General features: G+C 45.3%; 59 protein-coding genes and 1 pseudogene (1 of these 60 cut by a window edge). 36 read left to right on the plus strand and 24 right to left on the minus strand.

The features are described 5' to 3' along the window. Window positions 1-43: 43 nt before the first annotated feature. The 3 genes from QUA56_RS07805 (at window position 44) to QUA56_RS07815 (ending at window position 3,301) form a co-directional block, all read left to right on the plus strand. Window positions 44-946 (plus strand): undecaprenyl-diphosphate phosphatase, encoded by a 903-nt coding sequence (locus tag QUA56_RS07805; RefSeq protein WP_333355417.1) that lies wholly within the window; start codon window positions 44-46, stop codon window positions 944-946. Between the two features lie 334 nt (window positions 947-1,280). After that, the gene (locus QUA56_RS07810) at window positions 1,281-1,589 is read left to right on the plus strand and encodes an antibiotic biosynthesis monooxygenase (protein ID WP_333355420.1); all 309 of its coding nucleotides are present in this window, start codon (window positions 1,281-1,283) and stop codon (window positions 1,587-1,589) included. 125 nt (window positions 1,590-1,714) lie between these two features. After that, window positions 1,715-3,301, plus strand: coding sequence for a DUF4070 domain-containing protein (locus QUA56_RS07815; RefSeq protein WP_333355422.1), 1,587 nt, complete (start codon window positions 1,715-1,717; stop codon window positions 3,299-3,301). A 123-nt stretch (window positions 3,302-3,424) separates the two neighbouring features. On the opposite strand, the gene QUA56_RS07820 is transcribed toward QUA56_RS07815, so the two are convergent. Next, window positions 3,425-4,762 (minus strand): tetratricopeptide repeat protein, encoded by a 1,338-nt coding sequence (locus QUA56_RS07820; protein WP_333355425.1) that lies wholly within the window; start codon window positions 4,760-4,762, stop codon window positions 3,425-3,427. A 306-nt stretch (window positions 4,763-5,068) separates the two neighbouring features. Here QUA56_RS07820 and QUA56_RS07825 point away from each other — a divergent pair, with 306 nt between their 5' ends. From QUA56_RS07825 to psbM, 11 genes are all read left to right on the plus strand, one after another. Further along, window positions 5,069-5,200 carry a hypothetical protein gene (locus tag QUA56_RS07825; protein WP_333355427.1) on the plus strand — a complete coding sequence of 44 codons (132 nt, stop codon included), beginning with the start codon at window positions 5,069-5,071 and terminating at the stop codon, window positions 5,198-5,200. Window positions 5,201-5,503: 303 nt separating this feature from the next. Continuing rightward, the gene (locus QUA56_RS07830; RefSeq protein WP_333355430.1) at window positions 5,504-5,650 is read left to right on the plus strand and encodes a hypothetical protein; all 147 of its coding nucleotides are present in this window, start codon (window positions 5,504-5,506) and stop codon (window positions 5,648-5,650) included. Window positions 5,651-5,777: 127 nt separating this feature from the next. Further along, complete coding sequence (locus QUA56_RS07835) at window positions 5,778-6,110, plus strand: hypothetical protein (RefSeq protein WP_333355433.1); 333 nt, start codon at window positions 5,778-5,780, stop codon at window positions 6,108-6,110. A 154-nt stretch (window positions 6,111-6,264) separates the two neighbouring features. Next, a complete protein-coding gene (locus QUA56_RS07840) occupies window positions 6,265-8,823 on the plus strand; it encodes a sigma 54-interacting transcriptional regulator (RefSeq protein WP_333355436.1) in 2,559 nt (852 codons plus the stop codon). Window positions 8,824-8,850: 27 nt separating this feature from the next. Further along, window positions 8,851-9,093, plus strand: a complete 243-nt coding sequence (locus QUA56_RS07845) for a hypothetical protein (protein ID WP_333355439.1) — start codon at window positions 8,851-8,853, stop codon at window positions 9,091-9,093. Then, window positions 9,086-9,454: a type II toxin-antitoxin system RelE/ParE family toxin gene (locus QUA56_RS07850; RefSeq protein ID WP_333355441.1), complete on the plus strand. Its 369-nt coding sequence runs from the start codon at window positions 9,086-9,088 to the stop codon at window positions 9,452-9,454. Before QUA56_RS07845 ends, QUA56_RS07850 begins: the two co-directional genes overlap by 8 nt. Window positions 9,455-9,684: 230 nt before the next feature. After that, a complete protein-coding gene (locus tag QUA56_RS07855) occupies window positions 9,685-11,322 on the plus strand; it encodes an ATP-binding protein (protein WP_333355444.1) in 1,638 nt (545 codons plus the stop codon). Window positions 11,323-11,771: 449 nt separating this feature from the next. After that, complete coding sequence (locus QUA56_RS07860) at window positions 11,772-13,157, plus strand: TIGR03279 family radical SAM protein (RefSeq protein ID WP_333355447.1); 1,386 nt, start codon at window positions 11,772-11,774, stop codon at window positions 13,155-13,157. 141 nt (window positions 13,158-13,298) lie between these two features. Next, window positions 13,299-15,194, plus strand: coding sequence for a TolC family protein (locus tag QUA56_RS07865; protein WP_333355450.1), 1,896 nt, complete (start codon window positions 13,299-13,301; stop codon window positions 15,192-15,194). Window positions 15,195-15,689: 495 nt separating this feature from the next. After that, window positions 15,690-15,986 carry a 2Fe-2S iron-sulfur cluster-binding protein gene (locus tag QUA56_RS07870; RefSeq protein ID WP_333339625.1) on the plus strand — a complete coding sequence of 99 codons (297 nt, stop codon included), beginning with the start codon at window positions 15,690-15,692 and terminating at the stop codon, window positions 15,984-15,986. 193 nt (window positions 15,987-16,179) lie between these two features. Beyond that, window positions 16,180-16,293, plus strand: a complete 114-nt coding sequence (gene psbM / locus QUA56_RS07875) for a photosystem II reaction center protein PsbM (RefSeq protein WP_333355452.1) — start codon at window positions 16,180-16,182, stop codon at window positions 16,291-16,293. Window positions 16,294-16,414: 121 nt separating this feature from the next. Here psbM and QUA56_RS07880 read toward each other — a convergent pair whose 3' ends face one another. Continuing rightward, window positions 16,415-17,266: a universal stress protein gene (locus tag QUA56_RS07880; protein ID WP_333355455.1), complete on the minus strand. Its 852-nt coding sequence runs from the start codon at window positions 17,264-17,266 to the stop codon at window positions 16,415-16,417. Window positions 17,267-17,407: 141 nt separating this feature from the next. On the opposite strand from QUA56_RS07880, the gene QUA56_RS07885 reads away from it, so the two are divergent. Continuing rightward, window positions 17,408-17,908 carry a thioesterase family protein gene (locus QUA56_RS07885; RefSeq protein WP_333355458.1) on the plus strand — a complete coding sequence of 167 codons (501 nt, stop codon included), beginning with the start codon at window positions 17,408-17,410 and terminating at the stop codon, window positions 17,906-17,908. Here QUA56_RS07885 and QUA56_RS07890 read toward each other — a convergent pair. After that, on the minus strand, window positions 17,905-18,060 hold the full coding sequence (locus QUA56_RS07890) for a hypothetical protein (protein ID WP_333355461.1): 156 nt from the start codon (window positions 18,058-18,060) through the stop codon (window positions 17,905-17,907). The two genes, QUA56_RS07885 and QUA56_RS07890, sit on opposite strands and share 4 nt — an antisense overlap. Before the next feature lie 76 nt (window positions 18,061-18,136). Here QUA56_RS07890 and QUA56_RS07895 point away from each other — a divergent pair, with 76 nt between their 5' ends. The 3 genes from QUA56_RS07895 to QUA56_RS07905 all read left to right on the plus strand — a co-directional run bounded on the left by QUA56_RS07895 (window position 18,137) and on the right by QUA56_RS07905 (window position 21,520). Further along, window positions 18,137-19,198, plus strand: coding sequence for a DMT family transporter (locus QUA56_RS07895; RefSeq protein WP_333355463.1), 1,062 nt, complete (start codon window positions 18,137-18,139; stop codon window positions 19,196-19,198). A 22-nt stretch (window positions 19,199-19,220) separates the two neighbouring features. Beyond that, a complete protein-coding gene (locus QUA56_RS07900) occupies window positions 19,221-20,396 on the plus strand; it encodes an ATP-grasp domain-containing protein (protein ID WP_333355465.1) in 1,176 nt (391 codons plus the stop codon). A 191-nt stretch (window positions 20,397-20,587) separates the two neighbouring features. Further along, window positions 20,588-21,520, plus strand: coding sequence for a hypothetical protein (locus QUA56_RS07905; RefSeq protein WP_333355467.1), 933 nt, complete (start codon window positions 20,588-20,590; stop codon window positions 21,518-21,520). Window positions 21,521-21,596: 76 nt separating this feature from the next. Here the strand turns inward: QUA56_RS07905 and QUA56_RS07910 are convergent, their stop codons facing one another. From QUA56_RS07910 to QUA56_RS36775, 5 genes and pseudogenes are all read right to left on the minus strand, one after another. Then, a complete protein-coding gene (locus QUA56_RS07910; RefSeq protein WP_333355470.1) occupies window positions 21,597-22,553 on the minus strand; it encodes a DUF6282 family protein in 957 nt (318 codons plus the stop codon). Between the two features lie 68 nt (window positions 22,554-22,621). After that, complete coding sequence (locus QUA56_RS07915) at window positions 22,622-23,527, minus strand: alpha/beta hydrolase (protein WP_333355472.1); 906 nt, start codon at window positions 23,525-23,527, stop codon at window positions 22,622-22,624. A 14-nt stretch (window positions 23,528-23,541) separates the two neighbouring features. Further along, a complete protein-coding gene (locus QUA56_RS07920; protein ID WP_333355474.1) occupies window positions 23,542-23,988 on the minus strand; it encodes a SufE family protein in 447 nt (148 codons plus the stop codon). A 296-nt stretch (window positions 23,989-24,284) separates the two neighbouring features. Continuing rightward, window positions 24,285-24,488 (minus strand): GTP-binding protein, encoded by a 204-nt coding sequence (locus QUA56_RS07925; protein WP_333355477.1) that lies wholly within the window; start codon window positions 24,486-24,488, stop codon window positions 24,285-24,287. 106 nt (window positions 24,489-24,594) lie between these two features. Continuing rightward, a pseudogene (locus QUA56_RS36775) lies at window positions 24,595-24,738 on the minus strand (ISAs1 family transposase); the annotation flags it as partial. A 939-nt stretch (window positions 24,739-25,677) separates the two neighbouring features. Between QUA56_RS36775 and QUA56_RS07930 the strand changes: the two are divergent. Continuing rightward, a complete protein-coding gene (locus tag QUA56_RS07930) occupies window positions 25,678-25,800 on the plus strand; it encodes a hypothetical protein (RefSeq protein ID WP_333355480.1) in 123 nt (40 codons plus the stop codon). Window positions 25,801-26,344: 544 nt separating this feature from the next. On the opposite strand, the gene QUA56_RS07935 is transcribed toward QUA56_RS07930, so the two are convergent. From QUA56_RS07935 to QUA56_RS07955, 5 genes are all read right to left on the minus strand, one after another. Further along, window positions 26,345-27,364 carry a CHAD domain-containing protein gene (locus tag QUA56_RS07935; RefSeq protein ID WP_333355597.1) on the minus strand — a complete coding sequence of 340 codons (1,020 nt, stop codon included), beginning with the start codon at window positions 27,362-27,364 and terminating at the stop codon, window positions 26,345-26,347. Window positions 27,365-28,168: 804 nt separating this feature from the next. Continuing rightward, window positions 28,169-28,507, minus strand: a complete 339-nt coding sequence (gene petJ / locus QUA56_RS07940; protein ID WP_333355483.1) for a cytochrome c6 PetJ — start codon at window positions 28,505-28,507, stop codon at window positions 28,169-28,171. A 125-nt stretch (window positions 28,508-28,632) separates the two neighbouring features. Next, entirely contained in the window at window positions 28,633-29,133 is a 501-nt protein-coding gene (gene psbV2 / locus QUA56_RS07945) for a photosystem II cytochrome PsbV2 (protein ID WP_333355485.1), read from the minus strand. 248 nt (window positions 29,134-29,381) lie between these two features. After that, the gene (psbV, locus tag QUA56_RS07950) at window positions 29,382-29,870 is read right to left on the minus strand and encodes a photosystem II cytochrome c-550 (protein ID WP_333355488.1); all 489 of its coding nucleotides are present in this window, start codon (window positions 29,868-29,870) and stop codon (window positions 29,382-29,384) included. A gap of 145 nt (window positions 29,871-30,015) precedes the next feature. Further along, a complete protein-coding gene (locus QUA56_RS07955; protein ID WP_015178341.1) occupies window positions 30,016-30,207 on the minus strand; it encodes a hypothetical protein in 192 nt (63 codons plus the stop codon). Window positions 30,208-30,513: 306 nt separating this feature from the next. Here QUA56_RS07955 and QUA56_RS07960 point away from each other — a divergent pair, with 306 nt between their 5' ends. Continuing rightward, window positions 30,514-31,719, plus strand: coding sequence for a transposase (locus QUA56_RS07960; RefSeq protein WP_333355492.1), 1,206 nt, complete (start codon window positions 30,514-30,516; stop codon window positions 31,717-31,719). 140 nt (window positions 31,720-31,859) lie between these two features. Here the strand turns inward: QUA56_RS07960 and accD are convergent, their stop codons facing one another. The 5 genes from accD to QUA56_RS07985 form a co-directional block, all read right to left on the minus strand. Beyond that, a complete protein-coding gene (gene accD, locus QUA56_RS07965) occupies window positions 31,860-32,810 on the minus strand; it encodes an acetyl-CoA carboxylase, carboxyltransferase subunit beta (RefSeq protein ID WP_333355495.1) in 951 nt (316 codons plus the stop codon). 146 nt (window positions 32,811-32,956) lie between these two features. After that, complete coding sequence (locus QUA56_RS07970) at window positions 32,957-33,172, minus strand: hypothetical protein (RefSeq protein ID WP_333355497.1); 216 nt, start codon at window positions 33,170-33,172, stop codon at window positions 32,957-32,959. A gap of 61 nt (window positions 33,173-33,233) precedes the next feature. Then, entirely contained in the window at window positions 33,234-34,064 is an 831-nt protein-coding gene (locus tag QUA56_RS07975) for a prepilin peptidase (protein ID WP_333355600.1), read from the minus strand. Between the two features lie 146 nt (window positions 34,065-34,210). Continuing rightward, window positions 34,211-34,333, minus strand: coding sequence for a hypothetical protein (locus QUA56_RS07980; protein ID WP_333355500.1), 123 nt, complete (start codon window positions 34,331-34,333; stop codon window positions 34,211-34,213). 25 nt (window positions 34,334-34,358) lie between these two features. Then, window positions 34,359-34,619 carry a hypothetical protein gene (locus QUA56_RS07985; RefSeq protein ID WP_333348786.1) on the minus strand — a complete coding sequence of 87 codons (261 nt, stop codon included), beginning with the start codon at window positions 34,617-34,619 and terminating at the stop codon, window positions 34,359-34,361. Window positions 34,620-34,702: 83 nt separating this feature from the next. Here QUA56_RS07985 and QUA56_RS07990 point away from each other — a divergent pair, with 83 nt between their 5' ends. The 6 genes from QUA56_RS07990 (at window position 34,703) to QUA56_RS08015 (ending at window position 42,178) form a co-directional block, all read left to right on the plus strand. Continuing rightward, window positions 34,703-36,298: an adenylate/guanylate cyclase domain-containing protein gene (locus QUA56_RS07990; protein WP_333355502.1), complete on the plus strand. Its 1,596-nt coding sequence runs from the start codon at window positions 34,703-34,705 to the stop codon at window positions 36,296-36,298. Window positions 36,299-36,718: 420 nt separating this feature from the next. Next, entirely contained in the window at window positions 36,719-37,765 is a 1,047-nt protein-coding gene (locus QUA56_RS07995) for an aliphatic sulfonate ABC transporter substrate-binding protein (protein ID WP_333355505.1), read from the plus strand. 423 nt (window positions 37,766-38,188) lie between these two features. Then, the gene (locus QUA56_RS08000; RefSeq protein ID WP_333355507.1) at window positions 38,189-39,016 is read left to right on the plus strand and encodes an ABC transporter permease; all 828 of its coding nucleotides are present in this window, start codon (window positions 38,189-38,191) and stop codon (window positions 39,014-39,016) included. Window positions 39,017-39,055: 39 nt separating this feature from the next. Next, on the plus strand, window positions 39,056-39,808 hold the full coding sequence (locus QUA56_RS08005) for an ABC transporter ATP-binding protein (protein ID WP_333355510.1): 753 nt from the start codon (window positions 39,056-39,058) through the stop codon (window positions 39,806-39,808). Window positions 39,809-40,083: 275 nt separating this feature from the next. Further along, window positions 40,084-40,905 (plus strand): class I SAM-dependent methyltransferase, encoded by an 822-nt coding sequence (locus QUA56_RS08010; RefSeq protein WP_333355513.1) that lies wholly within the window; start codon window positions 40,084-40,086, stop codon window positions 40,903-40,905. Between the two features lie 64 nt (window positions 40,906-40,969). Beyond that, the gene (locus QUA56_RS08015; protein WP_333355516.1) at window positions 40,970-42,178 is read left to right on the plus strand and encodes an acyl-CoA dehydrogenase family protein; all 1,209 of its coding nucleotides are present in this window, start codon (window positions 40,970-40,972) and stop codon (window positions 42,176-42,178) included. Between the two features lie 146 nt (window positions 42,179-42,324). Here QUA56_RS08015 and QUA56_RS08020 read toward each other — a convergent pair whose 3' ends face one another. Further along, a complete protein-coding gene (locus QUA56_RS08020; RefSeq protein WP_333355519.1) occupies window positions 42,325-42,480 on the minus strand; it encodes a hypothetical protein in 156 nt (51 codons plus the stop codon). A gap of 34 nt (window positions 42,481-42,514) precedes the next feature. On the opposite strand from QUA56_RS08020, the gene QUA56_RS08025 reads away from it, so the two are divergent. From QUA56_RS08025 to ssuC, 9 genes are all read left to right on the plus strand, one after another. Then, window positions 42,515-43,594, plus strand: coding sequence for a sulfonate ABC transporter substrate-binding protein (locus tag QUA56_RS08025; RefSeq protein ID WP_333355521.1), 1,080 nt, complete (start codon window positions 42,515-42,517; stop codon window positions 43,592-43,594). A 24-nt stretch (window positions 43,595-43,618) separates the two neighbouring features. Continuing rightward, window positions 43,619-45,322, plus strand: coding sequence for a fumarate reductase/succinate dehydrogenase flavoprotein subunit (locus QUA56_RS08030; RefSeq protein ID WP_333355523.1), 1,704 nt, complete (start codon window positions 43,619-43,621; stop codon window positions 45,320-45,322). 247 nt (window positions 45,323-45,569) lie between these two features. After that, window positions 45,570-45,797, plus strand: coding sequence for a 4Fe-4S binding protein (locus QUA56_RS08035; RefSeq protein WP_333355525.1), 228 nt, complete (start codon window positions 45,570-45,572; stop codon window positions 45,795-45,797). A 32-nt stretch (window positions 45,798-45,829) separates the two neighbouring features. After that, complete coding sequence (locus QUA56_RS08040) at window positions 45,830-46,804, plus strand: HEAT repeat domain-containing protein (protein ID WP_333355528.1); 975 nt, start codon at window positions 45,830-45,832, stop codon at window positions 46,802-46,804. Continuing rightward, window positions 46,797-47,936, plus strand: coding sequence for an Mrp/NBP35 family ATP-binding protein (locus QUA56_RS08045; RefSeq protein ID WP_333355531.1), 1,140 nt, complete (start codon window positions 46,797-46,799; stop codon window positions 47,934-47,936). Before QUA56_RS08040 ends, QUA56_RS08045 begins: the two co-directional genes overlap by 8 nt. A 361-nt stretch (window positions 47,937-48,297) precedes the next feature. Continuing rightward, a complete protein-coding gene (locus QUA56_RS08050; RefSeq protein ID WP_333355534.1) occupies window positions 48,298-49,041 on the plus strand; it encodes an aliphatic sulfonate ABC transporter substrate-binding protein in 744 nt (247 codons plus the stop codon). Window positions 49,042-49,056: 15 nt separating this feature from the next. Then, complete coding sequence (locus QUA56_RS08055) at window positions 49,057-49,290, plus strand: hypothetical protein (protein WP_333355537.1); 234 nt, start codon at window positions 49,057-49,059, stop codon at window positions 49,288-49,290. 22 nt (window positions 49,291-49,312) lie between these two features. Continuing rightward, entirely contained in the window at window positions 49,313-50,494 is a 1,182-nt protein-coding gene (gene ssuD, locus QUA56_RS08060) for an FMNH2-dependent alkanesulfonate monooxygenase (protein ID WP_333355540.1), read from the plus strand. Beyond that, entirely contained in the window at window positions 50,491-51,276 is a 786-nt protein-coding gene (gene ssuC, locus QUA56_RS08065; protein ID WP_333355542.1) for an aliphatic sulfonate ABC transporter permease SsuC, read from the plus strand. The genes ssuD and ssuC overlap by 4 nt, the downstream gene beginning before the upstream one ends. A 372-nt stretch (window positions 51,277-51,648) precedes the next feature. Here ssuC and QUA56_RS08070 read toward each other — a convergent pair whose 3' ends face one another. From QUA56_RS08070 to ssuE, 4 genes are all read right to left on the minus strand, one after another. Continuing rightward, the gene (locus QUA56_RS08070; protein WP_333355545.1) at window positions 51,649-53,127 is read right to left on the minus strand and encodes an amidase; all 1,479 of its coding nucleotides are present in this window, start codon (window positions 53,125-53,127) and stop codon (window positions 51,649-51,651) included. Between the two features lie 191 nt (window positions 53,128-53,318). Then, window positions 53,319-53,861 carry a GrpB family protein gene (locus QUA56_RS08075; RefSeq protein WP_333355546.1) on the minus strand — a complete coding sequence of 181 codons (543 nt, stop codon included), beginning with the start codon at window positions 53,859-53,861 and terminating at the stop codon, window positions 53,319-53,321. A gap of 157 nt (window positions 53,862-54,018) precedes the next feature. Then, window positions 54,019-55,053, minus strand: a complete 1,035-nt coding sequence (locus tag QUA56_RS08080) for a sulfonate ABC transporter substrate-binding protein (RefSeq protein ID WP_333355549.1) — start codon at window positions 55,051-55,053, stop codon at window positions 54,019-54,021. Window positions 55,054-55,086: 33 nt separating this feature from the next. Beyond that, window positions 55,087-55,644, minus strand: coding sequence for an NADPH-dependent FMN reductase (ssuE, locus tag QUA56_RS08085; protein ID WP_333355552.1), 558 nt, complete (start codon window positions 55,642-55,644; stop codon window positions 55,087-55,089). Window positions 55,645-56,197: 553 nt separating this feature from the next. Here ssuE and QUA56_RS08090 point away from each other — a divergent pair. Continuing rightward, window positions 56,198-57,016, plus strand: a complete 819-nt coding sequence (locus tag QUA56_RS08090; RefSeq protein WP_333355555.1) for an ATP-binding cassette domain-containing protein — start codon at window positions 56,198-56,200, stop codon at window positions 57,014-57,016. A 97-nt stretch (window positions 57,017-57,113) separates the two neighbouring features. Here the strand turns inward: QUA56_RS08090 and QUA56_RS08095 are convergent, their stop codons facing one another. Further along, window positions 57,114-57,552, minus strand: partial view of an N-acetyltransferase gene (locus QUA56_RS08095; RefSeq protein ID WP_333355557.1) — the 3' portion only. 71 nt of this gene lie beyond the right edge of the window; only the last 439 of its 510 coding nucleotides appear in the window; its start codon lies beyond the right edge, outside the window — the gene reads right to left on this strand; the stop codon is at window positions 57,114-57,116.

Below are 57,552 nucleotides of genomic sequence, written 5' to 3' on the forward strand. Positions count from 1 at the left end.
AAGAACTGACAACTGGGAACTGACAACTGGGAACTGACAAAAAATGACTGCTTTTCTTGACCTACTCCTCGCCCAAACACCCGCTGCTGATGTTTCCGGGCCCGCTAAAATTAATATCTTACAGGCGATTATTTTAGGCATTGTCCAAGGATTAACAGAATTTTTGCCGATCAGCAGCAGCGCTCATTTGAAAGTCGTGCCGCTTGCATTAGGCTGGGCAGATCCGGGTGTTGCTTATACTGCTGTAATTCAGTTGGGCAGCATTGTGGCAGTGCTTTGGTATTTCTGGAAAGACTTGACAACTATAGCTATTGGTGCATTTAAAGCGATTGCCAGCTCTGACTACGATTCCCAAGAGTTTCGGATGGCCCAGGGGATTGGTTTGGGAACAATACCGATTATCTTTTTTGGGCTGCTAATCAAGATATTGGTTCCAGATTTTGACAAGTCGCCGCTGAGAAGTTTGGGTGCGATCGCCACTGCTTCCATCGTCATGTCGCTGCTGTTAGCAATCGCCGAAAAAACTGGCAAGCGTCACCGCGATTACGAAAAATTAGAGGTCAAAGATGGTATTTTAATGGGATTAGCTCAAGCAATGGCAATAATTCCCGGTGTTTCGCGATCGGGTTCTACGCTAACAGCAGGATTATTCATGGGATTAGAAAGAGCAGCAGCGGCGCGGTTTTCTTTCTTGTTAGGAATTCCCGCAATTACTCTGGCTGGTTTAGTGGAATTGAAAAGTGCTTTGGGTGAAGGATTGGGTGAAGGTGCAGTTGTAGCTTTGATAGTGGGAACAATTTCAGCGTTTGTATTTTCCTATATTTCGATCGCGTGGCTGCTCAAGTTTCTGCAAACTCACAATACGTGGATTTTTGTGTGGTACAGGCTGGCATTTGGGGTAGCGATTTGGACTGCGATCGCAGGTGGCGCATTGGTAAATCAGTAGGTTTTTTTATGACAAGAACAGGCAAGATACCTGTTCCACACAATCACAACAGGCATCTTGCCTGTTCCACCAAGACTGAAGTTTCTTGTGGGACGGGCATCTTGCCCGTCCATAAAAACCCGATTGAGAGCTAACAAGCTGTTAGTTTTGAACTCAAATCGCAGCTAGCCGTGGAGGATGTATGCCGAGTTACATCAGTCAAGCGATCGCCGATTTTTCCCTCTCAATTATTTTTTGTCAAACACTCTTTGGTTAGCTAATTTATTAGCTATCATAGTAACGATTATTGATATTTTAAAATAATTATAATTTCCTAAAATCTGGAATAAAGCCTGTGATACTAGAAGTTGCGATTATTGATGTTAAACCGGGTTTAGTTACTGAGTTTGAAACTGCTTTCAAAATAGCATCAACTATTATTTCATCTATGCCAGGATATATTTCCCATGAACTACAACGTTGCTTAGAAACTGCGAATCGATATATTCTGCTTGTACGCTGGCAGAAATTAGAAGACCACACAGTGGGTTTTCGACAATCACCGCAGTACCAAGAGTGGCGTTCTCTACTGCATCATTTCTATGACCCATTCCCAACGGTAGAACATTATGAAATTATTTTGCATAACTCCAACGATGAATAGGGCAGGGCATAATATAAACGATCGCCATCGGCTGCATAAAAGTGTTAAAATATCAATGTTTTAGGGTAATCTTAAATCCTAATATTCGACCTCACGAGGGGATGTTCTATCTTTGAGTTTGTTTTATGAACGTTTTACTCCTCTATCCCCTATTTCCGAAAAGCTTTTGGTCGTTTGAGAAAACCCTAGCATTACTCGATCGCAAAGCCATGCTACCGCCGCTAGGATTGGTAACTGTAGCAGCTATTTTACCTCAAACATGGGAATTTAAGTTAGTCGATCGCAACGTGAGTTCAGTGACAGAGGCTGACTGGGATTGGGCAGAATTGGTGATTCTTTCGGCGATGATCGTCCAAAAGGAAGATTTATTAGATCAGATTCGGGAAGCGAAACGGCGGGGTAAACAAGTCGCTGTGGGCGGCCCCTATCCTACCGCTTTACCCAACGAAGTGACAGATGTTGGCACAGATTATTTGATTCTGGATGAGGGTGAAATTACTTTACCACTGTTTGTCGAGGCGATCGCCAAAGGTGAAAAATCTGGCATATTCCGCGCCAACGGCGAAAGGCCAGATGTTACCACTACCCCAATCCCTCGATTTGACCTGCTGCAATTTGATGCTTATGCCGAAATGTCGGTACAATTTTCGCGGGGATGTCCTTTTCAGTGCGAATTTTGTGACATAATTGTTCTCTACGGCCGCAAGCCCCGCACCAAAGCGCCGGAACAATTACTTAACGAACTTAATCGCCTTTACGAGTTAGGCTGGCGGCGCAGCATTTTTATGGTTGATGATAATTTCATCGGCAATAAACGCAATGTAAAACTGTTTTTAAAACAACTAAAACCCTGGATGGTAGAGCATCAATATCCCTTCTCCTTTGCGACAGAAGCATCCGTCGATATAGCACAGGATCTAGAATTAATGGATATGATGGTGCAATGCAATTTTGGTGCTGTATTTCTGGGAATTGAAACACCTGATGAAGAGAGTTTAAAGCTGACTCAAAAACACCAAAATACGCGCGATTCTCTCAGCGATGCCGTACAAACAATTACGCGATCGGGCTTGCGAGTCATGGCAGGTTTCATCATCGGCTTTGATGGCGAGAAAACAGGTGCAGGGGCGAGAATTGTCAAGTTTGTCGAGCAAACTTCAATTCCCACTGCACTGTTCAGTATGCTGCAAGCCTTGCCGGATACAGCACTCTGGCACCGACTGGCAAAGGAAGGGCGGCTTCGCAGTAAATCTGCCAATATCAACCAAACTACGTTGATGAACTTTGTCCCGACTCGCCCGCTAGAAGAAATTGCCCGCGAATTTGTCGAGGCATTTAACGAATTGTACGATCCAGAAAAATTTCTCGATCGCGCTTACCGACACTACCGAATTCTGGGCGAAGCGACTTATCCGAAAAAAGGGAAAAGGGCAAAGAAACCGATCGATTGGATCGTGATTCGTGCCTTTTTGACTATCTGTTGGCGGCAGGGTTTCATCCGCCAAACCCGCTGGCAGTTTTGGCGCAATCTGTGGAATATGTGCCGGTACAATCCCGGTGGGGTAAGCAGTTATCTGGCGGTATGCGCGCAAATCGAACACTTTGTGGAGTATCGTGATATTGTGAGACGGGAAATTGAGGAGCAAGTCGCACTATTTTTACAGGAGAAAATCGCGATCGAAGATGAGGTGAAAGTCGAAGTAGCTGTATAATTTTGTACGATCGCGCCTTTGAGAAGCTTGGGGCGATCGTACTTTTCATTTTTTGATAAAAATAGCCTACAAAATCGAGATATTCCCAACTCGAACGCTCGACGTTTGGGGAGTTTTTGCAGTTTATTGAAGTTTCCTCAGATTGTTCATAGCTCTTTCATAGTTATCTTTATCACCTTGTTGCTGAAATAAGTCTGCTGCTTTCTGAAAGTCTTGCATCGCCCCGGGCTTTTCTCCTAATTCAGCGCGGGCAATTCCCCGCCTTAAGTAGGCACCGGCATACTTAGGATTGATTCGCAAAGCTTCGCTGTAATCGGCGAGTGCACCCTGGCTGTCTCCTAAACGAAAGCGAGTAACGCCCCGGTTTAAGTAGGCAAAGGCCAAGTTAGGATTAATTCGCAAAGCTTCGCTGTAATCGGCGAGTGCACCCTGGCTGTCTCCTAAGTCATCGCGGGCATTCCCCCGGTTGATGTAGGCTTCGGCGTACTTAGGATTGATTCGCACAGCTTCGTTGTAATCGGCTACAGCACCCTGGTTGTCTCCTGAAACATAACGGATATTCCCCCGGTTGTAGTAAGCAAGAGCAAAGTTAGGATTAATTCGCACAGCTTCGTTGTAATCGGCTACAGCACCCTTCCTGTCTCCTAATCTAGAGCGGATATTTCCCCGGTTTAAGTAAGTCCCGGCATCGTTAGGATTAATTCGCAAAGCTTCGTTGAAATCGGCTAGAGCACCCTTGTTGTCTCCTAATTCAGAGCGCACAATTCCCCGGTTGTTGTATGCAGAGGCATAGTTTGGCTCAATTCGCACAGCTTCGCTGTAATCGGCTACAGCACCCTTGTTGTCTCCTAATCTAGAGCGGGTAACTCCCCGGTTGTAGTAGGTAGAGGCAGAGTCGGGATCAATTCGCAAAGCTTCGCTGTAATCGGCGAGTGCACCCTGGCTGTCTCCTGAGTCATCGCGGGCATTCCCCCGGTTGGTGTAGGCTTCGGCATATTTAGGATTAATTCGCACAGCTTCGTTGTAATCGGCTACAGCACCCTTATGGTCTCCTAAACGATAGCGGGCAAGTCCCCTGCCGTTGTAGGCTTCGGCATAATTAGGATTAAGCGCAATTGCTCGATCGTAAGCTGCTACAGCACCCTGATAATCTCCTTTTTCATATTTTTCCTCACCCTGAATAAAGAAATCCTCAGCTTTAAGTTCAGCCGCCGCAGACGCACTGGGAATCTTTACCCCTACATCCACTTGAGCTGATGCTAATAATCTCAAACTGGTATTAATCGGAATCCCCTGATTGAAAACTGGTTCTCCGTTCAGAATCCCAGTGCTAATATATTTGAGAGTACCGTTGCACAAAAAGCTATGATTTCCCGCACGGCTGGGTTGACAAAAGAGCGCTGTTGTGCTGGCAGAAACAACTAACCCTGTCAGGAGTCCCGTCAAAATTTTGAATTTCATAAATACATATTTTTGATAGATAGGGAGCATCCCATTTTTGCTTTCAGATCGTGGACGGTTGCATCAGAATAATATATTTGGATGATATAGAGTGCGAGCGTCTCGCTCGCGACTTATGCCGTTCGCTATGGACGACGTGAGCGCTCGTAAAAAAACGCTTTTTACCAAATTGGGATGCTCCCGATAGATATTCTCTCACAGCCAAGCTAAATTCACAACCCAGAACCGATCCTGATTGTAAAGGCGATCGACTTTAGCAAACTGCTATGCTAAAGAGAGAAAACTAACACTGCCATCAATCTGAAAATGCTACTTGTTCCTACCGCTGAACCAATTCCGCTGGTGGCTGATGCAAACGGTGTGATTCGCGTTAGCAGAACCCGCGTCACCCTAGATACACTCATTACAGCTTTTCTTGAAGGATGCACAGCAGAATAAATCAGGGAACAGTACCCGTCTATTCAACTTTCCGATATTTATTTTGCGATCGGCTACTACTTGCGACACCAATCCGAAGTTAACGCTTATCTGATGGAAAGTCAACGTCTTGCCGCAGAACTTCAGCAGGAAGCAGAAAGGCGTTTTAACCCAGTTGGAATACGCGATCGCCTATTAGCAAGACGCAACCAAAAAGGGTAGTTTTATATGCTGCGATTCTTGGCAGACTAGAACTTTAACAATCAGATTGTCCGAGGTATTCTGCGGCGGAATCCCGACGTTGATATTGTCCGCGTTCAAGATATGGGGTCGATCGAAGCAGACGACTCAACTGTCTTAGAATGGACAGCGCTGCAAGGGCCCGCGGTACTAACTCACGATGTAGCAACTATGACAAACTTTGCCTACGAACGAATGCAAGCAGGTCTTGCAATGCCTGGGTTATTTTAAGTCAGCCGCCGTGTTTCCGTAGGTTTGGCGATCGAGGAAATTTTGCTAATAGCTGAGTGCAGTCTGGAAGGAGAATGGGAAGGGCAAGTGCGATTTTTACCTTTACGCTAACGAGTTTAAGCAAACTATGTCAATACCGAAAAAAGGAACCAGAAAAATAATTGTTGATGGGCAGCCTTTCATCTGGCTAATCCGAAGACAAGCTACTTATACACAATCATGCTACGCTTGCGGAAATCTTCATGTTGCTGTCGAACACGCTGAAGAACCGGGCTCGGTGTTAGTTATCCTCACCGATCGACCTCATCCTCAAGGTTTGACTCCAGAAGTGAAATCAGTAACACCCTCTGATACAGCACAATGGATACGGCAAGCGGTGCGACTCGGATGGCAGCCTCGGCGATCGGGAATCACTTTTAATGTGCAGATTGCAGGAGGACGTGCAGAAAAAATATATTAGAGCGGGGAGTGTCGATCGGCTATGCTGAAGACAGAAAATGAACACCGCACTCAAACTCAAAATGCTAGTCGTTCCCAGCAGTTAATATTGATGTAGCACAAAAATATATATCCTACACCAACCACCACGATTCGGCTTTCGCCGACGCTAAGCGATGTCTACCAAAACATTAGTTAACTGGCTCGAACAGAGTACCGAATTAGGCATATTATCCCGCGAGATTTTACAGGCGATCGCGGGTGAAATGGAGATGACAACTTTTCCCCCTGGATTTCGAGTGGTAATAGAAGATACGCCCGTCACTAATCTCTATATCCTAGAACGAGGACAGGCCGATCGATACCGCAGCAAACAACCGGGTTTAATGTGGGCGAGTAGTTTGTTGCCGGGGGCGATCGTCAATTTATCGGCCCTTCAACGATCGCAACCTGCGGATAGTCGAATTATTGCTCGGACAGAGTGTCAATTTTGGGTAATTAGTGCCGATCGCTGGCGTGGTTTGCTAGAAAGATATCCACGGATCGCCGAAGCCTACGCTCAACGTTTGGCGGCGAAATTAGAGCAGCTAGAAGCAGAAATTGCCTACGAACGAGAGCGTCAAAATGCCCTCCGCAGCTATCTAGTACCTAGGGCGAAACGGGGAGTCATTGGCAATAGTCGTTATGCAGTGAAATTGCGCCAACAAATTCGCACGGCATCGAGTGACAGCCGATCGGTATTAATCTCTGGCGAACCTGGTTTAGAAAAGGATAATTTAGCTGCTTTAATTCATTTCGGTTCCCCTCGCCGCAACGAGCCAATAATTCAGATTAAAAGTGCTTTACTTCAGAGCAATGGAGCGGAATTATTCGGGCGGTTGGGCGGCAAACCGGGGCTGTTGGAATGGTTGGGAGAAGGGACGTTAATTTTAAATGACGTGCAAGAATTACCCGCTCAATTATGCCCCCAAATTCAGCAATTATTAACCGAGGGAACCTATACGCCAGTTGTCAAGGAAGGACAAATACCGCGACCACCGCGTTCTAGTAAGGCCCGGATAATTTTAATCTCAGAAATTGTGCAGCCCAAGCTAGATAAGCTGACACAACACAAGATTAAAGTCCCATCCTTGCGGGTGCGAAAAACAGATTTAGAGGCACAAGTCAACTATTATCTCAATATCATTGGTCGCAAAAAGAAATTAGTCAAGCCCCAAGTTACACCGGAAGCAATTCGCCGCTTACAAGCCTACGATTTTCCAGGTAATTTGCAGGAATTGCAGGGAATGGTCGATCGCGCCTTAGTTCAAGCACAGGGGAGTAAGGTATTAACGGAAGAAGTGTTTTGGGCCCAGGCAGCGAAGAAACAAAAGTTTCGGCTGAATTTATTAAATATTTATCCAAAATTTCGGCAATTTTTACGGAGCGATTGGTATCCCGATCGCGTGAATTATTGGTTTACCACCTGGGTGTTTGCATTGGTGGTAATTATCCTGTTTGTTGCTCCCCAAGATCGACAACATAATTTTGCCCTAAATATCTTTTGGGCGTGGTGGTGGCCGTTAATTTTATTATTATTCCCCATCATCGGGCGATTGTGGTGTGCTTTTTGCCCTTTTATGATTTATGGGGAAATCGTCCAAAAACTATCTCTGAAAATTTTTCCTCGAACTCTCAATAAATGGCCGCGCCAACAAGCCGAAAAATGGGGCGGTTGGTTTCTCTTTGGACTATTTACCCTGATATTTCTGTGGGAAGAGTTGTGGAATTTAGAAAATACCGCCTATTTATCCAGTTGTTTGTTATTGCTGATTACGGCGGGCGCGGTAATTTTTTCGCTAATCTTCGAGCGGCGGTTTTGGTGTCGTTATTTATGCCCGATCGGAGGCATGAATGGATTATTTGCTAAACTCTCAATCATCGAACTGCGCGCCCAACAAGGAACCTGCGCGGCGGAATGCACCACCTACCAATGTTATAAAGGCGGGCCCGCCTTGGGGGAAGGATTAACCACTAATGGATGTCCGATTTATTCCCATCCCGCCCAATTAACTGATAATAAAGATTGCGTCTTGTGCATGACTTGCTTAAAAGCTTGTCCCCATAGATCGGTTGAATTAAATCTGCGCCCTCCCGGAATCGAATTATGGACTACCCACGTTCCCCACAGTTATGAAGTCGCCCTGTTATTTTTATTACTAAGCGGTATCTATCTCCATCGCTTGCCGGAGATAAATGATTTATTAGGGCTAGGTATCAATTTAGACCAATTTATCCCTCATTTAGGACTTTCGCTCGCGGTGTTAATTATCCCGCCAATGATTCCCCTAGTAGCTTACGCCGTCATGCAGGCAATTTATCGATTGGGACAAGCAGAAAGCATCCCATTTACAACCTACAAACCCCTCTCATTTGTCTCTCTCGCCTACGGTTATTTACCCTTAGTCTGGGGCGGTAGTTTGGCTCACTATTGGCGATTGGGTTTGCAGGAAGGCGGTCGAGTGATTCCTGTAGCTTTTGCCACTTTCGGACAAATTAGAGACGATTTACCGAGTTTTATTGGCGATCCAGCGGTGATTAGTTTCTTGCAAGGTTTAACTTTGATTGTATCATTATTAGTTACAATATTTGTGACTCAAAATATTGCCAAGCGCTCAATTAAATCTTTGATTCCACAACATTTAGCGAGTTTGTGCCTGATGCTGAGTTTGTGGTATGCGATCGTTGGTAACTAATCTAAAATAAAACAATGAGGATTTACTATGACTTCACAACTTCAACAAGCGATCGATCTTGCTCAGTCACTGTCATTGATTGAACAAATTGAACTACTTAAAACACTATCCGGTATTATTCAACGCACCCATTCTCTGGAAACTCAAGCTACGACAACAGAAGAAGATACAGATTTTTCAGCAGTAAGCTTTGGCCAATCTTGGCAGCAAGCCATGACTGGACAAACATTACCCCTTTCTCAACTTTGGGAGGGAATCGACGTTGACTAATTCGCCCCTCGTTGAAATTCGTTTCACACCTGAATTTCAGCGAAAACTGAAAAGCCTCGCAAAGAAATACCGCCAAGTTCCAACAGATATTCAACCTGTGCTTGAACAATTACAACTTGGAGAATTTCTGGGAGATCAAATCCCCGACATTGGCACCCCAGTTATGAAGGTGCGGATTAGAAACAGCGATACCAAAAAAGGTAAGAGTGGTGGCTATCGTCTAATTTACTGGATTTCATCCACCAAGCTGATTGTTTTACTGGACATTTACTCAAAATCAGATCGGGAAGACATTGAGGTAGAGGAAATTCGTCAAATTATCACAAGGTTTCGCGCAACTTCTGAAGAACCAGATGCTTGAGTCTTTTCGTTATAATCCTATGAGTAGGCTGGGTTAAAGCAAACTATGTCAATACCGAAAAAAGGAACAAGAAAAATCCTTGTTGACGGGAGCCTTTCATCTGGCTCATCCGCAGACAAGCTAGTAATATGCAAGCAGACTACGGTTGCGGAAAGCTTCATGTTGCTATGGCAGAGCCGAAATATACAGCAAACCTCCTAAATTTATGACGTTGTAAGCAAGTAAACTATATGTCAATTGAAGTAGTTACAATCACCACAGAGCAGTTAAATCAGATACTTCAAAAGGAAGAAAGTCATTTTCTCGACTTTAAGGCGATAGAAGTAAAACCAGGAAAATTATGTAAATTTATTTCGGGATTTGCCAATGCTGATGGTGGAGAGCTTTATATCGGAATTGATGAAAAGACTGTCAGCAATACAAAAACAAAAGATTGGAGAGGTTTTGCCGATCAAGAATCTGCCAATGGGCATTTACAAATTTTTGAGCAATTTTTCCCTCTGGGAGATGGTTATTCATATACATTTCTTAGGGCTGAAGGTCATCCAGGTCGAGTTTTACAAGTAACTATTCTCAAATCACGAGGCGTAGTAGAAGCTTCTGATGGTATTCCATATTTGAGACGTTCTGCACAAACGTTGCCTATTACAACTCCGCAAGCTTTAGAAAGACTAAAACTCGATAAAGGCATAGAATCATTTGAAAAGAGAACTATTGATGTAGAGATTGAAGTAATCAAAGATTCTCAAGTTATGAGCGAGTTTATTAACGCTGTAGTTCCAACTACCGACGCAGAACTGTGGCTAAAAAAACAACAATTAATTCAAAGAAACAAACCAATAATTGCAGCTATTTTATTATTTGCAGATGAGCCTCAAGCTGTTTTCCCCAAGCATTGCGGCGTAAAAATTTATAGATACAAAACAAAAGATTCCGAGGGAACAAGAGACACTCTTGATTTTTCGCCAATAACCATCGAAGGTTGTTTGTACGATCAAATTAAGAAAGCGGTAACTACAACAATAGAAATAATTGAAAAAATTCCTAAAGTGGGACTTCACGGTTTAGAACAGATCCAATATCCCGAAGAAACTATTCATGAAATTGTAACAAATGCTTTATTGCATAGAGATTACAGTATAGCTTCTGATACTCACATTCGCATTTTCGACAATAGAATTGAGATTGAAAATCCAGGAAAATTGCCAGGTCACATTACAGTACAAAATATTCTGAAAGAACAATATGCCAGGAATGGAGCTATTGTTCGTATAATCAACAAATTTCCCGATCCACCTAATAAAGATGTTGGAGAAGGTCTCAATACTGCTTTTCTGGCAATGGCCAAATTAAGACTACAACCTCCTGAAATAGAAGAAAGAGAAAATTCTCTAATTGTATACATTAAGCACGAACCTCTAGCTTCAATAGAATCAGCAATAATGTCATATTTAGAGAAGCACAAAGAAATAACTAATAAAATCGCTCGCAAAGAAACTGGCATTCGTTCAGAAGCAACTATTAAGCAAGCATTTTACAGATTAAGAGACCGTAGACTTATTGAAGCTGTTCCTAAAAGAGCAAAACGTAATGCAGCTTGGCGTAAAGTTGGAATGATTGATGAAGATTCAGAAAATGCAATCTCAATTTATGAAATGTATTCAGAGTATGAGCGATTAGTCATGGAGTACCTGGAAGATCATGAAGAAATTACTAATCGCAGTGGTCGAGAAGTTATTGGAATCGATTCAGGTGAAGATATGAAAAATATTTTTTTTCGCCTGCGAAAGAAAGGACTGATAGAAATTGTGCCAGGTAAAACACGAATTAGTGCAGCATGGCGAAAAGTTCAATCTCGCCCAACTTAGGCAGGAATTACACACCCACTCTATATGTAGGGAAATTGTGTACATTACCGCTATAGGTAGTGTGTAACGCCAATTTTTGCGTAAGTCCTGTTAGGGTTGTAAGTTAAACTTGAGTGATATTTTTACCATAAAGATGGAGAGTTGGGTTTTGGGAAGTGCGATCGTTCGATGGTTCTCGTTTGAAAGTTGACCACTTTAAGGTTAACAAGGAAGGAGTTGTGAAGTAAAGCCATAACATTTAGCAAAAACAAAGAAAGCTTTTTAAGGTCAGCATTACAGGAGACAGTGCAGAAGAAATATAATCGCTCGCCCTTCACCAACACCTATTTCTCCCGACATAGCGCGCTTGACAAATAATATAAATTGTGATAGCCTAGTAGGCTAAATTTAAAATAAAAATCTTTTTTTGAACGGCAATTTATCAAACTTGAAAAAGCCAGCGCGATCGTATGAGCGAATCCTCAATCAAACCTGCCATAATTACAAAAGTTATCCCCGACAGCATCTGCGCGGAAATGGGATTTGAACCCGGAGACTCAATCGTCGCCGTCAACGGCCAAAAACCCCGCGACTTAATCGACTATCAATTCCTGTGCGCCGATGAATTTCTCGAACTAGAAGTTTTAGATGCCAAAGGCAAAAGTCACAAGTTAGAAATAGAAAAAGATTATGACGAAGACTTGGGAGTGGAATTTGAAACAGCTCTTTTTGATGGACTAATTCAGTGCAACAACCGCTGCCCTTTTTGCTTTATCGACCAGCAGCCTCCGGGAAAGCGCGAAACTCTGTATCTTAAGGATGATGACTACCGCCTCAGCTTTCTTTACGGTAGCTATCTCACTCTGACAAATCTGACTCAAAAAGAGTGGGACAGAATCGAACAAATGCGGCTTTCTCCTCTCTATGTTTCCGTGCACGCTACGGAACCGGAAGTGCGAATTAGGTTGCTAAAAAATCTCCGGGCTGGGAAGATTTTAGAGCAAATCAAATGGTTTCAAGAACGCCGCTTGCAAATTCACGCTCAAGTAGTTGTTTGTCCCGGTATTAATGATGGGGAACATTTAGAACGCACTTTGTTAGATTTGGCAAAGTTTCATACCGGAAATATTCCCGCTGTAGCATCGGTGGCTGTAGTGCCGGTGGGTTTAACTCGCTTTCGCCCAGCGGAAGATGAATTAATTGCAGTAACTGCCCAAAAAGCGCGAGAAGTCATCGAGCAAGTGCAGAATATTCAAGTGCTTTTGAGTAAAGGAAAAGGCGGCGAAAAGGCAAAGAAAAAGAATTCAAAATCGCGCTGTATTTGGCTGGCTGACGAGTGGTTTTTAATAGCTGGTTTAGATTTGCCGTCGGCTGCAGATTACGAAGATTATCCCCAAATTGGTAACGGTGTGGGTTCGATCCGCCAGTTTATCCAGCAGTTTGAAACGGCTTTTGAAAAGCTGCAACCGATGCAAGTCGAGCCTGCGCGAAAGTTGGTTTGGGTGGTGGGGAATGCTGTAGAAAAAGCTTTTGAGCCGATCGTACAACAACTAAACCAAATTCCCGGCTTGTCCGTCAACATGGCAGCACTGTGCAGCCGCTACTGGGGACAAACTATCACTGTTACGGGTTTGCTCACCGGGCAAGATTTGCTGGAAGCTTTGGAGGGGCGAGACTTGGGAGATGGCATCCTGCTGCCGTCGGTGATGCTAAAACAGGGGGAACCGCGTTTTCTCGACGACATGACCCTCGAACAGCTAGCCAGCTCGCTGAAAACCCGGATTTTGCCGGTTAGCGGAGTAGAGGAACTAATCTCGGCGGCGATCGGTCTGGCAACTGCTGAAGTTAAATTCTAAATTTTGAATCGAACATTCAAAAGTTAAGATGAGTAGGGTAATTCTGACTTGTAACTGGCGAGTTCAGGCTACAAACTAGAAACTTGAGACCTCAATCTTGCTCTAAAATTGTCTCTAGGATTGCAGAGTAATTAAAAAATTATGCGTGTTTTTCGTCAAATCATCGTAGTCGGAGTGGGCGCTGCAATTACTTTCAGCAACGCCGCACAGAGTGCTTCAGCACAGTCTCCGGCTCAATCTCAGGACAGTTTGGCCCTTAGCAATCAGCTCGAATTAGGGCCCAATATTCGATCGACCTCCAACACAGCGCCAGAATCAGCATCAGAGCCCGAAGAGTCGATCGCCCTTAACCCGCCAACCTCCGAGTCTCAGCAGCAAGGGGGAGCGAATATCGCATCAACTCCCCCAACCGGGTCCGAGCCAGCATCAAAGCCTCAACAGGCGGCTCCGGCTTCCCCATCAACTCTGTCTCAGGGCGGTTCAACGCCTCTCAGAGGTTTGGGGCCGACAGACGCTCAGCAGCCTTCCCCGAGCCCTCTCAACAATGTTCCGGTGCCGAGTTCCCCGGTACCAATTATCCGGGGCACTCCGAACGAAAGTTTCCCCCCTCTCACCCCGAGGGGCATTTTGGACACTAAGCCTCCGGCTTCTCTGGAACCCAACCCGAATCCGCTGCTGTTTCCGACAAAGCCCGAGGATGTCACGATCGAGCAAACTGAGTCAATTACCTTGCAGCAGGCGATCGACCTCGCCCGCCGCAACAGCCAAACTTTGCAAATCGCCGAACTGCAAGTGCAACAAAGCAGATCCGCTTTGCGCGAACAACAAGCTGCTCTTTATCCCGACCTCAATTTTCAAATGGATGCCAGCCGTTCTGTCAGTGCCGGCGGAGAACTCGGAATCCGGGCTAACCAGCGCCGCCTCAACACTCTGGCTAACCGAACCGGGCAGCCCGCCGAGCAAGCCGGCACAAATTTCGGCAACAACAGTCTCAACAGCACTTTGCAGTTGAGCTACAACATCGATTTGTTCGGAGGCCGGAACGCTACGATCCGCGCGGCAGAGGAACAGTTGCGCCTTCGGGAACTGGATGTGGAACGCCAAGCCGAGCAACTCCGCTTCGACACTGCTGAGGCTTACTACACCTTGCAAAACGCGGACGGACAAGTTGCCATCCGCCAAGCTTCGGTGAGAAATGCCCAGCAAAGTTTGCGGGATGCCGAAGCTTTGGAACGGGCAGGGGTGGGAACCCGGTTTGCGGTGTTGCAGGCTCAGGCAAATTTGGCTAACGAAGTGCAGCAACTGTCAGTGGCCCGCCGCGATCAGCGAGTTGCCCAGCGGCGTCTGGCTGAGATTTTGAATATCAGCCAGTCGGCGAACTTGACGGCGGCTGACCCGGTAGAGCAAGCCGGCTCTTGGAGGCTGTCTTTGGAAGAGAGTATCGTGCAGGCTTTTAAGAATCGCCCCGAGTTGGAACAGCAGTTGGTGCAGAGGGATATCAGCAAGCAGCAGAGGCGATCGATTCTGGCAGCGCGTTTGCCTCAACTGAGTGTTGGGGGTAGTTACAACGTGCTGGGACAAGACCCTGATAACCCCGATCCGTATGCTGCTCGCGGGTGGGCCGACGGGTATTCGATCCGGGCGAGTCTGACTTGGAGTATCTTCGACGGGGGCGCGGCGAACGCCAGGGCCAAACAGCGGGAGGCTGATATTACGATCGCCGAAAGTCGATTTGACCAACTCCGCAACCAAGTGCGCCGGGAAGTCGAACAAGCTTATTTTGGCTTGGAGTCGAGTTTTGAGAATATCGAAACTTCTGAGGCGGGGGTTTTGCAGTCGAGGGAAGCTCTGCGTTTGGCGAGACTGCGGTTTCAAGCTGGCGTGGGTACTCAGACGGATGTGATTCAGGCGGAAACTGATTTGACTAGGGCTGAGAGAAACAGATTGTCGGCAATTGTCACCTACAACCTGGGGCTTTCGTCTCTCCAGCGGGCTGTGAGCAATCTTCCCACGAATAACCTTTCGGATGCTCCTTGAGATTGAGTTGGGGCGATTCCCTACGGGATAGCTACGCGCGCGCGTCCTTTCAGGGCCAGCGGCATTGGGGCATCGGGTATCGGGCAACTCAAATACGACTGAGACTCAGAAACCCGGTTTCTGGGCCAAATATTGGTTTGGCGACCAGAAATCTAGGAATCTACCGGGTTTCTGACCAAGAATTTCAAAGGTGGTACCCGCCACGCGATCGATCCGTGGAATCAATCGAAAGCATCTCAAATCTCAAATCCTCAAGCCCCGAATTAATCAGTGGGGTCAATCCAAAATCTAAAATCTCAAATCTCAAATCGATTGACCCCGCGCGCCCAGCGTCCTGTCAACATCACCAATGCAAAAATCAGGAATGCCATTTTTGCATTTTGAGTTGCCCCGCGACCAATTTCCACTTTCTGGGCCCTAAATATTCTTAATAACCGAAACAGTAGTTAATATTTTTTAATAAAGACTCGCGTTTACCGCCCTAGGAAATCAGCAATGGCTAATATCAAGTTTGTGAAGGAAAATCAGGAAGTCATCGCAGCAGACGGAGCCAATTTGAGGCTCAAAGCTCTAGAAAACCGCATCGACTTGTACACGTTTTCGGGAAAGATGATGAATTGCGGGGGCTACGGTCAATGCGGCACCTGCATTGTGGAAATTGTCGAGGGAAGTGAAAATCTCTCGCCCCGCACTGACTTTGAAAACCGCAAGCTCAAAAAAAAGCCCGAAAACTATCGGTTGGCTTGTCAAGCTTTGGTCAACGGCCCGGTGAGTGTGAAGACTAAGCCTTAACTGCCGGTGGGCATGGGGCATTGGGCATGGGGCATGGGGCAAAAGGAAATAAAAATTCTTGGATTCTGAATGTGGATTTTTTACCTATTCAATTGTCTAGTGCTGCCTTCTGCTACATTCGAGTTTGCCTTTTGCCTTTGAGTGATATCCTAGTTGTGTGTTTTCCTATTTTCCGATAGAGGCGGGCGTCTTCATGGAAGTTAACGAATTAGGGTTTGTGGCAACCATTCTGTTTGTATTGGTTCCCAGCGTTTTTCTAATCATTCTGTACATTCAAACGGCTAGCCGTCAAGGCAAACAAGATTAGCAACTGCTGCTATTTCTGTCTGGCGCAAGCTGGTTGCAAAAAAAAGCGCCAACAGCTTTTTGCTGAGGCGCTTTTTTTGTTAACTGGTGAATGTTGGCTGCTAACTGTTAGCAATGAAAGTTTAACCGACTGTGCGGGCTAGCAAGACGGGACAGTTGGCGTAGACTCGCACGTAGTCTGATAGGGAATTTCCCAGGAGTCGATCGAGATCCACAAAGTTTTTGGCAACGTTGGGCCGCCGATCCGGGGAACCGATTACCAACAAGTCGGCATTCACGTCGTCTGCAATCCGACAAATTTCTTCGCCCGGTTTGCCTGTGGCACTCACGCAGCGGTAGCTAATTCCCATTTGTTTGGCGAGTGCGACTGCGGGAGCTAATACGGGGTCTTTTTCAGCACTTGCTGTTAAATCTTCGGTGGATTTTCCAGTCAAATCTTTGGTGACGTGTACTAAAATTATCTGTCCCCCGGTGACTTCTTTGACAAAAGATAGGGCTAGTTCTAAGGATTGTTTGGCGGATTCGGATTTATCGAGAGCCACCATGACGCGCTTAATTCTTTTGACGTAGATGTCGTCTTTTACTAACAGCATCGGTCGGGATGTTAGCTGGAAAACGTACTGGCTGACTGAGTTTTCCAAAATCGATTGCAGCCGTCCGAATCCCCGGGAACCCATAATCACTAAGTCGGATTGCTCTTCTTCTGCGACTTGGCAAACTGTGGTTTTCGGGTCTCCCTGTTTGAGCCGGGGATTGACTTTGCTGGGATCTATTTTCAAAGACTGGACTGCTTGTGCTAGAATCTTGCCTCCTTCTTCCAACTTCTCGGCCATGCCATCGGAGGTTACTTGGGGCGGCACGACGTGCAAGACGGTGACAGAGGTTTGTTGCAAGGAAGGGATGTCCATCAACATATTAAACATCTCTTCGCACAAGCCGCGACCGGCTACGGCTACTAAAATTTTTTCTATCATGGTTTTGGCGGTAAAAACAGTTGAGTTTTCTTGTGCGGCGTTAAACTAGGGCGTTGGTACTCTAGTTGCTTACTGTCAAGCATAAGCCTGAAGTTTGTCTTATGATTTGTAGAAATGTAGCGTTTTGGAACAATTTGTAAAGTGTTAGAGAACGATCGAACTCAACCAGAACTCGCACCGACTGGTGCCATTCAAAAGCGGCTCGGGATGGACTCAGAGGGCTGGTTTGAATATTTGGTGCGAGTGTACCCTCACCATACTGACTACAGCGGTGTGGTTTGGCACGGGACTTATCTGGCTTGGATGGAGGAAGCTAGGGTGGAAAGTTTGCGCTCTCTCGGCATCGAGTATGCAGACTGGGTGGCGCAGGGTTTGGAATTGCCTGTGGTGGAACTTTCGCTGCGCTACCACCGCTCTGTAAAAATGGGTCAACCTGTGGCAGTCAGAACGCGGATAGCTGCTAGCGAGGGTGTCCGGCTGCTTTGGGATTACGAATTTCGATCGCCTGATACTCAGGAGTTATATGTGACGGCACAGGTAACTTTGGTTGGTGTCGATCGCGACAAGGGCAAGATTATCCGCCAATTGCCACCGGCGCTAAAGGAGGCTTTGACAAGGCTTTCTGTTAAACCTTCAACCTAAGTTGCTGTTAATACCAATTCTCGCCTCCAGAAAGCAACAATGATGAGTGTGGGTTTGTTTGCGCTCACCTGAGTTCCGGGTGCGTCGCTCAAAGATTGTGGATATTCTTTAAGATTTACGGGTGGCGACGCACCATACAGATACTGTTGCATGAGTTTTGAGAATTAGTATAATTATAAATTCAGCCTTCTGCTTTCTGTTTTCTGCCACGAATCGGAATTGTTAATAATGTCAAAAAAACTGGGACTGCCAGAGCAAAATATTGAACTTCAGCGCAATATTTTGGAAAAAACCGAGTTAAACTCTGCATTAACAACTGAAGAAAAGACTATTGTTTCTGGAAGCCCGGATAGTTTAAAAAATGGTGAATTAGCGGACAGTCAAGGTAAATTTTGGGCGATCGCATCGCTGTCGGCGGCGCTGCTAGCGGTGTCGCTGGCTGCGATTTTTATGAGGTTGAGCGAACGGGAAATCAGCCCGAATGCTACTGTTTTTAACCGTTTGTGGATAGCAACTGTGGTATTTGGACTTTGGAACGGTGCGGGTGCTGCGCGCCGCCGAATGTCTGGGGCACAAGTTGAAGGGCGATCGAACTACACTCTGCAGGATGTGATGCTGTTAACAGCGGTAGGCGTGGTTTCTTCTGCTTCTGTGGGTTTCTGGGCCTGGTCGCTGACTCAGACTAATGTCGCTAATTCTACTGTACTGCGAAACTTAACTCCTTTATTTACTACTTTGGGGGGATGGCTGCTGTTGGGGCGGCGCTTTGACAACAGGTTTTTGGTGGGGCTGGCGGTGGCTTTGTCCGGGGCAATTGCGATCGGCATGGATGATTTGCAAGCTGCGAGAGACAATTTTGCCGGTGACATTGCTGCTCTTTTATCGGCGATGTTTTATGCAGGAAATCTGCTAATTTCAGAACATTTGCGAACCAAGTTTCCGGCAACAACTATATTGATATGGCGATGTTTCATTGGCAGTATATTGGTTTTGCCGCTGGTTCTGCTTGCGGGCGATCGAGTTTTCCCTGATTCTTGGCAGGGGTGGCTGACTGTAATTGCTTTGGCGGTGATTTGCCAAGCTTTCGGTCAGGGACTGCTCATCCACAGTCTCGGTCGTTTGTCGTCGGGATTTGTAGCTTTTTTCCTGCTGCTAGAACCCGTAATTACCGCTATTATGGCTTGGGTGCTGTTTTCGGAAAGTTTGAGCTTGTTTAATTGGTTGGCTTTCTCTGTGGTTTTGGCTGGGATATATTGGGCAAAATCTAGCAGTTCAGTTACTCAAAAATGAAATAAAAAGGGGTAAAAATTAAATGATTGCAAGATCCATTGGCATAAATTCTTGGCATTACGATTTTAGTTTGCTACCTCAATATTTGGAGGTGCTGTTTGCTAAATTGCGGATTGCTGTGGTGTTCGGCGGTGACTGCGATCGCGCCGGAGCTGTGATTTACAAAACTCACAATCCCCGCGCTTGGAAGAGTTACGAAATCGTCGCCCGCGAAATTGCTAAAGCCTTAGCACAAATTGGTTTTCAGCAAGTCTTTCTCATGCCTGATGACATGAAGTTAGCCGAACAACTAAAACAAAAAAATATCCATTTAGTCTGGCTGAATACTGGCGGAGTCCAGGGCTACAATCCTGTTTGTCACACTCCCGCTTTGTTGGAAATGTTGGGAATGCCTTATGTGGGTCACAATCCTTTAAACAGTTCAACTTTAGATAACAAACACGCTTTTAAACGGGAACTGCAATCAGTCGGAATTAAAACTGCTCCGTTTATGACTTGGCATCCTTCTCAAGGGATTTTGCATCCTAATTTGCACGAGCGTTTTACCATTGCTTTTAGTGATTGTCAAGGGCCTTTTGTTGTTAAACCAGTATCCGGCCGCGCTTCGCTGCACGTTCATTTTGTAGACAATATTGAGGGTTTGTCTCAGGCAGTTTCGGAAGTTCACCGAGCAACTCACAATACTGCTTTAATTGAGAAGTATTTGCCGGGACGAGAATTTTGTGTAGCGGTTTGCGGCTATGTTACTTATGCTCAAGGCAAATTTGATAAAAATACAAAACCCTTTGCTTTTTCGACGATCGAGCGGGTGCTGGAGCCTGACGAACGCATCTTTACTTCTATGGATCAAAAAGCGATTACGGCCGATCGAGGACGGTTGATGGGTAGCGAGGAACCGGAACTCAAACAAAAGTTAATTGAGTTAGCTCGAAAAATTTATTGGGAGTTTAGTTTGAATAGTTTGGTGCGAATTGATGTCCGAAGTGATGCTGATGGCTCGCTTTATGTTTTGGAAGCAAATCCGAAACCGGATCTGAAACACCCAGGGGAAAATGTGACGAGTTTGGTGGCTTTAGGTTTGGGGGAATACGGGATGAGTTATAACGATTTAATTTTTAGTTTACTGGCGGATAGGTTGGATTATTTGCTGACTCAGCATATCGGGATTATTCCTCATATTGTGGATTTGCTGCATTGATCGGGCTTGCAGGGTGCGGATGGCGCACCTTACCTGTAAACAAAAGGTATTTGTAAATAAATATAAATTGTTGAACCAAGTTAATACAGGCTTGCAAGTTGTGATAGCTTTGAGTAAGATAGCGATTTGTTGATGTCCATTTTTTGGGCAAGCATCAAGATTACTCAATTTATATCAATTAGATACAACAAATGGAAGCAATACTTTTATTAATAGGATTTGGATCGGGGGCCTTAGTCTGCTGGCTAATTTTGAATAAGCGAAATTCCCGCAATTTGGTGCGGATGCAGGGTTCGCAGGAAGCTATATCGAATTTGGCGGCTCAGTTGAATGCCCGCAATTCGGAATTGGAGCAAAAGGTGCAGAATGAAAACCAGCTAAATTCAGAATTGTCCGAGTTGCAAAGTCGGTTGGAAACTGTGACTCGCGAGCAAGATTTTTTAAATAATCGAGTGTCGGAAATGGAAGAATTTATGGGAGGAATTGCCCAGGAGCGATCGCAAATGGATTCTCTGATTGCTCAGTTGCAGTTAGAAAATGCTCAACAAGCTGAGTCGCAGTTAGCAGAAGTGGCAGAACTTCAATATCAGTTAGAAGTTGCGGAGCAGGATCGATCGCAGCTTAACGCTCAATTGCTGGAAATGCAAGCAGAGTTAGAGGCGGTTGATGCAGAACGTTCTCAATTTCACGCTCTGCTGTCTGAATTTGAGAGTCAGTTGCAAACTGCTAGTCAAACCAGATTGCACCTACAAAACCAGTTGTTGGAAATTCAAATTAAGTTCGATCGCTCGATTGAAGAGGGGGAGGAACTTCAGTCTCAACTTTCGGGCGTGCAAGCTCAACAGGAATTAGTCGAAAAAGAGCGATCGCAACTGCAATCGGAATTAGAAACAGCTAACAGAGAGCGATCGTACCTTTACTCTCAAATTTCGGAATTTCAAAACCAAATCGATACAGCTAATCAGGCTCAAAATCAACTGCAATCTCAAGTAGCGGAATTAGAAAATCATTTAGAAACCGTATATCAAGAACGTTTGCAGCTAAATTCGCAGCTATCCCAATTGCAAACCAAATCTCCAGCGGGCGATCGAGAATCTCAAGAACCTGAAGCAGAGCCTACTTGACTATAAATCACATAGAACACTGAAGTCCTCACTACAAACTTGAGAATAGTTAGGCAATCGGACGTAATATTTACTCCTAAATTCCTAACAAATGAGCTGGATTTTCCTTCATCATTAAATCAATTTCAGGTTGAGAAATGCCTTCCTCTATCAATTTTTTCACAAATAATTTGTAACCTTCCGCAGGTAAAGGATCGGGTTTTCTTCCCAAATCTGTACTCATAACAAAATGCTCGGCTCCGATTAGTTTAATCGCTGCTGCCATTTTAGTAATAGAAACTTGATGCCAGTTTTTGTGACCCTCATCAGCGGCATTTTCTCCCATCAAATCGTTGACAAATGCGAGTTCTAAGAAAGCTCCGGCTGCGGCGGCTGTTTGCATATTTTCTAGGGACAAACCGGGTACATCCGCCATTGCGTGGGTAATCAGGATGTTCTTAATGTTGAGAAGGTTGGCTTCAGTGACAACCGCCATCACTTCTTCTGAGGAAATATGACCGGTTTCCAATACCAAATTCTCTTTTGCTACAATCTTCAACACCGCTGCTGTTTCCGGTAAAACCTTGCCATTTTCCGCAACTTTAATCCCAATTCCCGACTTGTGAAAAACCTGCAAGTGATGCTCAGCATCAACCGTTGGCAGCCACACTACTTTACCGTATTTGCCACCGATGCGGTGCATTGCTTCTACAGCTTGAGGATTAATACCACCTACCGAATAATTGAGAACGACTCCCCCGAAAACTTCGATTTCTGGTACTATTTTATTCACCAAAACTGCTCGCGCTGCTGTGCTGGCATAATGATTTTTCAATACAACAGCTTTCATGTGCGATCGCGCCGCTGACTTAGCTACCTCAAAATCGTCTAATCTGCGGGGAATCACATCAGGAGAAGAATGGATGTGAAAGTCGATCGCACTTTCGATCGCACTCTTTGGCAAATTGACCATCGGCGAATCTCCGACAGCATAAACTGGCAGACAAAACCAATAGCAAACCATCCAAACTAACGTAAAAAAAACAGCTTGCATTCATCCCCTCTTCCCTTCTCCCCTCTGTGCCCTCTGCGCCCTCTGCGGTTCATCCCCTCTTAATCCTCTCAAATAAAAGATTTAACCGCATTTGCTAAAGCTGCTGCATTCTCTTCGTGCATACCCAATGAACCAGGAATAACTCGCGATTCAACACCCGGTAATTCCGTTAATGCTTCCATTTCAGCCTTTGATTTTGGCGGCGCATTTTCAGCAATTACAACCATCACCGGCACTGCTAATTGTTGAAATTTATCTGTAAATTCCGATCGCACTTTAGCCGGATCTAAACCACCAGTCACAAAGGCAGCGGAACCGTACCGAGCACCTGGTTTTTGCGTCACTTGCCATTTGCCTTGAATGAAATCCGGCGTGACTTTTGCTGCATCGGCGTAGACGTGGCGGCGGTACATAAAACTCAAGAAAGACGGCGCAGTGTTTAGTTTGTATAGGAATTGTCCCAGTAAGGGCGATCGTACTAATTCTCTCACAATTCCATGCCACCCGCTTTGCTGTTTGCTCATCGTCGGCAAAGGCCCGCGCCAAGTCGGCGCAGCCAACACAATCTTTGACCAAACATTGGGCTTTGATTGCGCTAATTGCATCGCATAACCCGCAGCGTGACCCGCCGCAACTACAGCAACAGCACTATTAAAAATTGACTCAACAAAATCCTTGAGAAATTGATGGTATAATTGCGGTTGATAGTCGGTTTTCGGGCGATCCGATTCGCCAAAACCCGGCCAATCTAAACTCACAACTTGAAAGTGAGAAGCTAACAATTCTGCTAAAGGACGCATTTCTTCTCGCGTCGAAACCGTACTGAAAGCAGGCAGCAGCAAGACAGGATTTCCCTGTCCTCTGGTTTCGTAAATAACTTTGATTTGGGTTTCTTTCCAATTCCAGAGATATTCTTGAACTGCGGCGGGAGAATTGCCAGAATTTGATTTTGTTATATCTGTAGTTTGAGTCATGGCTGTTTATTCTTTTAATTTGCTTCGGCTTGCTTGCTCAATTCACAAGCAAGTGCCTTATTTTTCATCATTTGAAAGATGTTATAAAATCCGTTAGCACGGGAAGGTGTCAAACTCACATTCAATCCCGTGTCTTGAATAAAATCTGGGGTAATGGTGACAATTTCAGCAGGCGTCAATCCGTTCAAACCTTCCACCAGCAAGCCAACTAATCCTTTGACTAACTGAGCGTCAGAATCGCCTTGATACAAAACTTTTCCGTCTGCCAAATTTGCAGTAATATAAACTTGGGATACGCAGCCAGAAACTTTGTTTTCAGGCAGTTTGTCGCTTTCGGGAAATGCTGGGAGTCGCTTGGCATACCACAGCAGTTGTTCGTAGCGCTGTTTCGGATCGGAGTGTCGCTGAAAGCGCTGGACGATTTTAGCTAGGGCTGCGGGTAGCGCGGTGTTTGCGGACATGATTCTCTCGTAGCGGTTTACTTCGTTAATATTATACGTTCTATTGTAGCAGGTAAGGTCGATCGATTTGAGATTTGAGATTTGAGATTTGAGATTAGGACTTACGCATGAGATAGTAGGGACACGGCATTGCCGTGTCCTCATGGGTTTTTAAGACACGATCTTAAACTAAGGAATGAGAATTAAATAACTTGCATTTTTTGTAGGTTGGGCCCGTGGAACGAAACCCAACCCCACGCTTGATTGTTGGGCGGAGTGAAACGGAGGGTTCGTTCCACGGGCCCAACCTACGGAAGTTATTTAATCCACGATCCTAAGCAACTGTTAAGCTGTTCTCGAATTTGATCGGTATCTAAGTTGCGGCCGATGACTGCGAGTTGATTGTTAGGTGGGGTAAACCATTCCGAAGCATCTAGTTCGTATCGCGAGCCGCTGAGTTGAAAAATGTGTCTCATCAGACTGTCGTTAAACCAGAGAATACCAGGGTAAGAGCATCTCAATCATGCTTGACAAAAGCACTCTTTGAATTTGCATCATATAGTCATTGTTCATCGCAGCCCGTTTGATTTTTTGTCGCAGGCTACGCTCTTTGAGTTGTTTCACAGGTTAACCGCCGGCCAGGGCGAGCCGTCTTACCAGAGCGAAGTTCTGAGGACTGTTTAACGAGCGAATCCGGGATTTATCTTCATTAAAAGTCACATCTAAACTCCAATGCACTTGGTTTTCAATGCTCCAATGTTGACGAATAGCACGACCATTCCGCTTTAGCGTCTACTGGTAAAGAACTTAGGTAAAACTGTACAGGAGTGAGTAGTTTTGTTCCGCAGATGACGAACTCTTAAGGGCGATCGCAATAGTGCGTAAGCCAGCAAGAGTGCTCTTGCTTGTAAAGTCCTCCTAGTTTGGCAAGTGATACCGCCCAGACTTTTCGAGTTTCGAGGCTCCGGATGTCCCTTTTCGGTTCGGGAATCATAACTCTGTTCAATCCCAATGAATTCCTGAGTTTTTGCAGTCTCAAACCAGTGTTTAACTTGATTGTAAAGAGTGGGATGATTGCTGTTTAGTGCCGCGACATAATCGGCTTTTTTCTCACGGATCAGTCGGACTATTTCTGTTTGATTCCCCATCGCATCAATGGTGATACAGCACTTCCAGATGTTATGAGGTACAATAGAATCGACTAAAAATAATATACCAATGAAAGCATACTCAGTAGATTTGCGAGCCTTTCATAGTAGCTGCCCCTAAGCGAACAGAAGCTGTAGATCGGAAAAACAGCAGAAATATTTGCCTGCAGTAAAAGCTTAGTTCAAAAACTTGTCAAGCAACAAAAAATCGAGGGAAATTTACAGCGTAAACGAGAGTGGTAAACCCAGATTCAGTCATTTGAATAATGCGTCAAAAGAGATAGCGAGAAATAGTGGCAGCACATCCCGATGCAACGTTGGTAGAATTGTGTGAGTTATTCGCCCAAAAGACAGGAAATTGGGTAGGCCCAACAGCAATGTGTAGCGCCTTACAGAAGTTGGGATTAAATCGTAAAAAAAAACAGTCAGTCGTAGCCAAGCAGGCACTGAAAGAGTCATCAAGTTAAGGTTAGAGTATTGGGAAAAAGTCAAGGATATCGAGCCAAAAAATGAGCGTATTTTTAGATGAGACTGGAGTATTGCGCTTGTTTAACCAGAACTCATGCACGTTCCCAACGAGGCAAAGCGAGCCTATGCGGTCAAACCTTTTTATCGAGGCAAGAAAGTCGCAGTAATTGGTGCAATTAGTCTCTCTTCGAGTAGTGGCATTGATGAACCTGGATAAGTCGATGGCGGGGCCAAGCATTTGAGGTATTTATCTAGAAATGTTTAGCGCCACAATTGTGGTCGGCAGCAGTAGACGTGAATTGATAATTTACCAGCGCATAAAGTAGATTCAATTAAGCCCGTAGATAGAAGCGGTGGGTGCTTCTATCTTGTGTTTGTCCCCAGAATATCCTGATTTTAATCCAATTGAATTATGGTGGTCGCAACTCAAATCTTTATGGCGACAGTTTTCACCAACCAGCACTAAAATGGTTGACAGGATAATTGCTGTGGCTCTTGACTTAATTAATCCGAAACATCTCAAAAACTGGTTTACTAATTGCTGCTACTGTACCTCATAACATCCGGAATTGCTGTAACAGTTTGTTGCCAGAAAGCTACCTTTCTTTTTCTCGGGGTGAAATAGGTAGGAGAAAAGGCAAACGGCGATCGCCGATCGCCCTTTCTTTTACTTAATACTCAAAAACGATCGCCCTTTTCCTTCCCAAAGCGCGAGTGCACTTTAAATTCCCGACTTCTTTTATAAATCGGGGATCTGCGTCTTATAATTGCTGCGACGCTTCCACCTTAGCAGCATCTTCAACCGCAGGATGAATTAATACCGATCGAAAACCTTGACGAATTTCCGAACTCAAATACCTGCGCTGCAAAACCTGCCATTTTTGCCAAGCTGCGTAGCGATTTTCTGCCAACAAACCAGCCAGTTTCGGCAACTCTTTTTTCAGATCGCGATCGACAAAATCTGTCAAAAACTCCCCTAAAACTTCACTGTCTTGAATATCGCCCAAACATTCTTGAACAGCTTTCACATCTTCGACATAAACTTCGTAACTCTCGCCGTAAAAATCGCCAAACAGATTCATCAAATAGCGAACCCGCTTCGCTTGCTTCCGCAAATCGTGCAGAATAGTTCCCTCCGCTGCTAACTTCTCTTCGACAGCCTCAGCATTCAAATCATCAGCAACTTTAACTTTGCCATCCTCATATTCTGTTCCCAGCAGCCAAGCCGGATGCAGGAAAAACTCACTGACTTGAGGTAACAGTAAATCCGGCAAAACCTCAGCAATTGGCAAATGTTCGATCGCCCGAAACTGCGGTTCTTCCAACCAATCCTCGATCGACTGCTTCAGCGATTGGTAACTTTTGTGCTCTAAAACAGCCCTCACTCCCTTCAAAGCGCGGTGTCGCTGTTTGAGCAAATTCAACAAAGCCTTATCCAAAACTTCCTGTTCGTCAGCCGGCAAATTCGGGTAATATCGGTTTTGGAGACTTTCGAGCATCACATCCAAATCCCTGAGCGTTCCCAGAATCCGCCCCACCTTACCAATTTTGCGTTCAGAAGCCTCTTTTGGCAAGTCTAAAACCGGAGCAAAACCCGTTACAGCCGATCGCAAACGTCTCAATCCCACGCGCATTTGGTGAAGTTCTTCGGCATCTTTGTCTTTCAGAACTTCAGCCTCGTGCGCTACACTTTTGCGGAAATATTTTTCAATCGCCCCAGAGGCTGCGTCTCCGAGAGTTTTAACTTGAGTTTTAACTTTTGCTGATGTTTTTACGTTCATGGCAGGTGTAGAGTCCACTTTGCGGACCGACTTTAATCTCGATTTCAAAGCTTTGCTAATAAGGGGTTATATTATAGCACATACTTTAATTTATGAACCGAATAAATAATTAATTTTAATTAATGCTCGATCGCACTTGCGACCTCAGAAACCCGGTTTCTTCCTATATTTCTCTAATTAAACCCAGGATTTTTCGTAGAAACCGAGTTTCTAGCCCCCATGCCTAAGCCTTGTTAATGTAAGGTGCTGGACAATTTATCCAAAGTCAGCATTTAGCAATCTTCAATCTCAAATCTTCAATCTCAAATCTTCAATCTCAAATCTCAAATCTTCAATCTCAAATCTCAAATCTTCAATCTCAAATCTTCAATCTCAAATCTTCAATCTTCAATCTCAAATCTTCAATCTTCAATCTTCAATCTCAAATCTTCAATCTCAAATTTCAAATCTCAAATCTTCAATCTTCAATCTCAAATCTCAAATCTCAAATCTTCAATCTCAAATCTTCAATCTTCAATCTTCAATCTCAAATCTTCAATCTTCAATCTTCAATCTCAAATCTTCAATCTTCAATCTTCAATCTTCAATCTCCAATCTAAAATCTAAAATCTAAAATCTAAAATAAAATGTCCCTCCCTCGCCCTTGGGCTAATAAAAATCGGATTTCTGGCGCGCTTTCCCAAATAGGTTAAGATCGCTGCAAACCGATATTTATTCGCCAAAAAGTGAGAGAGGGTGCGATCGGGAGGACAAGTTTTAAATTAAATCAAGCCCGCCCAGCTTGTGCGACTTCAAAGAGGCAGTTTAGCCTTTCCAGTCTTTCTCAGATTGCGAGAGCACGTAGGTTGCTACATCCTCGATTTGTTCGGGCTTCAAGCGCCCGGCGAAAGCAGGCATAGCATTTTTGCCCTTAGTTACCTGAGTGGTAATAGCCTCGATAGAATTCATGCCGTACTTCTCAAGAGCACTCTTTTTCAAGGTTTTCATGGCCATAACCACGTTGCCGCCACCGATGTGACAAGCAGAACAGTTAGCGCTAAAGAGTTTAGCTCCCTTAGCAGCATCACCTGCCAAAGCAGGGCGGCCAAAGCCGACGGTAAAAATTGCGATCGCTAACAGGGCGATCGATAAGAGTCTTTTCAACGCAGTTCTCCTCTAATGGACACGCAAAGGGTGATTCTTTAGATATTTTACCTGTTAAAACAGGCGCGATCGCTCAATCGCATCGCTTTCTCCCGAGTAATTTACCACTTTTTTGCAGCGGCAGTTCAACTCTCAAAATTCTCCACGCCCCAGCCCGGAGCTTTCTGAGCCGCTCGGATCACAAAAGCCGCCAAATTTTCGATTTCTGCCTGCTGCATCCAGCTTTCCGGCACTTGGCGGCACCAAAAAGTTTCCTCAGTACCGTCATAAGTCATCGGTTCTCTCAGATAAGCCACCAAACTATAGATGTTGTTGCGGGGAGGCGTTGCCCCCTTGAGGTCAGCCAAAGACAGAGATATCATCGGGTCCGGCAAAGTAGCTCCTCCGACGTGACAATTCAGACAACTTTGCTCGAACAACACCTTGCCGGCAGACAAATCCTGAGCCGAAAACAACCGAGTATGTCCCTCAGAGTCCAACTCCAAAGCCACAGGTTCGCTGACTTGTAAATACCTATTCACGTAAGAATCGGCAGCAGCCAAAACAGGCTGAGGAGCCAACAGCACGAGTGGCAAAATAATTAACATCCCCAACAGAAAGCAGACAAAAACACCACGATGCAGCATAAGGGCGTAGAAGCGTCAATAATTCATTAACATTTGCTCACAAAATCGAATTTTTTTGTTTCACTCTGGCTTTCGTCGGCCTGAACCAGTCCACAAGCTTGAGTCGGCGGGTTCGACTGGCGAGAATCAATGAGTAGGGAATAAATTTTAGATTTCAGATTTTAGATAGAAAAACAGCCAGCCAGCAATCCTTGCCAAACCCCAGCCCCCTCCCCATCCAAAATCTAAAATCTAAAATCTAAAATCGATTAGCGAGCGCCTTTGCCACCAGCCCACTGCTTGGAGACAATTTTTGGCTGCAGCAGAATGTGACCGGCAATCGCGTACAAATCGTCATCCGAGAGATTTCTCATCTCAGCGAAAATATCCGCGCTCTTCATGCTCGGATGCAGTTCCGAAATCTCCTCAAACCCGTCATAAGTGGTGGGATTTTTCATAAAGTCCACCAGCGACTCAATATTATTCCGGGGCGGGTTGGCCAAAGCCAGAGTTTCCGGGCTCAAATTCACGTTGGGGTCAGTTTTTGTCATGCCCGCAGCGTGACATTGAGCGCAAGCCGAGTTGAACAGGCGTTTGCCTTGCTGAACTTGTTTGAGGCTCAGCACCACCGGAGCACCGTTGTCATTCAAAGTCACAGTGCGAAGTTCAGGACTCAGTTCGACAGCCATCGCACTGCTGACAAATAACTGAAAGCTCAAGAATACAGCGGTCAGAGCAATGAAATATCTTTTAAGCATGGTTCTCCTTAAAAAAATCCGGCAAATTATTGAACGCTAAGAGATCGTACCTGGCAAACAGATTTGTGTTCAAAATGCCCTCCTTATGCAACAACTGGCGAAAGTTGGTGCAGCCATACCTTTAAAGGTAGAGGAATTTTGCGATCTAATCTGCAAGAAGTTTTGAGTCGCGCCTTTTTTCGAGAGCGGACATAATTGCCTTAACATCCTCCAAAGCCAAACGGGTTTGAGGGTGCTTGTAGGCAATTTCCAACTCGTCGCACAAGCGGATCACGTCTTCAACAGGGACGTTGAAGTCCTCTGCTATTTCTGCGATGGACAGGTCTGCAAAACCCATAATTTTTAGGTCGCTGACAGGTCAAAATTGAGTTGACGGCTATTAACTGAAAGCCAGACAATTTCAGAAAGCGCTGTTAACTTGTTCTGTTAGTTTGTTCTGAGATTTTGTTCGATCGCAACCTAACTAACCGCTAACTGCGACTAGGCATTTTTGCCCAGCCAAACTTCAGCGCCAATCAACTTCCGATCAATATCATCCCACTGCTGCGTCGTTATTACCAAAAATAATGGGTTTAAAGCCCCGTCCTTCTAAGACGGCTTTCTTTAACTGTGGTATACTTACGCTAGTTATGTCAGCGTAAGTATGCTTGTTTTTGAGGCAAAACTAGAGGGACTTGCACAGCAGTACGAGCGGCTCGATGAAGCCATTCGTACTGCTCGCTTTGTCCGCAATAGCTGCCTTAGATACTGGTTGGACAACAAGGGGATTGGCAAGTACGAGTTGAGCGCCTATTGCGCTGTTCTCGCCGCATTGTTCCCGTTCGCCGGCAAACTTAACTCCCAAGCTCGACAAGCTTCTGCCGATCGGGCTTGGAGTTCTATCGCTCGGTTTTATGACAACTGCAAAAAAAACAAGCCTGGGAAGAAAGGCTTCCCACGCTTTAAGAAGCATCAAACACATGGCTCTGTTGAATATAAAACAACGGGCTGGAAGTTGTCGTTCGATAGACGAACTATCACCTTCACTGATGGGTTTGAAGCAGGAAGCTTCAAGATGTGGGGAACTCGTGACCTTCACTTCTACCAGTTGAAGCAGATTAAGCGAGTGCGTGTTGTTCGTAGAGCTGATGGGTACTACGTTCAGTTTTGCCTTGACCGAGAACGGGTAGAGAAGAGAAAGCCAACGGGTAAGACTGTTGGACTGGATGTTGGATTGACTCACTTCTACACCGATTCGGACGGTCAGACAATCGAGAACCCCCGTCATCTGAGAAAGTCCGAGAAAGCGCTCAAGCGTCTTAGTCGTAAACTTTCTCGCACGACCAAAGGGTCGAAAAACAGAGTCAAAGCGAGAAATCGCCTGAGTCGAAAGCACCTCAAGGTAAGTAGGCAGCGTAAAGATTTTGCCGTGAAGTTAGCAAGATGCGTCATCCAGTCTAACGACTTGGTTGCCTATGAGGACTTGCAGGTGCGTAACATGGTTAGAAACAGACAACTGTCAAAGTCTATATCTGATGCTGCATGGTCGGCTTTCCGTCAATGGTTAGAATATTTTGGCAAGGTGTTTGGTGTGGTAACGGTTGCCGTACCACCGCACTACACTTCTCAAAACTGTTCCAACTGTGGGGAAGTCATCAAGAAGTCTTTGAGTCAAAGAACACATCGCTGTCACCATTGTGGTTTTGTAATAGACCGAGACTGGAATGCAGCAATTAACATACTTGAGTTAGCACTCCGTACCGTGGGGCACACGGGAACGTTAAACGCCTCTGAAGACATCGACCTCTGCATTGGTGAGGCAACTCCTCAATGTAAGCCGAGTCGTGGAAAGAGGAAGCCCAAGAAGTGATTCTTGGAATCCCGCGGTACGGCCGGGGAGGATGTCAACAAACTCAATATTTTTCGTAGAAGCCTGGTTTTTGGCAATTCCTCAGAAATTTTTCGTCTCTCCCCCGGACTCACCAACAGAGAATCATCCGGCGTTGCTGCTTAGGGAGAAAGCTTGAAAGCGTGAGTCTGCGGGGACAAAGCGTGGTTATCGCTGCCATCGAGGGCGGGGAATTCCGAGCCGGCAAAGAAAGGCTGGGGCTGGTGGAGGCTGATGAGCCCAGCGAGAGTTTTCTTTAATTGAGTCCGAGGTACGATCAAGTCTACAAAACCGTGGGCGAAGGAGTATTCGGAAGTTTGATAATTTTCCGGCAGCTTTTCCCGCAGAGTTTGCTCGATTACCCGGCCGCCCGTAAAGGCCACAGTAGCTTTTGGCTCTGCAATTATAATGTCTCCCAGCATGGCAAAACTGGCGGTGACGCCGCCGGTGGTCGGGTGGGTCAAAATCGGGATGTAAAGCAGTCTCGCTTCCCGGTGGCGCTCCAGAGCCCCGGAAATTTTAGCCATTTGCATCAAGCTGAGCATTCCTTCTTGCATTCTCGCACCGCCAGAAGCGCAGACAATAATTACCGACAAGCGTTCCCGGGTGGCGTGTTCGATGAGGCGAGTCAGCTTTTCTCCGACAACTGAGCCCATGCTGCCGCCGATGAACTGAAATTCCATGACTCCGAGGGCGACGGGCAAATTTTCGAGTTTGCCGATGCCTGTTTCTACGGCGTCTAGGTGGCCTGTTTTTTCTTGAAATTCTCGGAGTCGATCGCTATATTTTTTGCGATCGCGAAATTTCAGGGGATCGGTGGCGTGCAGTCCTTCGTTAATGGGCATCCAGGTATTGGGATCGATCAACTGCTCGATGCGATCGTCGCTGTAAACTCTGATATGATGCCCGCATTCCAAGCAAACCATTTGATTTGCTCGCAGGTCTTTGGTATAACTGAGGGCATCGCAAGCTTCGCATTTATTCCAAAGTCCGTCGGCAATTTCTCGTTCCGGCCGTTCTTGGGAGTTCGGTACTGATTTTCGTCGATTTGCAAACCAATCAAATAGAGACATTAAAACTTGGTAATTGTTAACTGTTGACTGTTGACTGTTGACTGTTGACTGTTGACTGTTGTTATTTGTTAGCTGCTACCAATAACTAATAACTAATAACTAATAACCAATAACCCATAACAACTGACAATAAACAACAGACTTGACTACTGACTATTGTCCTCTTCAATGGGACTGATGAGGAGCGATGCTGTTGGCTGGTGTTCTGGAAGAACTTGCAGGGCTGTAGCACTTCCAGCCCCCAAATAAGATGCTATGCCCAAGTCTACAATCCGGGCGGGGATTTGATGAGCTGCTAGGAGCTGCTGCATTAATTCCGCTTCCCAACGAAAGCTAGTGGTTGTAAGTGTAATCCAAGACACGGAACAATTTTACCAATTTTTGAGACAATATTATGTTCGATCGCTACTGACTACCGACAGATCAGAAACTAAAATTAGGGAAAAACAACTGCAAGTAAGTAGATAAGATGGCTTCGCCCCACAGAGCAGTAATTGCTGCACCGAGAGCCAGAAACGGGCCGAAAGGCATGGGTTGACGCCGATCGAGCAACCCGAGGGCGATCGCCCCGCCACCGGCAAAAGCCCCGGCGACACAGGCGATGAATCCCGCTAGCAGCAAGTATTTCCAGCCCAGCCAAGCTCCCATCAAGGCGGCTAATTTGGTATCTCCGGCGCCCATAGCATTCTGCCCGAGGCCGATCGTCCCGGCGAGTCCGATCGCGTCAAACAGCCACAACCCGAAAACTGCTCCCGCGATCCCGTCGAGTACCAGATAGTGCACCGAGTCGATCGGACTAAATGTCGGCCACCAACCTTTCGCCACCTGGAAAACCAATCCGAGCACCAAACCCGATCGAGTTAAAGAATTAGGCAAAGTCATTGTATCGCAGTCAATCAAAGACAAAGCCAACAGCCAGGTAAAAAAAGCCCACAAACCCAGAGTTTGTACTGTCACCCCAAACCGCCAGAAGATTAGCAAAAACAGCAAACCCGTAGCTGCTTCCACCAGCGGATAGCGGGCAGAAATCCGACTGCGGCAGTAATTGCAGCGTCCCCGCAGCCACAGCCAACCGAAAATCGGTATATTTTCGTAAGGTTTGAGTTGATTTAAACACTTGGGACAGCGAGAAGGAGGGTGTATCACCGACAAACCTGCAGGCAACCGATAGACTACCACATTTAGAAAGCTGCCAATAGCCGATCCGAAAACAAAGACAATGACATAAACAATAAAATTAAAAATTATTTCCATTAATTGGTTATTGGGCATTGGTTATTTGTTATTTCTTATTGGTTATTTGTTATTTGTTATTGGTTATTTGTTATTTGTTATTGGTTATTTGTTATTTGTTATTGGTTATTGGTTATTTGTTATTTGTTATTTGTTATTTGTGACTGTCAACTAACAACAGTCAACTGCCAACTGCCAACAGTCAACTGCCAACAGTCAACTGCCAACTGCCAACTGCCAACTGCCAACTGCCAACTGCCAACTGTCAACTGCCAACTGCCAACTGCCAACTGACTGCTGACTACTGACTACTGACTAATACATTTGAGATTCAATTTCGTCAAAAGTAACAAAACGTTCACCGGGCAACAAAATCGGCTGCGAAGCAAAAATTAGCTGCCCTCGATCGCTTCCTAGACTGACAACTACACCGATCGGACGCTGGATCTGCTCGGAATGCACTTTCAGATACATACCATAGGCCGATCGAGCAGCTCGGATCAAATCGGGAGCTAGCAAGCTGTGACTTTCGGAAGTTTCTATCCAGGGTTCTGGGTGCGGCTGGTATCGGGTCACTGGAAACTTATCATAATGGTATAGGTCTAGCTATTGGTGTTGCCTCTAGATCGAACTGACCTTATTTTGTAAGAATATACTAGGTGGAAATTAATAGATTAACTTACAATCCTCCCTTGGCTGCGATCGAACTGCGGCTGCGATCGCTCCTTTCCGCCCAACTGTACGCTGCTGCGTGGGTTGATCCGTCCCCCGCAACGCTAATGGGGGTTTTCGAGCACTTGCGTACTCTCCGCTACATCCTGCACGACTACGTACCCAGGCCAGTGTCCGAATCTCCGCCCAACCCGGGCGAGGTACGCTACCAGTGGCAAACAGGCACTTTGCTGTTTACCGATTTGGCCGGGTTTACGTCGCTGTTGGAAGCGAACGCAGCCCAGGGGCGCAAGGGAGCTGAAACGCTGCTGGGGGTGATTAACGACTATTTTGCCTCGATGATTGAAATTGTCAGCAAATCGGGCGGGGATTTGCTGGAGTTTACCGGAGATGCGATGCTGGTGCAGTTTCTGGCAGGGGTTCATCAAGAGGATACAGCGAGGGCTGTGCGGGCGGGTTTGCGGATGCAGCGAGCGATGGCTCAATTTGCCAATATTGAAACGGCGCGGGGTGTTTTGGCTTTGAGGATGCGGGTGGGCATCCACTGCGGCCGCTATATTAGTGCTGACATCGGTACGCCGCTGCGGATGGCTCACGTACTGCTGGGGCATTCTGTTCAGCAAGCCAAGCAAGCTGAGGGTTCTGGGACTGTGGGGCGGGTGTGTGTGACTGAAACGGCTAGAGAGTCTGTGGCAGAGCAATTTCGTTTTGAACCGGGGAAACCGGGTTATTTGTTGGTGGCGGACGATTTCACGGACGATCGACTTGGAGAATACGATATTACTTTGACTGGGCGGCGGATGCCGAGTTCGGTATTGCTCGATCGCAGCGTTTCGGGTTTGGTAAGCGAAATCGGGGAATCTGTGAAGCGGCTTGAACCCCTTGCTAGTTATATTCCCAAAGCTATCCTGAGACTGCTGGTTGAAAATGCCGACCGGCGGAAAATTCCGCCGGATTTTCCCGAACCGACGGTGATGTTTGTCAACTTGATTGGTTTGCCGGAGTCTGTGGACAAAGCTTCGCTGGAGGAAGAAGTCAATCTGGTAGTGGGTTTTTCTCGGGTGTTTGCGTCGATCGATGCTGTAGTGTCAGCTAAAGGGGGCGTGTTGCAAAAAGTAACGGCGCACTTGGATGGTTCGGATATGCTGATTTATTTTGGCGTACCCGACGCTCACAGGGATGACGCCAGCCGCGCGGCTAGTGCGGCGATTGCAATCCGAGATCTGATTGCAGCTTTGCCGCCGGTAATTATCGGCGGTAAAGAGGTGGAAGTAAGCTGTCAAATTGGCCTGTCCCTGGGGCCGGTGTTTGCGGCTGAGGTTGGGGAACCGCGAGGGCGCAGGGAGTTTAATATCCTCGGCGATACGGTGAATACGGCGGCTCGGTTGATGAGCAAGGCGGGGGAAAACCAAATTTTGATTGCTGAAATGGTGTTTGAGTCGATCGAGCTAAACTTCATTTGCGAGGCTTTGGGAGCTGTTTCTCTGAAGGGAAAATCTGCTCTGACTCCGATGTTTATTTTGCACAGTGCAAAAGGGGAGAAGGGGAAAGGGGGCGATCGAATTAACTTTGCTGGGCAATAATCGCATACTACTGGTCAATTGAGAGCATGACAAACCATTACCGCATAATAACGATGCGCGAGCGTACCCCTAAATATTAAAACACGGTAAATCGATAAAATTAGCGTATATTGCCTGTAATACTCCAACAACGATCGCGATCGTCGTTGCTGGCTTTAGTGGTTCTCTAGTAGCGACTCACCTGTTAAAAACAGCTAACCGCCCCTTGCTAATCAAGCCGATCGATCGCGATCGCGATACTGGCAAGGGAGTTGCCATAGCACCACCAAAAGTCCAGTTGCTCATTTAACTATTGATCTTGAGTGTGCCTTGCTGTAAGATAAAATTCAGCTATACTACGGTAAACCGACCGATTTACAGTATAAACTGCGTAAGTCCTAATTAAACGAGACATTCAGCAAGGAGTTGAGGAGACGAATCATGAGCAAATGGTTTGCCATTGCCAGACGTAGGTTGCTGCTATTTTTTATTTCAGGGCTGTTTCTAGCGGTATTAGTCAATGCCTGTAATTCTTCCTCTCCTGGAACTAACACTACAGCAGCATCCCCAGGCTCATCTCCTACGGCAGTTCCTACGGTAGTACGTTTAGATTATGCCTACTACAATCCTGTCAGTCTCGTGCTGAAAGAGAAAGGCTGGCTGGAGGAAGACTTAGCCAAAACCAATATCAAAGTCGAATGGGTTCTCAGTCAAGGTAGTAACAAAGCATTAGAGTTTCTCAATGGCAGCAGCATTGACTTTGGCTCGACTTCTGGCGCTTCCGCACTGATTGCAAAAGCCAATGGCAATCCCATCAAATCTATTTACGTTTACTCCAAACCCGAATGGACGGCATTAGTAACTACGGCAAATTCTTCCATTCAAAAAGTCGCCGATCTAAAAGGCAAGAAAGTTGCAGCAACGCGCGGAACAGATCCGTTTATTTTCTTGTTGCGTGCCTTGGATCTAGTCGGTTTGACTGCCAAAGATGTAGAAATTGTGCCTTTGCCCCACGCTGACGGTAAAGCTGCCCTTGAGAAAGGCGATGTCGATGCCTGGGCTGGTCTCGATCCATTTATGGCACAGACAGAAGTAGAACAAGGCTCAAAACTTTTCTTCCGCGATACTAAACTAATTAGCCAAGGCTTTTTGAATGTCCGCGAGGCATTTGCCAAACAATATCCCGAACAAGTTAGTCAAGTGCTAACCGCCTATGAGAAGGCACGGAAATGGGCGATCGCAAATCCCAGCGAATTCAAGCAAGTGGTAATTAAAGCATCGAAGCTGACAGAAGCGGTAGCAACTAAACAATTAGAGGAGCGAACCGATATATCAAACTCATCGATTGGTGACGAACAAAAAGCCGTTATTAGTGCTGCAGGGGATGTCTTGAAAAAAAGCGGCGTAATCGAGAATTCCGTTGACGTGACTACAGTAGTTAACGATTTAATCGATCCGCAATATGTAGCAAAGATTGCCAAATCCTAAGTAAAAAACATCTGCTGTGGATATATAGCAATTCTCAAACAAGTGAGGTACGTAGTTGGGCTTTAGCCCTCTTAATTGTGCAAGTGAGGTACGTAGTTGGGCTTTAGCCCTCTTAATTGTGCAAGTGAGGTACGTAGTTGGGCTTTAGCCCTCTTAATTGTGCTTATGTAGTTAAGTGAGGTAAGCACCTAACAACTCCCATTACCAACTAACAGTGATACCTCATCTACCTGAGAAGAGCTGTAGCGATTCTCAAACAAGTGAGGTAAGCTGTTGAACATTTAAAACAGATTGTAAGGTGCGTCAGTCCGAAGTGTTTCCCGTTTAAGCGTAAGTGTTCGCGGATGACGCACCCTACTTACTCACTCGCAGCAATTAGCAATTAGCAATTAGCAATTAGCCATTAGCCATTAGCAATAAGTTATGGAACAAAGACTTGCGATCGCAATACCAAGGGCACAAACAGGTAATATTTGGCAATTCCTCAATCGTCTGGGCAAAATAAAAGGCTGGCTCTTGCCAATCTTTCTATTAATATTGTGGGAAAGTCTCTCTAGGTTTGGTTTGGTTGCTCCTAACTTGTTACCTGCTCCCTCAACTGTTCTGACAACAGTTTGGAAACTCGGTGCAGCAGGGGAACTATGGCAGCACATCGGCATTACACTCTATCGAGTCTTTATTGGCTTCCTAATTGGTACATTTTTTGCCACTATTCTAGGAGGATTAACAGGCTATTCTGGCCTAATTCACGATTTACTCGACCCGCTTTTGCAATCACTCCGTAACATTCCTTCCCTCGCATGGGTGCCACTATTCATCCTGTGGATGGGAATTCATGAGCCTTCCAAAATTGCTTTGATCGCCGTTGGAGTCTTCTTCCCCGTTTACTTAAATCTGATGAGCGGCATTCATAATGTCGATCGCAAATTGGTTGAGGTTGGCAAAATTTATAGACTTAATGATTGGCAGCTTATCAGTCGTGTTTTCTTACCCGCGACATTGCCTGCCTACATCGTAGGTTTGCGAAGTGGCTTGGGTTTAGGCTGGATGTTTGTGGTGGCGGCTGAATTAATGGGAGCCAGTCAGGGCTTAGGCTTCTTATTGATCGACGGGCAAGCGACTGGACGACCTGCAATCACCCTTGCTAGCATTCTCCTATTTGCAATTTGCGGAAAAGTGACCGACTCAGCGATCGGCTTTGCATCACATTGGCTACTCAATTGGCAGGATGTTTACGCTTCTCAGCATTAATTTTAAGCATTTATTCAAAGCGCCAAGGAGGAAACATATATGCTACTCATCGAAGGACTACATAAGCGATTTAAAAATGGTTTTGTAGGGCTAGACTCTATTGATTTAACTGTTAAGCGTAGCGAGATTGTGAGTTTAATCGGTACGAGTGGCTGCGGTAAAAGTACGCTTTTACGGATCGTTGCTGGATTAGATATGCCAACTTATGGAGATGTGCAAATTGACGATATTCGCATTGACAAACCTCATCCAGAAATTGGTGTAATATTTCAAGAACCTCGCCTGATGCCTTGGTTAACCGTCTGGGAAAATGTGCAGTTTGGTTTGCATCATTTACCGAACGATGAACGCAAGGCACGGGCAAGTGATGCTCTAGTTAAGGTTGGATTACAAGATTTTGCTCGTTTGCTGCCGCGCCAACTATCAGGAGGAATGGCTCAACGGGTGGCGATCGCGCGTGCCCTCGTCACTAATCCTTCTATTTTATTGCTAGATGAACCCTTTAGTGCTCTCGATTCCTTTACTAGAATGCAATTACAGGATCGTCTGTTAGAAATTTGGCAATCCGATCGCCAGACGATGATTCTTGTCACCCATGATGTTGAAGAAGCACTGATTTTAAGCGATCGCGCGATCGTCATGCGTGGCAACCCTGGACGTATCCATCTTGAGCTAAATATCGATCTTCCCCGTCCCCGCAGGCGTACCGATCGCGATTTGCAATATTGGAAAGAAAAATTATTGAGTACCTTGGATTTATCCAATACGCAAACTGTTCCCTTAGAGGTTTAAATCCCAGGCTGCGATCGCAATCAACATCTAAATATAGGCAAGGGAAACGCCGCTCCGATCTCTAGCCCTGAGCGAAACCCAAGGGCTGATATCTAATCCGTTAACATCGGAATTATTCTCTCTCTCTTCTCTTTCTCTGTGTCCTCTGTGCCCTCTGTGGTTTAATCATTCCGATACAACCGGAATTGATATGACGCACCCGACAATCGTTTTTTAAATGTCGAACAGCTTATCTCAAAACCTAAATCCTAATTCAGCAAAAATTGACTTCAATCATGACTACTAAAATACTTCCAAACTACGATCCCACTCTCTTTCAAGGAGCCATTTCTTATTACCTGCAATATCGACCGCGCTACCCAAATGCTCTTTACGATTTAATCTCACAGAAATTTCAATTAGATGGGCAAGGAAAGCTTCTCGATCTCGGCTGTGGGATTGGCTTGGTAGCGATCGCCTTACACGATCGATTTCAATCTGTTTTGGGTATCGATCCCGATACAGAAATGCTCGAAGTTGCCAAGCAAGAAGCTAAACTGGCTCATGCTTCAAATATCACTTGGGTAAGGGATTTAGCAGAAAATATTTCCCCGGCAATTGGTACATTTTCCGTTGTCACCATTGGTCGTGCTTTTCATTGGATGGATCAAGAATTGGTGCTACAGCGTAGCTACGATGTGCTCGATCGCACCAGTAACGCTAATAGGGGGATAGCGATTATTCAAACTGAAAAAGATATTTGGTCAAATGACTCTGTTTGGGCACAAAATGTGCTAGCGACGATCAAACGGTGGCTAGGAGAAGAGCGGCGTGTGGGATCGAGTAGCGTTCCTTTGCTCTACAAGTCTGATTTAGAAGTTTTGGATCGATCGCCATTCGTTCGGATTAAGCGCCATAAGATTGACTTTCAAAAACACTGGACGATTGATAATTTTATTGGTTATCTCTACTCCACCGCTTACTGCCGTCGTGATTACTTTAATGGCGATACTTCCGAATTTGAGGCGGAAATTAAAGCAGCAATTCTCAGTGCCGAACCTTCAGGTCAGTTTGTTGAAGATGTACCGATTTCTGTTTACTTTGGTTTTAAGGACTGACCAACCTATAGGAATCCTAAATCATTTGTACGTCATTATTTCCCTCAATTTTGGATCGTCAAATATGAAAATATCCCTTGCAGACTCGAAAAGCACAACACAGCAAGACAGCAAGCAAGATTATGTAGCGATCGCCAGATCGCTTGCTCAAGAATTTGCTGCTACTGCCATCGAACGAGATCGTGTTGGCGGTACGCCAAAGTATGAACGCGATCGCATTCGCTCTAGCGGTTTGCTCGGTTTGATTATCCCTAAAGAATATGGCGGTATTGGCGAAACATGGATCGCTGCACTCCAAATTTCCCGCGAGTTGGCAAAGACTGATAGTTCTCTAGCCCATGTTTACTCCTATCACCATTTAGGGGTGGTTATCCCGCATCTTTTTGGCACGGAGGAACGCAAGGCGCAGTTCTACACAGATACGGTGACAAACAATTGGTTCTGGTGCAATGCTCTCAATCCTCTCGATCGCCGTGCCACTTTAACTCCTGATGGTACAGGCTTTTTACTGAACGGTACAAAAAGCTTTTGCTCTGGCTCTAAAGATTCTGATATCTTACCCATAACTGCGGTTCGTCAAGATACTTCCGAACTCACAATTATTGTAATTCCCACTCAAAGAGAGGGAATACAAATCCATGACGATTGGGATAATATGGGGCAACGTCAAACCGATAGCGGTAGTATTAGTTTCGACCAAGTGCGCGTTTATGACTCGGAAGTGTTTGGCGATCGCACTCGTGCCGATCTTCCTTTCCGTACTTTACGAGCTTGTTTGACGCAAATCAATCTTGCCCATATTTATCTGGGTATTGCAGAAGGAGCATTTGCTGCTGCTAAAGACTATACCCGCACCCAAGGACGACCCTGGTTAACTTCCACTGCTCCTAGTGTGACGCAAGATCCCTACATTCTCAAGCACTACGGAGAAATGTGGGTCGATCTGCAAGCGGTTAGCAGTTTGACGGATCGAGCCGCCGCCATTCTGCAAGCAGCTTGGGAAAAAGGCATAGATTTAACAACAGAAGAACGTGGAAAATGCGCGATCGCGATCGCAACGGCAAAGGTTGCTGCTACCAAAATAGGTTTAGATGTGACCAGTCGTATTTTTGAAGTGATGGGGGCGCGTGCTACTACCAGTAAATATGGTTTCGATCGCTACTGGCGCAATCTGAGAACGTTTACGCTGCATGATTCTGTTGACTACAAAATTCACGATCTGGGTAACTGGGTACTCAACGATCAGCTCCCCAATCCCAGCTTTTATACGTAGAAATAGTCCTTCAAAAAGGATGTTTTATCTTCAATTGTTCTCCAGCAACTTGGTTGATGGACGGAGAGTATCCCGAATTTGTACAGTATTTACGCAACTGCACAATTAGTAAGGTGCGTCAGGCGATCGAACCCTAACGATCTCGTTCAATCGCTGCATTTGACGCACCCTACTAAATCGGGAGGTTCCTGATGGACTGAAGTGCTGTAACCGTGAGCGATCGCACCCCAAAATCTTAACACCCGAAAGTGAACAACTATTAACTCCGGTAAATTTATCGGGATATGGTGGTATACTGCCATAAAGTTACTCTCAATCCCTTCCTTATTGATATTTATGTGGATTAAGTTCTCAGAAGCCAAGCCTTTAGGCATTTTGACTTACTACCGCCAAAATTTCTTTTCTCCGAGAGGTCGCAGTCTTTCGCTGCTGTTTGCAACTGGACTCGGCTTGACTCTGGGAGCAGCAGGTTGTGCTTCCAGCGCTAGCACGACGGACACAGCCACTAAACCCACCACCCCGACCAACAGTACCGCACCCACGAAAAGCGTCACTGTTAACATCGGCTTCCAAAAATCGGCTACCGTTCTCAACGCTCTTAAAACCAAAGGCGACTTAGAAAAAGCCTTAGCAGCCTCCAAATCTTCTGTAAAATTTGTAGAATTTCCGGCTGGGCCACCATTATTAGAAGGAATGAATGCAGGCAGTATAGACTTCGGCTACACGGGAGAAGCGCCGCCAGTTTTTGCCCAAGCTGCCGGAACACCATTAGTTTATGTTGCTTACGAAACATCCAATCCTCAGTCTGAAGGGATTGTGGTTCCCAAGGATTCACCCATACAAACTGTTGCCGATCTCAAAGGCAAAAAAGTTGCTTTTGCCAAAGGATCTAACACCAATTACTTAATAGTTAAAGCTTTAGAAGCGGCTGGACTTCAATACAGCGACATCACTCCAGTTTTTCTCAAACCAGCAGATGCCCGTGCCGCTTTTGAAGGCGGAAATGTAGATGCTTGGGCGGTTTGGGACCCGTATTTAGCAGCAGCAGAAAAAACCGCAAACGCACGACTGATTAAAGATGCCACAGGCATCGCGGCTAATCGAGGTTACTATCTCGCTCGTAAGGCTTTTGTTGACGAACATCCTGAGATTTTGAAACTCATTTTAGATGAGGTCAAAAAAGTAGATCGATGGGCGGCGGGCAATCCAGTAGAAGTTGCTAAGTTTTTGGAGACGCAATTAGGTATAGAAGCTTCTGTGTTAGAAGTGTCAGAAAAGCGACGTAAGTATGGCGTTTCTCCCCTGACTGATGAAGAGATTGCCGGACAGCAGCAAATTGCTGATACCTTCCATAAATTGGAGCTTATTCCTAAGCCAGTTCAAGTTAAAGAAATCGTGTTGAAAGATAGTAAGTAGAGTAATTAGCAAGAGGAAATCAACGTGAATACTCAATTCATAAAAACCGATGTGCTGGTAATTGGTGGCGGTACGGCTGGCACTATGGCTGGCATCAAAGCTAAACAGGCAAATCCTGACAGCGAAGTGCTAATTTTAGAGAAGGCAAATATTCGTAGAAGCGGCGCGATCGCAATGGGAATGGATGGCGTAAATACTGCTGTCATTCCCGGCCATTCTACACCAGAACAGTACGTCCGCGAAATTACCCTTGCTAATGACGGCATCCTCAACCAAAAAGCTGTTTATCAAACTGGAAAATTAGGTTATGAAGTCATCCAAGAGTTAGAAAGTTGGGGCGTGAAATTTCAGAAAGATGCTCAGGGGAACTACGACTTAAAACAAGTCCACCGCGTCGGCAAATATGTTTTGCCAATGCCGGAAGGTAAAGACCTCAAACAAATTTTAACCCGACAGGTGAAACGCCACAAAGTTAAAGTTACCAATCGAGTCATGGCAACCCGCGTCTTAGTACAAAAAGGACGCGCTACTGGTGCTGTTGGCTTTGACGTGCGAAATGGCGATTTTGTAGTAATTCAAGCCAAAGCAGTCATTCTTTCTACAGGTGCTTGCGGTCGTTTAGGACTACCCGATTCTGGCTACCTTTATGGAACCTATGAAAATCCGACTAATGCCGGAGATGGCTATTCAATGGCTTACCATGCAGGCGCAGAACTGAGTAACATTGAATGTTTTCAAGTTAACCCGTTAATTAAAGATTATAACGGCCCTGCTTGCGCTTATGTTGCCGGCCCCTTTGGTGCTCATACTGCTAATGCCGAAGGTCATCGCTTCATTAGTTGCGATTATTGGAGCGGTCAAATGATGCTGGAAATCTGGAAAGAATTAAACTCTGGCAAAGGCCCGATTCAATTAAAAATGACTCATCTCGATGAGGATACTATTGCTGAAATTGAATCAATTCTTTGGTCAAACGAGCGTCCGAGTCGAGGCAGATTTCACGAAGGTAGAGGGGAAAATTATCGCTCTCACGGCGTGGAGATGCACATTTCTGAAATAGGGCTATGCAGCGGCCACAGTGCCTCTGGTGTATGGGTGAATGAAAAGGCAGAAACAACAGTACAAGGGCTTTACGCAGCGGGAGATATGGCCAGCGTTCCTCATAATTATATGATCGGCGCGTTTGTGTTTGGTAGGTTAGCAGGAACTAATGCCATTGATTACATCCAAGATTTAGATTATGTCGAGCCAGATGCTGATTTTCTAGAAGCAGAGAAAGCGCGAATTTATGCACCTTTAAATCTGCCGAATGGAATTCCTCACACGCAAGTAGAATATAAGTTGCGGCGCTTGGTGAATGATTATTTACAGCCGCCCAAAGTAGGCAATAAACTGGAAATTGGGCTGAATAATTTTGTCCGCTATCACGACACCTTAGAGGAAATGGGTGCTCGCGATGCCCATGAGTTAATGCGCTGTATGGAAGTTCACTTTATTCGAGACTGTGCGGAGATGGCGGCGAGAGCTTCTTTGTATCGCCGCGAGACTCGTTGGGGGCTTTATCATTATCGATTAGATTACCCTGACAAGAATGATGAAGAGTGGTTTTGTCATGTTAATTTGAAAAAAGAAGAGTCGGGAGAAATGAGATTGTTTAAGCGTCCAGTTGAACCTTATATTGTGGAGGTGGATTTGCATAAAGAGGATTATGATGTTGTCGCTCGTTAAGTTATTATAGGGAGTGAATGTATTTTGTAAGTTGGGTTTTACTTACATATTACACCATTATTAAAAGCCTGTAGGGGCGGGTTCGCCAAGAACCTTAAACCGCATAGCAAAAGCTAAAAAACCCGCCCCCACCCCACGATTGATTCCTTTATTGACAACAGGGTTTTAACCCAGCGGCTTAAAGAGAAGAGTGCTAAAGCACAACTACGTACCTTTGTTTATTCACAATTAACGATCGCAACTAACTATGGCTTTAATTACACAACGAGTTGATATTCCCGTCACTGTAGATGAGTCTAAGTGTTTGGAAAAATGCCATGTCTGCATTGATGTTTGTCCTTTAGATGTATTAGCCAAAAATCCAGAAACAGGTAAAGCTTACATGAAATACGATGAATGTTGGTTTTGCTTGCCATGTGAAAAAGAATGTCCAACTAATGCAATTACGGTTAAAATACCTTTCTTGTTGCGCTAAATTTGTTCTAGTTTGTAGGGATTATAAAACTCATGAATGCTGAGACTGATAGCGAATTAAATCAATGGCTAGAAATGTTGCGATCGCCCGATCTCAGCGATCGCCTTGTTGCCGTTAAAAATCTACAATATTTGGGCGATGAAGAAGCTATAAATGCCCTCCTTATTACCCTATCCGATGACAGTAGCGCTGTTCAAAAAATTGCAATATCTGCTCTTTGGGAAATTGGCAACCCTGTAGCTATTCCGGCTTTAATCGAGTGTCTAGGTTCCGCCGATGTCGATATTCGCCAAGAAGCATTGTCGGCATTGAATGAATTAGTTTCACCCACTGACTTAAAGCAACTCCTAGATGCACTACACCGCGACAATGTTAATATCCAACTCAACATATTAACTTTGTTGCGGAAGATTCACGATGCTCAATCTTTACCCGATATTTTACCATTCTTTGCATCAAAAATTCCTGAATTGAGAGCAGCAGCAGTTACCACTCTCAGCTATCTCAATCAGGTAGAAAAATGCCCCCAAGCTTTAGCTTTAATATCTGATGCAGATGTCAATGTTCGCCGTGCTACGGTTTTAACTTTAGGGCATTTAACAGATCCAGAAGTCATCTTAATTTTGTGTCAAGCACTCAAAAGCGATACTGACTGGCAAGTGCGACGAAATGCGGCTAAATCTTTGGCAATTCATGCCGATTCTGCGGCAATTTCTGCGCTGGAAACGGCGGTAAGTGACGAACACTGGCAAGTTCGCAAATTCGCGTTACAAGCTTTGCAAAAAATGCCAGATGAACGAGTGCTACCTGCTTTAATTAGATCCTTAGCTGATGAATATTCAGATGTGCGGAAAGAAGCTGCGATCGCGCTCGGCAATCTCAGCAATCCTGCGGCGATGAATGCGCTACAGCAATCCCTCGACGATCCCGATAAAGAGGTGGCTATTTTCTCTCAAAGAGCAATTCAAAAGATTCAAAAATTACTGCAAAATTCCCCCAATGGTTAATTCTTCCTCCTTACCAAAAACCGACTCGGATCTACCCTCAGAAAATCCAGAAATTCTGGGGGAATTGCGACAGCAAGAAGTTGTAAACTATCTCAAACAAGTCATCGAACCCACCCTCAAAAATGATATCATCAGTTTGGGCATGGTGCGAAATTTGCGAATTGTTGATGGTTACATTTATTTGCGCCTTTATATTGGTTCGCATCAGCAAGACTTACAAGCAAAAATTGAATCTGTTTTATCACCTATAACGTGGTGTAAAAAAACTTATATTCAAATTTGCACGATCGCTAACGTGCGAACTACTTTAGCTATTTCTAGCGGTAAAGGGGGAGTCGGAAAATCTACAACTGCCGTCAATTTAGCCGCCGCTTTAAAATTACAAGGGGCAAAAGTAGGCTTGCTAGATGCTGATGTTTACGGCCCGAATATTCCGCAAATGTTAGGCTTAGGACAAGCCGATGTTGAGACAGTTAATACTGCTAAAGGTCAGAAATTTTTACCTTTGGAAGCACAGGGAATTAAACTAATGTCTGTGGGTTTACTAGCCGAACCAGAACGCCCTTTAGCATGGCGAGGCCCAGTTCTCCACAAAATTATTACTCAGTTTATTCAAGATGTAGAATGGGGCGAATTAGATTATTTACTAATTGACTTACCCCCAGGAACCGGAGATGCTCAAATTACGATTGTGCAAGAAAGTCCGATTTGTGGAGTGATACTTGTTACTACGCCGCAACAAATATCTATTTCCGATGTCCGTCGCAATATTTATATGTTTCGTCAGGTTGGGGTTCCGGTTCTTGGCATTATTGAAAATATGAGTTATTTAATTTGCGATCGCGATTCAAAACCGCTGCAAATTTTTGGTAGTGGCGGCGGTAAACAGCTAGCAGAAGAATTGCAAGCGCCTCTCCTAGCCCAAATTCCTATTGATCCGCGCATCTGTGCGGGGGGTGATACAGGAAAACCGCTAACAATTGCAGATCCAAACTCGGCGGTATCTCAGATTTTTATGCAGATAGCCGCAGGGCTAGATGCTACTTTTTCTCCTGCGGGTGCAACTGATACATTACCTGTGAATATTAATCATTTAAGCAACTATAGTCCTTCTCAGGTAGATGAGGTATGACTGACAACTTATATAACCACGCTTATAAGAGGGCTGAAGCCCAACTACGTACCTCACTTACTTGAGAACCGCTATAGATAAGTTAGAGCAGCAAAAATCTAGAAAATCTGCTTGCATTTTTGAAGCTATCTGTGGAATAATAGGAGCTTATCAGAGTTAACTACGGTATATCGGTCGGTTTATCGTAAATTCTAATCGATCGCGGTTAGCTCAGCTTTTGCATGGCTATTACGTTTCTTGGTTTTCAATACTTGAAATTTAGGAAGGGACAGTGTTAACCCCATTTAGAGAGAGCCTATTTCCAGCTCGATTGAGGCATTTTTGGAGCAAACTAAAGCATAGTTCGCTCAAGACCTTTGCTTTGCTTTTTGCAGTTGGTTTGAGTTTAAGTTTGGCCGTTTCTGCCTGTACTCCTACTCAGCAAGCAAATACAACTACTTCCCCAACTTCTGCTACCACATCAGTAGCTAGTTCCCAACCACAACAGAGCAATGTAATTCGGATCGGCTATCAAAAATATGGAACTCTAAGTATCCTTAAATCACGGGGAAGTTTAGAGAAGCGTCTGGCCTCCCAAAGCACATCCGTACAGTGGCTTCAATTTCCTGCGGGCCCTCAATTACTAGAAGCTTTGAATGCAGGCAGTATTGACTTTGGCCATACAGGAGAAGCGCCGCCTATTTTCGCACAAGCTGCTGGCGCACCATTGGTATATGTTGCTAACGAACCTCCTAATCCTAAAGGCGAAGCTATATTAGTCCCGAAAGATTCTCCCATCCAAGATGTGGCTGGGTTGAAAGGCAAAAAAGTTGTATTTAATAAGGGTTCAAATGTGCAATACCTGGTGGTAGAAGCATTGACAGCAGCCGGATTAAAATATAGCGACATTCAGCCTATTTATTTGCCACCAGCAGAGGCGCGGGCAGCTTTTGAACAAGGTAGCGTTGATGCTTGGGGGATTTGGGACCCGTTTTTTACAGTAGCGAAACGAGCTACAGGCGCTCGCGTTCTTAAGGATGGAGAAGGGCTTGTAGCTAATCGGGAATTCTATCTAGCTGCTAAACCTTTTAACGACCAATATCCTGACCGGACTAAGGCAATTTGAGAGGAAATTCAAAAAGTGGATGAATGGGCTACCGCTCAACCAACTGAGGTGGCAAAACTGCTGTCTCCCGCTCTTGGTATTGACGTTCCAACTTTAGAGGAAATCTCACGGAGACGGCCTTACGGTGTGCAGCCGATTACGGATGAAGTCATTACTTACCAGCAAAAAGTTGCTGATACTTTCTTGGATTTAAAGCTACTTCCCAAACAGGTCAAAATTAGCGAAGTGGCTCAGGTAACTAAACAATAAATAATCAGGGAGAATACGGAAAATGGAATTATTTTGGTTTATCCCAACTCACGGAGACGGACGCTATTTAGCTTCAGGTATTGGAGGGAGATCGGGCAGCTTTTCCTACTTAAAGCAAATCGCCCAAGCCGTTGACCATTTAGGATTTACGGGCGCTCTACTTCCCACGGGGCGATCTTGCGAAGACGCATGGGTAGTGGCTTCATCCCTAATGGCTGTTACAGAAAAAATGCGTTTTTTAGTCGCAATTCGTCCGGGGTTAATGTCTCCTGGGGTAGCAGCACGGATGGCAGCAACCTTTGATAGATTATCTGATGGACGGTTGCTGATTAATGTGGTGACAGGCGGCGATCCGGTGGAATTAGCTGGAGATGGAGTGCATCTCAGTCACGACGCACGTTATGAATTGACGGATGAATTCTTGACAGTTTGGAGAGGGATGCTTGAAGGTAGTAACTCGACTAACGTCCGAGAGCAAGAAGTCAATTTTAGCGGTGAATATCTCCAAGTTAAGGGCGGGAAAGTTCTGTTTCCACCTGTACAAACTCCTTATCCTCCGTTATGGTTTGGCGGTTCATCGCCGATCGCACAACAAATTGCGGCTAAGCACATTGATGTTTATCTTACTTGGGGAGAACCGCCGCAACAAGTGGCAAAAAAAATTGAAGCTGTGAAAAAATTAGCAGCAGAACAGGGTAGAACTTTGCGGTTTGGGATTCGCCTTCATGTGATTGTGCGCGAAACTGAAGGTGAAGCTTGGGACGATGCAAATCGATTGATTAAATATGTCGATGAAGATGCGATCGCAGCCGCCCAAAAAGCTTATGCCAGAATGGACTCTGAAGGGCAAAAACGGATGACGGAACTGCACACAGGCAGCCGCGAAGCTCTGGAAATTAGCCCCAATCTGTGGGCGGGAATTGGGTTAGTAAGAGGCGGTGCCGGTACTGCTTTAGTGGGAGATCCCGATACCGTTGTTGCACGAATGTTGGAATATTCGGAGTTGGGGATTGAAACTTTCATTTTCTCCGGTTATCCCCACTTGGAAGAAGCCTATCGAGTGGCTGAATTGCTATTCCCTCGCTTACCCTTGAAAAACCAACCGGCTGTAAATCAACCGCAAATGTTTAGTCCTTTTGGCGAAATTGTTGCCAACGAAAAGTTTCCTGCACAAAAACAAGTTGTTTCTCCCAGCGCATCATGAACATAAAATTGCTCAAAAACCCCCATTTTCAGCAGATAATTCCTTGGATTGTACCGATTTCGCTACTTGTTAGCTGGCAACTTTTAGTGCAGGTGGGTTGGCTTTCCACAAGGGTTTTACCCGCACCAACAGGTGTTTTAAGCGCAGGAATTAGATTGGCAATTACGGGGGAACTATTTCACCATATCGGAATTAGTGCTTGGCGTGCCGTCGTTGGTTTCATCATCGGTGGAGGAATTGGTTTGACTCTAGGTTTCCTCAATGGTCTTTTTCCTATCGCCGAAAAGTTGTTGGATACTTCTGTACAAATGGTTCGCAATGTTCCTCACCTCGCCTTAATTCCGCTGGTGATTTTGTGGTTTGGAATTGGCGATCTAGCGCGATTATTTTTGGTGTCTTTGGGTGTATTTTTCCCAATGTATATCAATACATTTCATGGCATTCGTAGCATTGATGCCGGATTGATTGAAATGGGAAAAGTCTATGGCTTGAATTCCACGTCTCTTTTGTGGCAAATTATTCTGCCTGGGGCCTTGCCTTCAATTTTAGTAGGCGTGCGATATTCGTTGGGCATTATGTGGCTGACGCTGATTGTTGCAGAAACAATTGCTGCGGATTCTGGTATCGGTTATATGGCAATGAATGCTCGCGAGTTTATGCAAACTGATGTTGTAGTTTTGAGCATTATCATGTATGCTTTGTTGGGTAAGTTTGCAGATGCGATCGCCAGGAAGTTAGAAGAGAAATGGCTTGCTTGGCATCCCAATTATCAGCCAGCTTAGCTATAAAAAAGCAAGAGTAAGAAATAGGACTTACGCAGTCGATCCCCCAAACTTCCTTAAAAGGTGGCTATTACCCGTTTGTCGATCGCTCCGATCCGACAGGGGTTAAAACCCCTGTCTCAAAGCAAAAGTCCTCTCAAAGAGGACTATGATTCAATACGGTTCAGTTAAGAAGAATCTGACTTCTAAAAGATGCCTGTATTTCCCCTAAAATCGTAAGGTTAAATTCGTCGGAGAGCGTTAACTGAACCGTATTGGACTATGAAACGTTCCCGCTCACCGGATGTAGACAACTTTTGCATCCCAACCATAGGTTACATTTATTCCGGTGCAGCGGGGTTGTTATGCGGGGTTTCTGCAAATGATAATGGTTCAATACTCAGAAGGGCGTTGAAATCCACCAACGACTCGATCGATGTCCTGAGCGATCGCCAATAACTCCATTTCCTGCCATCGCTTCCCAACTATCTGCATCCCGATTGGCAAGCCATTTTGAGTTTTTCCAATGGGAATAACTACCGCTGGATGCCCCGTGAGATTAAATGGCACGACATAAGCACCCGATGCCATAGAATACGGTACACTGCGATTATCCACTTGAATTGCTGTGCCGCGTTCCCGATGGGTAAATGCGGAAGTCATGGCTACAGGGCAAAGCCAAGCATCCCATTGAGCCAGGGCTTCATCCATCTGAGCGATAAAGGAATCTCGCTCTGTTAGTGTTTCAAAATAGCCTTTTAGGGTTGGGTTTAAGGAGATAGGCAAACCGATGCTAGGGAGATTACCAAGCTTGCGAAAATTGCGATCGCCTTGCATACCATCACGAAATAAAAAAGATAGATTCTTCCAGATATCACTCACCGATAGCGATTGGGCATAGATCAAGTTGTAGGCTGCAAGCTTGTAGTAGGTTTGCCATGCGGCAAGAAAATCAAAATTGGGAACCCACTTTTTCACAGTTACTCCTGCTTCCGTCAGCTTTGTTGCAACAGACTGGATGGCTGATTTAATCTCTCCAGCAACAGGATAGAATGACCATTCATCTGACCAAGCGATCTGCCGAGTTTGAAGTAATCGATCGGAAGGTCGATCGAGCGGGACAGGAGGAATGTCTGGTTGAGCAATATCAGCGCCCGCAATGAGTTGCAGACAAAGGGATAAGTCTTCAATTGAACGTGCTAGCCCACCGACTGTCAGCATTTGACGCATACAGTGAGGTGCGCCAGGAACTTCGGGGATGTGTCCGGTAGTTGGAACACGACGATCGGTTGGTTTGAAGCCGTAAATACCGCAAAAATGAGCAGGTTGACGAATTGACCCACCAAAATCAGAACAGAGATCGAGCGGAGATAAACCTGCTGCGATCGCTGCTGCACCACCACTAGAAGTACCACCAGGCGTATAGTCGAGATTCCAAGGATTATTTACGCGAGGAAAGACATCATTGAGTCCCTGATACCCGCCTGCCAAATCGCCCACATTCGTTTTCCCAATCACAATCGCACCTGCTGAACGAAGACGCTTGACAACAGTTGCATCGTGTTGTGGAATGTAGTTTTTAAGCGCTGTTGATCCTGCTGTTGTTCGTAGCCCAGACGTTTCAAATAAATCTTTAATGGTAATCGGAACGCCATGTAAAGCACCCCAATTTTCTCCTCGAAGTAATGCTTCATCAGCTTGCTCGGCTTTATTCCGAGCATTGCTTTCGTCCAGGGTACAAATTGCATTCAGGTTCGAGTTGTGTTTGGCAATTTGAACAAGATGAGCGTCAAGAACTTCAACCGCAGAAACTTGGCGATCGCGGATCATCTGGGCAAGTTGACAAGCTGAGGCAAAAACAAGATCGCTCATGGCTGTGTTGCATTTGAGAAGGCTAACTTCTGCGTATTTACAAACAGCACCAACTTAACATTAAACGCCTCGCCGACATCCTTGATGACAGTCCCAACCGATAGCCTAAGCCGCATAACGACCGTGTTCAGCGGTGGCAAGAGTCTTCGAGTCATCACTTGAGTGTCTCCGCCATCCGCTGCAAGCCCTGGTTAGGTTGCTGGCTGCTGAACTGTTTGTAGTGTGCGCCATTGTACTGCTTTCATATCCATTTCTTTAATGAATCCATCTTTTCCATCCATATACCCATCGATATTAGTGGAATATTCTCTTGCTAACCTGCGCTTTAATTCGCTATATCTCTGCGCGTCTTCAGGATGTTCAATCATGTAATCCCGAAATGCTAAATGACGCTTTACCTGCTCTGAAGTAACCTTGAAGGCATGAATATGATGTGTTCTGACCCCTTCTTGATTATCTTTACGAAAGTATCGACGACCAGGAATTCCAAACTCACCCATTACTTCGTAGCCAAGTGATTCCATTGATGAACTCTGCCCATCCACTTTAATAATGTCTTTGACCTCAACTAAAAGGTCGATAATGGGCTTTGCATAGATGCCTTGAATAGCTGTACTTCCAATGTGGTGGACGTTGACAACATTTTCGCCCAGTGCATCGGCGACAGACTTCGATTCGACATCAAATACATCTCGCCACTTCGGGTTATGTGGGACAACTTCTACTTTCCTCATGGCTTAAGCCTCTCACAGATAACTTGCAATCTACCACCCCCACCGATAACTCAAGCAACCTAACTATTATTAGACGGAAACTTTACGCCTAAGATCCCGCAGTGGGTGAATAGGCAGAATTATTCAGCATAACACCCCGAATGAGGATCTGAGATTTTTAACTACCTGGTTTCCAAACTACTTCTTCAACTTTGAGCTGCTTGGGAATTAAGCCAAGTTCAAAAAAAGTATCGGCTATTTCCTGTTGCTCGGCAACCATATCAGCTTGGATCGGTTCAAATCCATAACTCCGCCGTCGAGTTACTACATCTAAGATAGAAACATCAATTTTGAGAATGGGTGCGAGAATCTTGGTTACTTCTGCGGGATTCGCATCAGCCCAAGTCGCTACTGCTTGAGTTTCTTCTCTAATTGCCTCAATGATTTTGAGATTCGGCTGAGCAAATGACTGATTAGCTAAGTAAAAATCGCGGTTAGCTGCTAGTCCTTTACTATCTTTAACCACACGCACATCTATTTGTGCTTGAGCTGCTGCATAAAACGGGTCCCAAATCACCCAAGCATCTACTTTACCTTGTTGAAATGCAGCTCTGGCATCGGCTGGTGTCAGGTTGGCAGGCTCAATATCAGTCCATTTTATCCCTGCGGATTTCAGTGCTTTTGCTAATAGGTAATTGGCGCTTGAACCTTTGGTAAAAGCTACTTTCTTACCCCGCAAATCTGCAAGGGTTTGAATTGGTGAATTAGCAGAAACTAAGATACCTGAACTGCGGTCTTTGGGGGCGCTACCACCAATGTATAGCATAGGTGCGTTAGCAGCTTGGGCAAAGACTGGAGGAGCGTCTCCGGTGCGGGCGATGTCGATGCTACCGACGTTTAATGCTTCCAACATCGGCGGGCCTGACTGAAATTCTTTCCACTCAACGGATATGCCAAGAGGCTGCAAGCGTTTCTCTAAGCCGCCTTTAGCTTTGACTAGGGTGAAGGGGTCTAATTTCTGATGGCCGATGCGGACTACCTGAGCTTGAGTTGCTGCGGGGGAAGCGGCGGGGCTTGCAGATGTGGTAGGGGTGGGAGTATTGTTACAGGCGACGATCGCCCAATTCAAGCAAATTCCCAATAGAAATAGCACTGCTAGGGAAAGGTGCGATCGCCATAATTTAGCCAGAAATGAAATCACTCTTTTGAGCATAAACAATAATATTGTTTGTTGCTAATTTTTCGATCAGAGACTTCCAACTAATTCGGGTTTGCCAGTTTGTAACGCACCAACAAATTCTTGCAATTGCGATCGCAGTCTTTGTTCTGTTTCCTCTTCAAGTTCTACGCTGGTTTCGTCATAACTTTTGATCTGGGTGTCTAAAACATAGACACCAGACAATATCTGACTAGCGCCCAATTCAGATAAGACTGGTTTGAGGGCGTAATTAATTGCTAATAAGTGACCGAGTGTACCTCCTGTGGCAATGGGGAGAATAACTTTGCCAGCTAAACTATTTTGCGGTAGCAAATCTAAGTAAGCCTTGAGTACGCCCGTGTAGGCTGCTTTGTAAACAGGTGTGGCGATGATTATGCCGTTGGCTGCTACTACTAGATCGTTGACTGCTTTTAAGTCTGGACTCGCAAATTGTCCGTAAATTAATACCTCTGGCGGGAGATCGCGGACGTTGATCGAGGCCGTACTCAGTCCCTCTTTCTCGACAGCGCGGCGGGCGTATTCCAGCACTGCAAAAGAGCGGGATGGATGAGACGGGCTACCTGCGATCGCAACAACATTAGGCATTTAATAGTCCTCCTATTTTTGACTCATTTAAAATTGAACGATTCACGGTATCGCTACTAACCACAGTAAATCTATAGACTTACCGTATTTTATAGATAGTAAGCTAGCACGGTCAATTTTAAAAAGCAAGTAAGTTGAGATGTAAAATTTGATAACTCTTATACAATTTTTGTGCGATCGCGAATCTCGACGGGAATCAACAGTCCGGTTTGTCTCCTAAATACAGCAGAACTCCACCGAACTCAACAGCATAAAGTTTACAGGAAAGGGGTTTGCTCGTTCTTAACAATTATTTATCAAAGCCGCAGAAGTTGGGCGAAAAATTATCTTGCTTTTTGTAGATACCTATGCAATAATCTTGTTTAATCATAAACTACTGTAATTTGACTGATTTACCGTAGATTAAATCTAGAAATGCTAATCTGCTATTCACCAGCACCGATGAATAGGAGACGAATTGGCATTTGCTCAACAGCCACCTTTGAAAGTAAAAAAGGTTAACCGTTAACTTTTTTCAGTCTGTGGCATAGATCGGGATATGGAGGTTTTTATAATGGAATCAGCACTCTCAGGAATGCGCTTAGAGTTAGTAAAAGTCCAGAAATCATTTGGAAACGTAGAAATTTTGCGGGACATTAACATAGAAATAAATCCCGGAGAATTTGTCGCAATTGTGGGTCGCAGCGGATGTGGCAAAAGTACCTTGCTGCGCTTAATTGCCGGACTAGAAATTCCCAGTCAAGGGGCTGTCTTTCTAGACAGAAAAACCTCTAAAAAACTTAACTCTAAAGTAACAATGATGTTTCAGGATGCACGGCTGCTACCTTGGCAAAAGGTGCTGGCAAATGTGCAATTAGGGTTAGTAAATGCTAAAGAAAACACGCGCTACAAAGCGATGCAAGTCCTTCACGCGGTAGGGCTTGGCGATCGCGCCAACGATTGGCCGGCGGTACTCTCCGGCGGTCAAAAGCAGAGAGTTTCTTTAGCAAGAGCCCTTGCCTGCGAACCTGATTTACTGCTGCTTGATGAACCTCTCGGCGCGTTGGACGCTTTGACTCGCATTGAAATGCAGCAATTGTTAGAAAATTTGTGGCAAGAAAAAGGATTTACCGCGCTACTGATCACTCACGATGTGGAAGAAGCTGTGGTATTAGCTGATAGAGTTATTTTAATAGAAAACGGTCAGATTGCAATGGACTGTTCTATTGATATGCCACGACCTAGACAGAGAGGAAATGCTGTATTTGCGGCGAAAGTAGAAGCGATTTTGCAGCGCGTTATGGGTCAAAAAGAAAGTAGCAAAGATGCAGAGAAATTTGCAATAGGTAGGTACAAAAAACCCAACTATGTAAAGATAAGTAAATACGGATAACGGATCTACCAAGGTAACTCAGATATGGGCGCTCGTTTAAGAATATTTCTGACTCGCGAGCTCTTCCTCAGCGAATCCGATGCACCCGGATTTGATATCACTCGCATAGACTAAACTCCGATCGATACTTCACCGTTCCGCTGCAATCCTGCAAAGCTCCACTTTCTAACTCCAACAGCATAAAAGCCTCATCGGGTACATCGTATTCACATTTCAAGCTCTTTTTACTAGCAGGAATGAACCCAAAACGCGGATAGAAATCTGGATGACCAAGCACAACCACGGCCTGAAATCCCGATCGCGCACATTCTTTTAAACCCTCGCGGATCAGCAGCGATGCTATACCTTGTCGCTGATAGTCGGGAAGAACTGCGACTGGCGCCAACCCCAGAATCGACAAATTGCTAGAACATTTTCCTTCGACGACAACCGGACTGAAGAAAATGTGTCCGACAATGCGATCGGATTGCACGGCAACGAATGAAAATGTAGATGGAATTTCCCGCAGTCGATCGACTAGATTTGCCTCATTTTCT

Source organism: Microcoleus sp. N3A4 (genome assembly GCF_036701805.1).
In the GTDB taxonomy this organism is placed as follows: domain Bacteria; phylum Cyanobacteriota; class Cyanobacteriia; order Cyanobacteriales; family Microcoleaceae; genus Microcoleus.

Bases quoted from the DNA above. Each gene is read 5' to 3' on its own strand.
- QUA56_RS07805 (WP_333355417.1), top strand. From the start codon at position 44: ATGACTGCTTTTCTTGACCTACTCCTCGCCCAAACACCCGCTGCTGAT.
- QUA56_RS07815 (WP_333355422.1), top strand. From the start codon at position 1,715: ATGAACGTTTTACTCCTCTATCCCCTATTTCCGAAAAGCTTTTGGTCG.
- QUA56_RS07820 (WP_333355425.1), bottom strand. From the start codon at position 4,762: ATGAAATTCAAAATTTTGACGGGACTCCTGACAGGGTTAGTTGTTTCT.
- QUA56_RS07825 (WP_333355427.1), top strand. From the start codon at position 5,069: ATGCTACTTGTTCCTACCGCTGAACCAATTCCGCTGGTGGCTGATGCA.
- QUA56_RS07830 (WP_333355430.1), top strand. From the start codon at position 5,504: ATGGGGTCGATCGAAGCAGACGACTCAACTGTCTTAGAATGGACAGCG.
- QUA56_RS07835 (WP_333355433.1), top strand. From the start codon at position 5,778: ATGTCAATACCGAAAAAAGGAACCAGAAAAATAATTGTTGATGGGCAG.
- QUA56_RS07840 (WP_333355436.1), top strand. From the start codon at position 6,265: ATGTCTACCAAAACATTAGTTAACTGGCTCGAACAGAGTACCGAATTA.
- QUA56_RS07845 (WP_333355439.1), top strand. From the start codon at position 8,851: ATGACTTCACAACTTCAACAAGCGATCGATCTTGCTCAGTCACTGTCA.
- QUA56_RS07855 (WP_333355444.1), top strand. From the start codon at position 9,685: ATGTCAATTGAAGTAGTTACAATCACCACAGAGCAGTTAAATCAGATA.
- QUA56_RS07860 (WP_333355447.1), top strand. From the start codon at position 11,772: ATGAGCGAATCCTCAATCAAACCTGCCATAATTACAAAAGTTATCCCC.
- QUA56_RS07865 (WP_333355450.1), top strand. From the start codon at position 13,299: ATGCGTGTTTTTCGTCAAATCATCGTAGTCGGAGTGGGCGCTGCAATT.
- QUA56_RS07870 (WP_333339625.1), top strand. From the start codon at position 15,690: ATGGCTAATATCAAGTTTGTGAAGGAAAATCAGGAAGTCATCGCAGCA.
- psbM (WP_333355452.1), top strand. From the start codon at position 16,180: ATGGAAGTTAACGAATTAGGGTTTGTGGCAACCATTCTGTTTGTATTG.
- QUA56_RS07880 (WP_333355455.1), bottom strand. From the start codon at position 17,266: ATGATAGAAAAAATTTTAGTAGCCGTAGCCGGTCGCGGCTTGTGCGAA.
- QUA56_RS07890 (WP_333355461.1), bottom strand. From the start codon at position 18,060: ATGCAACAGTATCTGTATGGTGCGTCGCCACCCGTAAATCTTAAAGAA.
- QUA56_RS07895 (WP_333355463.1), top strand. From the start codon at position 18,137: ATGTCAAAAAAACTGGGACTGCCAGAGCAAAATATTGAACTTCAGCGC.
- QUA56_RS07900 (WP_333355465.1), top strand. From the start codon at position 19,221: ATGATTGCAAGATCCATTGGCATAAATTCTTGGCATTACGATTTTAGT.
- QUA56_RS07905 (WP_333355467.1), top strand. From the start codon at position 20,588: ATGGAAGCAATACTTTTATTAATAGGATTTGGATCGGGGGCCTTAGTC.
- QUA56_RS07910 (WP_333355470.1), bottom strand. From the start codon at position 22,553: ATGCAAGCTGTTTTTTTTACGTTAGTTTGGATGGTTTGCTATTGGTTT.
- QUA56_RS07915 (WP_333355472.1), bottom strand. From the start codon at position 23,527: ATGACTCAAACTACAGATATAACAAAATCAAATTCTGGCAATTCTCCC.
- QUA56_RS07920 (WP_333355474.1), bottom strand. From the start codon at position 23,988: ATGTCCGCAAACACCGCGCTACCCGCAGCCCTAGCTAAAATCGTCCAG.
- QUA56_RS07930 (WP_333355480.1), top strand. From the start codon at position 25,678: ATGCACGTTCCCAACGAGGCAAAGCGAGCCTATGCGGTCAAACCTTTT.
- QUA56_RS07935 (WP_333355597.1), bottom strand. From the start codon at position 27,364: ATGAACGTAAAAACATCAGCAAAAGTTAAAACTCAAGTTAAAACTCTC.
- psbV2 (WP_333355485.1), bottom strand. From the start codon at position 29,133: ATGCTGCATCGTGGTGTTTTTGTCTGCTTTCTGTTGGGGATGTTAATT.
- psbV (WP_333355488.1), bottom strand. From the start codon at position 29,870: ATGCTTAAAAGATATTTCATTGCTCTGACCGCTGTATTCTTGAGCTTT.
- QUA56_RS07955 (WP_015178341.1), bottom strand. From the start codon at position 30,207: ATGGGTTTTGCAGACCTGTCCATCGCAGAAATAGCAGAGGACTTCAAC.
- QUA56_RS07960 (WP_333355492.1), top strand. From the start codon at position 30,514: ATGCTTGTTTTTGAGGCAAAACTAGAGGGACTTGCACAGCAGTACGAG.
- accD (WP_333355495.1), bottom strand. From the start codon at position 32,810: ATGTCTCTATTTGATTGGTTTGCAAATCGACGAAAATCAGTACCGAAC.
- QUA56_RS07975 (WP_333355600.1), bottom strand. From the start codon at position 34,064: ATGGAAATAATTTTTAATTTTATTGTTTATGTCATTGTCTTTGTTTTC.
- QUA56_RS07995 (WP_333355505.1), top strand. From the start codon at position 36,719: ATGAGCAAATGGTTTGCCATTGCCAGACGTAGGTTGCTGCTATTTTTT.
- QUA56_RS08000 (WP_333355507.1), top strand. From the start codon at position 38,189: ATGGAACAAAGACTTGCGATCGCAATACCAAGGGCACAAACAGGTAAT.
- QUA56_RS08005 (WP_333355510.1), top strand. From the start codon at position 39,056: ATGCTACTCATCGAAGGACTACATAAGCGATTTAAAAATGGTTTTGTA.
- QUA56_RS08010 (WP_333355513.1), top strand. From the start codon at position 40,084: ATGACTACTAAAATACTTCCAAACTACGATCCCACTCTCTTTCAAGGA.
- QUA56_RS08015 (WP_333355516.1), top strand. From the start codon at position 40,970: ATGAAAATATCCCTTGCAGACTCGAAAAGCACAACACAGCAAGACAGC.
- QUA56_RS08020 (WP_333355519.1), bottom strand. From the start codon at position 42,480: ATGGCAGTATACCACCATATCCCGATAAATTTACCGGAGTTAATAGTT.
- QUA56_RS08025 (WP_333355521.1), top strand. From the start codon at position 42,515: ATGTGGATTAAGTTCTCAGAAGCCAAGCCTTTAGGCATTTTGACTTAC.
- QUA56_RS08035 (WP_333355525.1), top strand. From the start codon at position 45,570: ATGGCTTTAATTACACAACGAGTTGATATTCCCGTCACTGTAGATGAG.
- QUA56_RS08040 (WP_333355528.1), top strand. From the start codon at position 45,830: ATGAATGCTGAGACTGATAGCGAATTAAATCAATGGCTAGAAATGTTG.
- QUA56_RS08045 (WP_333355531.1), top strand. From the start codon at position 46,797: ATGGTTAATTCTTCCTCCTTACCAAAAACCGACTCGGATCTACCCTCA.
- ssuD (WP_333355540.1), top strand. From the start codon at position 49,313: ATGGAATTATTTTGGTTTATCCCAACTCACGGAGACGGACGCTATTTA.
- ssuC (WP_333355542.1), top strand. From the start codon at position 50,491: ATGAACATAAAATTGCTCAAAAACCCCCATTTTCAGCAGATAATTCCT.
- QUA56_RS08070 (WP_333355545.1), bottom strand. From the start codon at position 53,127: ATGAGCGATCTTGTTTTTGCCTCAGCTTGTCAACTTGCCCAGATGATC.
- QUA56_RS08075 (WP_333355546.1), bottom strand. From the start codon at position 53,861: ATGAGGAAAGTAGAAGTTGTCCCACATAACCCGAAGTGGCGAGATGTA.
- QUA56_RS08080 (WP_333355549.1), bottom strand. From the start codon at position 55,053: ATGCTCAAAAGAGTGATTTCATTTCTGGCTAAATTATGGCGATCGCAC.
- ssuE (WP_333355552.1), bottom strand. From the start codon at position 55,644: ATGCCTAATGTTGTTGCGATCGCAGGTAGCCCGTCTCATCCATCCCGC.
- QUA56_RS08090 (WP_333355555.1), top strand. From the start codon at position 56,198: ATGGAATCAGCACTCTCAGGAATGCGCTTAGAGTTAGTAAAAGTCCAG.